The following is a 56649-nucleotide window of genomic DNA, read 5'->3' on the forward strand; positions in this document are numbered from 1 at the left end:
GATCAGCGCCGCGCTCGTGGGCGCGGCGATCGGCTGGGCCGCCGGCTCGGCCGCCCGCGCGGCCGGGAGCCGGACCGGGTACGACGTGGACGACGTCGAGTTCGTCGACGTCGACCGGCCCAACTCCCCCGTCGGCCTGGACGGCTGACGACCGGCCCGGGCGCCGGAAACGACGCCCGGGCCGCCCCCCGCGAGCACCAGGGCCACCGGGACGACTTGGAGTGCCAGAGGCCGGCCGGGTCGGTGAGCAGGGCGTGCCCGCCCCAGGCCACCTGCCACGCCTGGAGGGTGGGGTCACCGGCGTCCTGCGGGATGGTGGTGGCCGGGTGGCGCAGCGTCGGCCAGGTCAGCGCCGCCGCGAGCACCAGCGAGCCGAGCACCGCGAGGGTCCACTCGTGCCGGACCAGCCGCGCCACCCGCACGGCCGCCGCCCCCGACCGCCCCGGCCGCGCGGGCGCGGGCGTAGGGATCGCCTCGTCAACCGCGCTCATCGCCACTCCCGCCCCGACCGCCGTCGCCTCGCCCCAGATCGTGCCGGACGCACCGAGCCCTGTCGATGCCCGCGCCCCTCACCCGGGCGGGGTGAGTCCGGTTCACCCGGGCCGGCGGCAGGCTCGGACCCGCGGGCGTACGCCCGGCGGACCGGCACCGACACACCGGGAGGAGCGAGCGATGGCCACCTCGACGACCACCCGTACCGACCAGGACATCCAGTCCGACGTGCTGGACGAGCTGACCTGGGAGCCGCGGGTCCGACCGAACGAGATCGGCGTGACCGTCACCGAGGGCGTGGTCACGCTGACCGGCTGGGTCGACAGCTACGCCAAGAAGTACGCGGCGGAGCGCGCCGCGCACCGGGTCGCCCGGGTCCGGGCGGTCGCCAACGACGTCACCGTCCGGCTCCCCGGGCCGTCCCAGCGCACCGACGCGGAACTCGCCACGGCGGTCGGCCGGGCGCTGGAGTGGGACGCGTTCGTGCCGGTGGAGCCGATCGACGTCACCGTCTCGAACGGGTGGGTGACGCTGCACGGCGAGGTGGAGTGGGAGTACCAGCGCCGGGCCGTGGAGCGGGCGGTGGGCCGGCTCACCGGCGTACGCGGGCTCAGCAACGGCGTGACGGTGCGACCGACGCTGCGGCCGGACGCCAACGAGCTGACCGACCGGATCGTCGACGCGCTGGCCCGCAACGCGGCCGTGAACGGGGAGCGGGTCACCGTCCTCGTGCGCGGCGACACCGTACGGCTGGAGGGACTGGTCCACTCGGTGCCCGAGCGCGAGGAGATCGAGCGGATCGTCTGGTCGGCCCCCGGCATCCACACCGTGCACAACCACCTGACCGTGTCGGGCTGAGCCCGGGGGAACCACCCGGGCCGGGTGAGCCGCCCTCACCCGGCCCGGCGGGAGGATGCCGATCATGACGACGCCGTTGCAGGTCACACCCCGGCTGCGGGTGCCGGTGACCGAGGCCGACCACGCCCGGGGGCCGGTGGACGCCCCGGTTACCCTCGTCGAGTACGGCGACTTCCAGTGCCACTACTGTGGCCTGGCGTACCCGAATCTCGCGGAACTGCTGCGCCAGCGGGCCGACGTGGTGCGGCACGTCTACCGGCACTTCCCCATCAGCAACGTCCACCCGTACGCGGACAGCGCCGCCGAGGCCGCCGAGGCCGCCGCTCGGCGGGGCCGGTTCTGGGACATGCACGACTGGCTGTACCAGCACCAGGACCAGCTCGACCCGGTGCACCTGTCGCTCGGCGTGGAACAGCTCGGGCTGCCCGCCGACGAGGTGGGCGCCGAGGTGGCGCGGCACGCCCACGCCGACCGGGTCCGGCAGGACTTCGTCGGCGGCATCCGCAGCGGCGTGGCCGGCGCGCCGACGCTGTTCGTCAACGACGTCCGCTACGAGGGCGGGTACGCGCTGCCCGACCTGCTCGCCGCCGTCGACCAGGCGGCCACCGCGTGAGCGGGCGGCTCAGAGCAGTCGCAGCTCGCGGGCCCGGCGCACGGCCTCCCGGCGCCGGGTGGCGTCCAGCTTGCGGTAGATGTTGCGGACGTGCGTCTTGACGGTGTTGACCGACAGCGACAGCTCGCTGGCGATCTCCACGTTGGACAGGATGCTCTGCAGGTAGCGCAGGATCGTCAGCTCCCGCTCGGTGAGCGGCTCGTCGAGCCGCCGCTCCGGCGCGGCGGCCCGCCCGTCGCCCGGCTCCCCGGCCCCCGGACCAGCTCGCGCACCGTCGGCCAGTGCGCCGTGCCGGAGTCCAGGTGCGCGGTGAGCAGGTCGCGCACGCCCGGCTCGGCGTGGGTGAAGACCCGCCGGTACCCGTCCGGGTCGGCCAGCTCCAGCACCCGCTCCAGGAGGCGCCCGGCCCCCCGTTCGTCGCCCGCCGCGCGGGCCAGCGCGGCGTCCAGCACGCCCGCGTCGAGGCGTACGGGCAGCGGCCAGGCGGCGGCCTCCGGGCCGTCCCAGTGCGGCAGCGCGTACCCGGCGGCGCGCGCGTCGCCGGCGCGCAGCTCCACCCGGGCCAGCGCCACGGCCAGCGCCGGGGGCGGCCCGTCGGGCGCGGCGGGCGGCCGGCGAGCAGGGCGCGGGCGGTGTCCAGGTCGCCGTGGGCGGCCCGCAGGTCCGCCTCGGCGGCGAGCAGCGCGTACGCCAGCTCCCCGGCGCCGGGAAGGCGGCCCCGGGCGGCGGCGAGCACCCGCAGCGCCTCCCCCGGGTCGCCCCGGTCGCGCAGCAGCGGGGCCCGGCACAGCGCCGCGAGGGCTCCCGCCGTCGCCTCCCCGGTCGCCGGCGCGGCCAGCGCCAGGCTCGCCTCCGCCTCCTCGGGGCGGTCCCGGTGCAGCGCCACCACGGCCAGCGCCAGGTAGCCGTGCGCGCAGTCCACCCGGCAGGACCAGCCCTGGCAGGGCGGCATGGCCAGCGCCTCCCGGGCGGCGCGTTCGGCCGCGCGCAGCTCGCCGCGTGCCGCGTGCAGCACGGCGGACCGGCTCGCGCAGAGCAGCTCGGTGCGGGGCCGGCCGGCCTCCCGGGCCGCCGCCAGCGCCCGGGCGAACTCCTCCCCCGCCGCGCGCGGGTCGCCCTCGGCGAGCGCGACCAGGCCGAGCGCGGCGCCGGCCGCCGCCCGTACGTCGGCGTCGTCGGTGGCGCCCGTACGCGGATCGTCCGCCGGGCCCGCCGGCGTACGCGTGGCGAGCAGCCGGGCCGCCGCGCGGCGTACCCCGTCGTGGTCGCCGGCCAGCCGGGCCAGGGTGACGTCCACGGCGGCGGCCAGCCGGCCGAACCGGTCGCGGCGCGGCACGGGCAGCGACGGCGCGGCCTCGGCGGCCCGGCGCGCCTGCTCGGCGGCGGCGGCCGGGTCCCCGGCGTGGGCGCGCTCGACGGCGGCGGCCAGCCCCAGCTCCGGGTCCCGCCGGACGGCCTCCTCCGGCGGCGGGGCCGGCGCCGGCCCGTCGGCGCCCTCCCGGTCGTACGGGACGAGGTCCGGCCACCGCCGCACCAGCAGCTCCGTGGCGCGGGCCCACCGGCCGGCGGCGAGGGCGTGCCGCAGCGCCTCGGCGGGGCGGCCGTGCGCCGCGTACCAGTCGGACGCGCGCAGGTGCAGCTCGCGGCGCCGCCCGTCGCCCAGGCCGGCCAGCTCGGCACGGAGCACGTCGGCCAGCAGCGGGTGGCAGCGGTACCAGGGCGGGCGGCTGTCGTCCCGGTGCAGGAAGCCGCCGGGGGCGGCCAGGGCGGTCAGCGCCCGTTCGGCGTCGGACCGGCCGGTGAGCGCGTCGACCAGGTCGGCCCGGAACGCGCCCACCGCCGCGCCCCGGCGCAGGGCGTCCCGGGCCGCCTCGTCGAGCGGGTCGAGCACCTCCTCGCGCAGGTAGCCGGCCACGTCCGGGTGGTCACCGCCGAACTGCTCGCCCGCGCGGGCCGGGTCGGGCCGCTCCCGCAGGGCCAGCGCGGCGAACCGCAGCCCGGCCGCCCAGCCGCCGGTGCGCTCGCGCAGCCGGGGCACCACCGCCGCCGGCACGGGCACGCCGTGCGCGGTGAGCAGGTCGGCCACCTCGTCCTCGGTGAACGCCAGCTCGTCGGGGCCGACGCTGGTCAGCTCCCCCGCGAGCCGCAGCCGGTGCAGCCCCGGCGGCAGGTCGGCCCGCGCCCCCACCACCAGACGCAGCCGCCCCCCGTGACGCAGCAGGAACTCCAGGCCGGCCAGCGCCGCCGGGTCGCCGACGCGGTGCAGGTCGTCGAGGACGAGCAGCACCGGGCGCTCCCGGGCGGCGAGCGCCGCGGCCAGCGGCTCCAGCTGGTCCGGGCGGGGCGGCGCGGCGGGCACCGGAGGGGCGGGCAGCTCGGCCCCGCCGGGACGCTGCTCGGCCGTCGTGCGCAGCGCCGCCGCCAGGTACGCCCACAGCCGCGCACCGGTGTCGCCCGCCTCCACCGACACCCACGCCGGCGTCGGCTCGACCGACCGGGCCCAGGTGGCGAGCAGGGTCGTCTTGCCCCAGCCCGCCGGAGCGGAGACCACGGTGACCGCCCCGGCCGTCCCCTCGTCGAGCCGGCGCAGCAACCGGGGCCGGACGAGCACGGGCTCGGGCAGCGGGGCGGGGGCCAACCGGGACGCCAGCAGCGGCGTCGGCGCGGTCGCCGCCGCCTCGACCGTGATCTCGCTGTCGCCCTGCGGCATCCGGCCCCACCCCCAAGCTCCCCAGGTTCGTGCGGCGGGCGGTTACCCCGCGCCGGCCGGTTCACCCCTTCGGGGGGAACCCGCTTCACCCCGCACGGCGCGACGATCGGGGCACGCGGTGGCCGGCCGGGGCCGGCCGCCGTGCCCGGCCGGGCGGCGCGGTGGCCGGCCGCCCGTGGCCACGGGTCCGCGGACGGGCCGGTAAGCGCGAGGAACGCCCGAACGGCACGAGGGGCGGGTGGAGCGGATGGCAGGCGGGACGCGGGGCGGGCGGGCGCTGGCCCGTACCGTCGGGGCGGTGGCCGCCGGCGCGGTGGCCGGGGCGACGGCGGCGCGGACGCTGTGCGCGCGCCGGGGTAAGGGCCGGCCCGGGGCCCGGCCGCGACCGGGCCGCTGGGAGGTGGTGACGGTCGACCGGCCGCCCGAGCGGGTGCTGCCCGGCGGGCGGTGGCCGGAGCCGCTGCGCCGCCTCGGCGCGGCCGTCGAGGTCGCGGCGGGCCCGGCGCCCGGCGGACGGGGCACCGAGCTGGCCGCCCGGCCGGCCGGCGGCGCGGCGGCCCTGCCGGGGATGGCCGCCCACCTGGCCGGCGACGACCCTGGGCGGTTCGTCCGCGCGGCGCTGCGCGAGGCCAAACAGCTCGCCGAGACCGGCGAGCTGCTGCGGCCGGACCGCTCGCCGCTGGACGGGCCGGCGGTGCCGGCGTGAGGGCGCTGTGCTGGCTCGGCGAGGACGGCCTGGCGGTACGGCAGGTGCCCGACCCGGAGCTGCGTAACGAGACCGACGCGATCGTCCGGGTGCGGCGCAGCGCCACCTGCGGGGCGGACCTGCCGCTGCTCGGCGGCCGGGTGCCCGAGCTGTCCGTCGGCGACGTGCTCGGCCACGACTTCCTGGGCGAGGTGGTGGAGGTCGGGCCGCGGGTGCGCCGGCACCGGGTCGGCGACCGGGTGGTGGTGTGCTCGGGCGTCGCCTGTGGGCAGTGCTGGTACTGCCGGGAGGGCCTGTACGCCTGCTGCGACAACGGCAGCACCGACCCGGCGGCGGGCGAGGCGGCGTGGGGGCAGCCCGTCGCCGGCTGCTTCGGGCGGCCCCGGGCCGGCGGCGGCTTCGCCGGCGGCCACGCCGAGTACGTGCGGGTGCCGTACGCGGACGTCGGGGCGTTCGCCGTGCCGGACCCGGTGGACGACGACCGGGCCGTCTTCGCCTCGGACGCGGTGCCGGCCGGGTGGCTGGGGGCCGAGCTGGGCGAGGTGCGGCCCGGGGACGTGGTCGCGGTGTGGGGCGCGGGCGCGGTGGGGCAGATGGCGGCGCAGGCGGCCCTGCTGCGCGGCGCGGACCGGGTGGTGGTGATCGACCGGTACCCGGACCGGCTGCGGCTGGCCGAGCGGCACGTCGGGGCGGAGACGCTCGACTACCGGGCCGCCGACGTCCCCGCCGAGCTGCGGGAACGCAGCGGCGGCCGGGGCCCGGACGTGTGCGTCGAGGCGGTCGGCATGGCCTGGGACCACGGCCCGCGCTCGCTGGTCGACCGGTTCACCCGCTCCGCCGTCGCCCCGGACCGGCCGATCGCCGTACGCGAGGCGGTGCACGCGTGCCGCAAGGGCGGCCGGGTCGTGGTGCTCGGCACGTTCACCGGGTTCGTCGACACGTTCCCGCTGGGCGCCGTCATGCACAAGGGGCTGAGTCTGCGCAGCGCCCGGCAGCACGGGCAGCGCTGGATCCCGATGCTGCTGGACCGGATCGCCCGGGGCGAGATCGCCACCGGCCACCTGGCCACCCACCGCCTCCCCCTGGAGCAGGCCCCGCTCGGCTACGACCTGTTCCGCGACCGCGCCGACGGCTGCCTCCGCGCGGTCTTCACGCCCTGAACCGTCCGATGGGAGACTCGGGGGATGCGGACGCAGCGGCCGTACGACCTCGTCCTGTTCGGCGCGACCGGGTTCACCGGCGCGCTCACCGCCGAGTACCTGGCCCGGCACGCGCCGGACGGGCTGCGCTGGGCCCTCGCGGGGCGCAACCCGGCGAAGCTGGCCGCCGTCCGGGACCGGCTCGCCGACATCGACCCGACGCTGGGCGACCTGCCGCTGCTGACCGCCGACGCCGCCGATCCCGGGTCGCTGCGGGCGGTCGCCGAGGCCGCCCGGGTGGTCGCCAGCACCGTCGGCCCGTACGTCCGGCACGGGGAGCCGCTGGTCGCCGCGTGCGCCCGCGCCGGCACCGACTACGTCGACATCACCGGCGAACCGGAGTTCGTCGACGAGACGTACGTGCGCCACCACGCCGAGGCGGTGCGCACCGGCGCCCGGCTGGTGCACAGCTGCGGCTTCGACTCGATCCCGCACGACCTGGGCGCCTGGTTCACCGTCAGGCGGCTGCCGCCGGACGCCCCGATCACCGTCGACGGGTTCGTCCGGGCCGGCGGCCGGTTCTCCGCCGGCACGTACCACTCGGCGCTGCTCGCGTTCTCCCGCGCGGCCGAGACGAGGCGGGCGGCGCGCGAGCGCCGGGCCGTCGAGCCGCGCCCGGAGGGCCGCCGGGTCCGGGCCGTGCCGGGCCGGGTGGGGCACTCCCGGGAGCTGGGCATGTGGGCGGTGCCGCTGCCGACCATCGACCCGCAGGTGGTGCGGCGGTCGGCGGCGGCCCGCCCCGAGTACGGGCCGGACTTCCGGTACCGGCACTTCGCCGCCGTGAAGCGGCTGCCGACGATCCTGCTCGCCGGCGCCGCGCTGGGCGGCCTGGCCGGGCTGACGAAGCTGCCGCCGACCCGGCGCTGGCTGCTCGGCCGGCTCTCCTCCGGGCAGGGCCCGACGGCGGAGCAGCGGGCGCGCTCCTGGTTCCGGGTGCGTTTCCTCGGCTCGGGCGGCGGCCGCCGGGTGGTCACGGAGGTGTCCGGCGGCGACCCCGGGTACGACGAGACCGCCAAGATGCTGGCCGAGTCGGCGCTCTGTCTGGCGCTGGACGACCTGCCGCCCACCTCGGGCCAGGTGACCCCGGTGACGGCGATGGGCGACGCCCTCCTCGCCCGGCTCACGGCGGCCGGCCTCACCTTCCGGGTGCTGGAGCACGGCTCGGCTTGACCCTCGACCAGGTTGAGGCGACAGGATCACCGGCGTGGAGAGCGAACTGCGCAGCATCGGCGAGCTGGCCCGGGCCAGCGGCCTGACGGTCAGCGCGCTGCGGTTCGCCCCGGCCGAGCTGGTCGACCGGGTACGCGCGCTGCTGGACACCACCGAGGAGACCGACGCGCACCTGCGGGTGGACGCCAGCGCTGTCTCCGTCTCGGTCGCCGGGCGGGAGGTCGCCGGGGCCGCCCTGCCGTACGACTTCCCCGACTACCGCCGGCTGCTGCGCGGCCACGTCGACGGCGCGGCGGCGTACCGGATCCCGGTGGACGTGCCGGCGCTGCGCGCGGCGCTCGCCGACGGCGGGCCGACCCTGGTCCGCCGGTACGAGGGCCGCGACGTGGCGGTGACCGTGCTCGGCCTGGACGACCGGGGCGCGCTGCGGGTCCTCGACGGTGACGCGCTGGCCGCCGCCGAGCCGGACGAGCTGCGGTTCGGGGTGAACGGGCGGTACCTGCTCGACGCGTTGGACGCGGGCGACCGGGGCCAGTTGGTGCTGGAGCTGGACGGCCCGATCGCCCCGCTGGCCGTGCGCCGCCCGGACGACGAGGACGCGTTCTCCATCCTGATGCCGATCCGCCTCTGACAGCCGGGCAGGGCCCCGTCGTTCCGGGCCGGACCGGCCCCGGAGGGGCGCGACGGTAGCATCTGGGGGTCCCACCTGACTCCCCGGACGGAGGCGTACGGAGCAGCATGCTCGACATGGAGTTGATCCGGAAGGATCGCGAGGCGGTGGCGACCGCGCTGGCGAAGCGACTGGATCCCGCCGAAGTCAACCGGGCGCTGGACGAGCTCCAGCGGCTCGACCAGGAGCGCCGCGCCCTGATCACCGAGATCGACGCCGAGCGGCAGCGCCGCAAGGCGGAGGCCCGGGCGTACGCGGCAGCGAAGCGGGCCGGCACCGAGCCGGAGGTCTCCGCGCCGGAGGCCGGGCGCAAGCAGCTCGCCGAGCTGGAGTCCGAGCTGGACGGGGTGCAGTCCCGGCTGCGCGAGCGGATGAGCGAGCTGCCGAACGTGCCCGCCGACGACGTCGTCGCCGGGGGCAAGGAGGCCAACCGGGTCGTCAAGACCTTCGGCGCGCCGCCGGCCATCGAGGAGCTGCGCGACCATGTGGAGCTGAGCCGCGCGCTCGGCCTGGTCGACCACGAGCGTGGGGTCAAGCTCGGCGGCTCCGGCTTCTGGATGTACACGGGCATGGGCGCCCGGCTGGAGTGGGCGCTGGTCAACTGGCTGATCGAGCGGAACGTCGAGGCCGGGTACGAGTTCCTGCTCCCGCCGCACCTGCTGCTGGACACCGCCGGGTTCGCCGCCGGCCAGTTCCCCAAGTTCTACGACGACGTCTACCACCTGGACAAGCGGTCCGCCCCGCGCGGCCAGTTCCTGCTGCCCACGGCGGAGACGGCGATCCTCGGCGCGTTCCAGGATGAGATCCTGGACATTGCGAAGCTGCCGCTGAAGGTGTTCGCGTACACCCCGTGCTACCGGCGGGAGGCCGCCGGCTCGCACTCCGACGAGCGCGGCACGGTGCGCGGCCACCAGTTCAACAAGGTGGAGATCTTCCAGTTCACCCTGCCCGAGCAGGCCGACGCCGCGCTGGAGGAGATGGTCGGCCACGCGGAGAGCCTGGTCGAGGGGCTGGGCCTGCACTACCAGCGCAGCCTGCTCGCGGCCGGCGACGCCAGCGCCGCGATGCGCAAGACCCTCGACATCGAGGTCTGGATGCCGAGCACCGGCAAGTACAAGGAGGTGTCGTCGGTCTCCTGGGGCGGCGACTACCAGGCCCGCCGGGCGGCGATCCGCTACCGGGAGCCGGGCGGCAAGCAGACCCGCTTCGTGCACACGCTGAACGGCTCGGCGCTGGCCACCAGCCGGCTGTTCCCGGCGATCCTGGAGCAGTTCCAGCAGCCCGACGGCTCGGTGCTGGTGCCGGAGGTGCTCCGCGACCGGCTCGGCACCGACCGGCTGACGCCGGTCCGCTGACCACACCCCGTCGGCGGGGGTCGGGTTACCCGACCCCCGCCGACGCATTTCCACCCTCACGTGCCCGCGCTGAACCTTCGCCCCGGGCGGCCGCCTGCGAGCAGCGCGCTACCGCCGGGCGGCGGCGGCCCGCTGGCGTGCCGATTCGTACAGCACGACGGTCGCGGCGGTCGCCGCGTTCAGGGAGCTGGCGGACCCGAACATGGGGATCCGGACGAGTTGGTCGCATGCCTCGCGCCAGCCGGAGCTGAGGCCGGTGGTCTCGTTGCCGATCAACGTCAGGGTGGGTTGTGTGAAGTCGTACTCGGCGGCGTCCAGGATGCCGCGCTCATCGGTTCCCACGATGCTCATGCCGATGCCGTCGGCGCGGACGTCAGCGACCCAGGATAGAACGGCCTGGTGGGAGGGCACCCGGACCACGGGCAGGGCGAACAGCGAGCCGGTGCTCGCCCGGACCGCCTTCGGGTCGTACACGTCGGCGGCGTGGCCGGTGACGATGACGCCGCCGGCGCCGAAGGCGTCCGCCGACCGAACGAGGGTCCCGATATTGCCGGGGCTGGTGGGCCGATCGAACACGACGGTGAGCATGGTCGGACCGACCGGGATGCGGCGCAGGTCGTCCTCCGGCAGCGCGACCACGGCCAGCAGCTCTGGCACCGCGTCTGCCTTACCTCCCAGTTCGTGCATCAGTTCACGCGAGACGGCGAACCTCTCGGCCCGGACTGTGTCCAGGGCCTCGCGTGCCCAGCCGGACAGCTGAGCGCTGGTGTCGTAGAGCAGCTCCCGGATCTGCCAGCCGTGTTCGACGGCCATGGTGATCGGGCGCACGCCCTGCACGAGGAACTCGCCGCGTCGCTGCCGCTTGGTCCGATTGTCGAGGAGAGCTTTCCATTGCTGGAACCGCGCATTGCGGCCACTCACTCGCAGAACCACTGTCAACCCCGCCTCCGTCGCATGTAGCCCGCCCATGCCCTGCCTGCCACACCTCACCGGTCTCGGGGCGGACCTTCGGCAGCGCAGCGGGAACGTGCCCAGCGAGTAGCGCGGCTCCCAGCGTCCCGCGCCGACGAGCAGATCGTACGCGTACGTCGGACGGAGGCTTGATGATCTCGGCACTCCGTCCCGCCCGGCGGCCACCAGGATGGCCCTGCCCGGGCGACGAGGATCCCAGTAGGCGAAGCGATACATGTCCATGCGTTGACAGGTTCTGCAACGCGCTTGTAACCTTGCCGAAAATTTCAGCCATGACCTGCAAGATTCCGGCACCAGAGGCGTCTTCCCCCGCCGCACCGCCCCGTCCCCCGATCCCGTAGGAGTTTCGATGCGTCGACGTCGAGGCCGCTCCGCGGCGCTCGCCCTGGGCCTGATCGCCGGCCTGATCGCACCGACCGCCCTCGCGGCGCCCCCGGCCGCCGCGGCACCGTCCGGCACGAAGAAGGTCATCGCGAACCTGTTCGAGTGGAACTGGCCGAGCGTGGCCAGCGAGTGCACCAACGTGCTGGGCCCGAAGGGGTACGGCTTCGTCCAGGTCTCCCCGCCGCAGGAGCACGTCCGGGGCAACCAGTGGTGGGTGGCGTACCAGCCCGTCAGCTACCGGATCGAGTCCCGCAAGGGCACCCGGGCGCAGTTCCAGTCCATGGTGAACACGTGCCACGCCGCCGGGGTGAAGGTGATCGTGGACGCGGTGATCAACCACATGTCCGGCCAGGACGCCGGAGGCACCGGCTGGGCCGGCTCGTCGTACGGCCACTACGACTACCCGGGCATCTACCAGTCGCAGGACTTCCACTACTGCGGTCGCAACGGCAACAACGACATCGCCAACTACTTTGACCGGTACGAGGTGCAGAACTGCGAGCTGGTCAACCTCGCCGACCTCGAGACCGAGTCGGACTACGTCCGGTCGAAGATCGCCGGGTACCTGAACGACCTGCTCTCGCTCGGCGTGGACGGGTTCCGGCTGGACGCCAGCAAGCACATGCCGGCCGCCGACATCGCCGGGATCAGGGCCAGGCTCTCCCGGTCGGCGTACATCGTGCAGGAGGTCATCTACGGCCCCGGCGAGCCGATCCTGCCGACCGAGTACACCGGCAACGGCGACGTACACGAGTTCCGGTACGGCAAGGACCTCGCCCGGGTGTTCCGCAGCGAGCGGCTGGCGTACCTGAAGAACTTCGGCGAGGGGTGGGGCCACCTACCGAGCGCCTCGGCGGCGGTGTTCGTGGACAACCACGACACCCAGCGCGAGGGCGGCGTGCTGACGTACCACGACCGGGGCATCTACGCCCTGGCCAACGCCTTCATGCTGGGCTGGCCGTACGGCTCCCCCACGGTCATGTCCAGCTACACGTTCGGCAACCGCGACCAGGGCCCGCCCTCCGACGGCACCAACAAGACCCTGAACACCACCTGCTACTCGGGCTGGGAGTGCGAGCACCGCTGGCGGGTCATCCTCAACATGGTGGGCTTCAACAACGCCACCCAGGGCGCCGGCGTCGCCAACTGGTACGACAACGGCTACCAGCACATCGCCTTCAGCCGCGCCGGCAAGGGCTACCTGACGATCAACGACGAGGACTTCGCGGTCAACGGCCGGTCGTACTACACGGGGCTGCCCGCGGGCCGGTACTGCGACATCATCCACGGCGACTTCAGCAACGGCTCGTGCAGCGGACCGGTGATCACGGTTGACGGCAGCGGCTGGTTCGCCGCCAACGTCCCGGCCCACGACGCGGTCGCCATCCACGTCGGCGCCAAGCTGAGCTGAGCAGGGCCGTCCCGAGGCGTCCCCGCCCACGGCGGGCGGGGACGCCGACCCGTCTCCGCTCGACGCGTTCCCCGCCCCCGAGGGCGGGTAACCGTGCCGGGTCCGCGTCGCGACAGCGGGGGGTTGAGGGGATGAATACCACGCCAAAGGGACGGGTCGACACGATCGTGCTCCTCCACGGGCTCTGGATGACGCCCCGGAGCTGGGAGAACTGGGCCGAGCGCTACCGGTCACGCGGCTTCCGGGTGCTGACCCCCGCCTGGCCGGGAATGGACCGTGAGGTCGAGGCGCTGCGGGAGGATCCGGGCCCCATCGCAAGCCTGACCATGGACCAGATCATCGACCACTACGCCGCGATCATCGAGAGGCTGCCGACGCCGCCGATCGTGATGGGCCACTCCTTCGGCGGCCTGTTCGCCCAGGTCCTGCTCGACCGGGGGCTCGGCGCCGTGGCGGTCGGGGTGCACCCGGCGCCGATCAAGGGCGTGGTCCGGCTCCCGGTGAGCACGCTGCGCGCCGCGTACCCCGTGCTCCGCAGCCCCCGGAACCGGCACCGCGCCGTGCCGATCACCCCCGAGGAGTTCCGGTACGCCTTCGGCAACACCCTGAGCGCCGAGGACTCCGACCGGGCCTGGCAGCGGTACGCCGTACCGGCGGCCGGGCACGTGCTCTTCGAGGGCGCGTTCGCGAACCTGAACCCGGACTCGGCGGCCGGGGTGGACAACGGCAACGACGAGCGGGGGCCACTGCTGCTGATCGGCAGCGACCTGGACCACGTGGTGCCGGCCGCGGTGGTGAAGGCGGTCGCCGGCCTGTACCAGAAGTCGCGGGCCATCACCTACTACCACGGGTTCCCGGGACGGTCCCACTTCACTGTCGGCGAGCCCGGCTGGGAGCAGGTGGCCGACTACGCCCTGGACTGGTCGGTGGAGATGGCGAACACCCGCGCCCCGGCGATCGTCGGCGAGGCCCCCCACTGGTGAGGTTCAGGTGGCACGAACCGGGCCGGCTCGGCGAGCACCGTCAACGCCACCGAACCCGCCGGGCGCACTCGCCGTCGTGGTCCGGCCGGAGCAGGCACCGCCGGCCGCCGGGCATGAGCCGGTCGCAGAAGACCTGATGACGTACGTTCTGGTCGTCCTCGGCCGAGACGGTGGTGTCCCCAGGTTCTGACTTTTTCCGCCGGACTGCACGCCGGGGCGATGACCGGTGCCTTCTCGATCCTGGAGTTCCCCTTGGATACCAACGGCAAGGAGATGGAGCCGCCGGTGGTCTACCTGGAGAGCGCCACGGGAGCGATCTACCTCGACAAGTCCCACGAGGCCGCCGCATACAACGCGATCTGGGCCGACATGGCGGGCCGCACCCTCAACGAATCCCGCTCGAAGAGCTTCATCCAGCAAGTCGCAGAGGAGTACTCCCGTGCCTGACCTGACCGGTGCGATCTGGCGCAAGTCGACCCGCAGCAACAACGGCGGTGACTGCGTCGAGGTCGCCGGCAACCTCCCCGGCATCGTCGGGCTTCGAGACAGCAAGGATCCGACCGGCGCGACACTGACGTTCATTTCGACGGCGTGGGCCACCTTCGTCGAAGGCGTCAAGGGCAACTCATTCCGCCGTTGATCGGCCCGCGCCGATAGCCTGTTTCTGACGTCAGCAGCGGCTCTCCTGACCCCGGCCGGTCAGTCATGAACACGGACGACGGGCGAGTTGGCGTTTGGCAGGATGTGATCATGGCGGGCGACAACTCGGGGCGGTGGCGTCTGCCGCTCTTGATCGGATGGGCGGATGTCAACCCGGCGCCGTACTCGTTCGACCCGGCCGACGCGCTGACCGTGGTGCGGTCCCTGGCGCCTCCCGTGCCGCCTCGGCCGATCAGACAGGGGTTCCGTCTGGTCGGAACGGAGGAGGCGATTCAGTGGTCCGAGGCGATGACCCGCGCCCTCGTCGACCACTACGGCCCCTGGGCGTACGGATGGCGCTGGTCGATCGGTGAGGGAGGGCTGCTCAGCGAGCGCGACGCTGGTCGACGACGCGATGGGCGGACGGTTCGAGGGCTGGAAGCGCCTGTCTGCCGCCGATGTCGTCGATCTCGCGGAGCGGCTCGCCAGAGATGTGGTCGGGCAGGAGGTGAGTAGCGAGATTCCTCGTTCCGGCCGCGGGGCCGACGACTGGCCCGACACCTGGCCGGACGAATGGCCCTCCTGGCGCACGACGAACCTCAGCCGGCCCGACAGCTAGGCGTCGGACTCCGTCAGTCCGAAAGCCGGATGCGGGGTCACGCATGCAGCGCAACCAACCGCCGACCGGCTACGACAACACGGTCAAACGATACGGATCGTGGCCGAGTCGCCACTGACCTCGGTCTCTGTCCGTCAGGAAACTCTGACAGGTGACGTACCCGCCTTCGCAGGACCCGTGGCAGAACCAGACGCCTCCGCCTGCGCCGCCACCCCCTTACAACCCACCGCCCGGCGCCACCGGGCCCATCCCTCACTACCCGACGGCGCAGTTCCCGGCCGCTGGGCCGTTCCCCGGCCTGCCGATCCAGCCACGGCCCCGGCGCAACAAGGTGAAGATCGCCCTTGTCAGCGCCGCTGTACTGGCGCTCCTCTGCTGCGGAGGAACGATCATGGCAGCGGTCGTCTCCCCGCCGGCGCCTACCGAGACCAAGGGCAAGGCGGCGAACGCGGCCCCGACCATCAGTGCCGTCGAGGAGCCGACGACCGCGCCGGCCAGCGATCCGCCGCCCAGCGCGGCGCCGACACCCAGCGCCGTCGTGACACCCAGCACGGCCGCCACGCCTACGGTGGAAACCCGGACCGCCACGGAGAAACAGAGGATCAACTACAAGACCAGGACGGTCGAGGACTCGTCACTGCCCAAGGGCACCAGGAAGGTGACGACTCGCGGTGTGCCAGGCGTCCGCACCCTCACCTACGAGATCACGCTGACCGACGGCGTACAGACAGGCAAGAAGCTCGTCCGGTCGCAGGTCACCAAGGCACCCGTCACCGAGGTCGTCAGAATCGGCACCAAGAAGGAGCGCCAGTGCGACCCGAACTACAGCGGATGCGTACCCATCGCCAGTGACGTCGACTGCGCCGGCGGCAGCGGGAACGGGCCAGCGTACGTCTACGGCCCGGTACGTGTGATCGGCGAGGACATCTACGACCTCGACCGTGACGGTGACGGCATCGGCTGCGACGACTGACGGAACGGCCGCCGCAGCCGGCACGCGAGGCTGCCGCGCTGCTGCAGTCAGGGGATGACGAACCGGGTCGGCTCGGCGAGCACCGCTGCCGCCCGGTCGAGGTCGGCCAGCCGGGCGGCCAGGGTCGCCGCGGCCAGGCGTGTGGGCAGGCGGCCGGGGCCAGGTCCTCCCGAAGCCGGATGGCGCAGTCGTCGAACCGTCCGCCCGGGTCGACCACCTCGCTGAGGGTGGCGGTCAGGGTCCGTTCGCCCGGAAGCCGGCCCAGGTCCACCAGCCCAAGTCCACCAGTGCAGGTCGCCCTCGCCCTCCCGCACGACGACGGTGCCGCCCGGGTGCACCAGGTGCAGCTTCTCCGACCGTTCGCGCGCGAGCCGGTCGACGGCGCGGCGGGTCAGGGTGACGGGTGGATCAGCGCCGAGCAGCACCTCGCGTACCGCCCGGACCAGGTCGAAGCCGAGGAACGCGCCAGCCGCTGCCCGACCAGCGCGGGAACGCCAGGCCGATGAGCACTGTACGCATCTGTTCAAACACGGTAAGCATCAATAGACTTCGTTCGCGCACTGTCCCGTCCCCCTCCGGGAGGTCGCTGTGGGCACGTCTACGCGTCTGGCCGGCCCCAGGCACGGCGGGTGGAGCGGCGCGAAGGGCCGCCTGCGCCGCTGGACCCCGAGCGAGGACAGCCGGCCGGGCTCGCTCACCGACGACGACCGGCGAACCGCCTCGGACGTCGCGACGCAGTACCGGCGGGCGCTGCGGGACGCCCTCCTCGAAGAGCCGGAACGATTCGGCCTCCGCGACGCGGCGCAGGAGGCCGGCCACCGTCTCGTCACCGCGCTGGACGAGCTGCGGCAGCCCGATCCTCCGCTGCTCCGGGACCTGCATCGCGCCGCGCCCACCGATCCCGCCGACGAGGTCGTCCGCCGGTTCGTCACCGAGGTCGGCGGCGACGGTCGGCTCATCGTGGACGCGGCGATCCGCCGCGCCGCGCGTCGGGTGGCCGAACGCCTGGTCGCGCCGGACGGTCCGCTCGCCGGCCCGGCTTCCCCGTCCCGGCTCACGGGTGAGCTGTTCTGCGCCCTGTACCGAACGTTCTTCGGGGAACTGGTGGGCGAGTTCGTGCACGTTCTCATCGCCGAGAACGTCAAGCTCGCCGTCCCCGCGCTGATGATGCTCGACCCCACCGACGCCGTCGCCGGCTTCGTCGCGGACCAGGTCGTCAAGGTCCTGCCCGACCCGTGCGAGGAGGCGGCGGCACGCGAGCCGCAGCGACCACGGCTCGCCGAGGTGGCCCGGGACCTGGTCGGCACGACGGTCACCGAGGCGTTGGGCCTGGGAGACACCGGGGTGGAGTTGGTCGCATGAGCACGACAAATTACGCCTACCATTACGCGGTCCAGGGGCGGGCAGCCGTTCCGCCCGGACGTCAGACGCTCGACCACCGCCTACTCGCCCACGCTGACGAGCGGCTCCAGAGGCTGTCCGAGGTGGCGCGGGACCGCCCGGCCTGGGCGCAGGACCTGCTCCAGCTCGCCCGCGCCGTCTACCTGGCCGACAAGTTCTCGCTCCGCGCCGGCTCCGATGACGGCTGGACCCGGCGGATCGACCTGTCGGTACAGGTGACCGAGCCCGACCTCTGGGCGGGGCAGGCGCTCACGCTGCTGACCCGGGTCGTCGAGACGCTGACCGCCGATCGCTGGGCGATCGAGGTCTTCCCGGGGGCCGACCCCTGGCCGCAGCAGGGCCGGCTCGACGCCGACCCCCCGGTCGAGGAGGTGGCCCTCTTCTCCGGGGGTCTCGACTCCTCCGCGTACGCGGCCGAACGTGCCCGACTGCCGGCGGGCGGCCTGCTGCTGGTCTCGTACCACGAACCGCAGTGGGCCGGGCAGCAGGAACGCGTCCTCCGCGCGATCGGGACGAATTCCGGCAGGGCAAGTCCTCCCGCACCAGAGGACTGCTGTACGCCGCCACGGCCGTCTTCCTCGCCGCCGCCCACGACGTGCCGCGGGTGGCCGTACCCGAGAACGGTCAGCTCGCGCTCAACCCGGCGCTGACGCCCGCCCGGGTGGCGGCCTGCTCCACCCGCTCGGTGCACCCGCACACCCTCAGCCTGCTCAACGAGCTGATCCGCAGCGTCGGCGGCGAGGTCTCCCTCGTCAATCCGTACCTGCACCTGACCAAGGGCGAGGTCTGCCAGCACGCCCTCACCGCCGGGCTGCCGCCCGCCGTCCTGACCGGCGCGACGGTGAGCTGCGGCCACCCGCCCAGGGACCGGTCTGAGTTCCACTGTGGCCACTGCTACCCGTGCCTGGTTCGCCGGTCCGGCCTGCTCGCGGCGATCGGGGCTGACGACACCCCGTACGCGAAGGATGTCTGGAGCCTGCCCGACGACCTGGACGCCGCAGCCGACCGGCGGGCGCTGCACCGGTGGCTGAGCCGGCGGTTCGGCGTCCGCGACCTGTTCACCGACATGCCACTGCCCGACGGCCTGGACCTGTGCCCGCTCCTACAGGTTGTCGAGCGGGGACGCGCAGAGCTGGCGACGCTGTTCGCCCGGCATGGTCAACCCGTCCCCAGCAGCCGATGAGCGGATGCCACTGCCCGGCGGACGGCCTGAATGTCAGAGGCGGTCTCACGGAGGGACAGAACCCATGCCGGATCGGTTGCAGGGCAAGGGCGCGGTGATCACGGGCGCGGCGAGCGGCATCGGTCGCGGCGCGGCAGAACTCTTCGTCGCCGAGGGCGCAAAGGTCGTCGCCGCCGACATCAACGACGAGCTGGGCGCGGCGCTCCAGAAGGAGCACAAGGGTCCGCTCGGCTACGTCCGTACCGACGTCACGAGCGAGGCCGACGCGGGCGGATGCGTTCAGCGACTTCCTGGAGGAGAAGCTGGGTGCCTCGCAGCCGATCGGGCGCCTGGGCCTGCCGTCCGACATCGCCGAGGCCGCCCTGCCCCGCAAAAGCGACGCCTCGCCCTGCACCCCCGGCGACGATCCGCTGGAGCGATCTTGCACTTTCGGCCCGTCGATTGGGTTGTTTGTGCCTGTTTGTCGGGGCAGCAAGTGCAAGATCGCGGAGGCGGGCGTAGGAGCGGCGCCGGTCAGGCCAGCGGGAACTCTCCGAAAAGGACCACCGGGGAGTCCGGCTGCCGGGTGTCGAACCGGTACGACCGCACCACCCCGGCCGCCGCTGCCGGACGGCCTGGACGCGGACGGACCTGCCCCCGCTGCTGGCCGTGATCGCGCGAGAAGGCATGAAGCAGAAGGTAGCAAGCGGCGATCTTGCACTTTCGGCCCCCCGAGTGGGCTGTTTGCGACGGTTTGCCGGGGCAGCAAGTGCAAGTCACCCGGTCTTTTCGGGACGCCTCGCAGGCGTGAAAATGGTGGACAGGTCGCCCGCCGACGCCGATCGATCTTGGTCTAGTTGAGGCCGTCTGCAAGTCTGGCGCCGGGGCCCGGACTCTTGTGGGTCACGCACTGTTGCTTCGAGCACGCCGGTCAGATTTTCGGTTCCCGACCGAGGCCCCCGGGCGACCTACCCACTGGTCGATCACGGTGAGGAGGGACGCGGGCGGATGCGCGGGTTACCCGAAGAGATCCCGGACGCTGACAGCGAGAAGGTCTGGGAGCGGGTGTGTGCGGTCGATGTGGCCAAGGAGTCGGGGATGGTGTGTACCCGGCTACCCGCCGCGGGTGGGCGGCGGGTGAGCCGGGTGTGGCAGGTGACGGCGACCACGAACGCGGTCAGTGACCTTGCCGCCGATCTGGTGGCGGCGGGGGTGGAGAGGGTCACCGTGGAAAGCACGTCGGACTACTGGCGGATCTGGTTCTACCTGTTCGAGGCAGCCGGGTTGGACGTGCAGTTGGTCAACGCCCGTGACGTCAAGAACGTGCCCGGGCGGCCGAAGACCGACAAGCTGGACGCGGTGTGGTTGGCCAAGCTCACCGAGAAGGGCCTGTTGCGGCCCTCGTTCGTGCCTGCGGCTCCGGTGCGGGTGTTGCGTGACTACACCCGGATGCGGGTGGATCTGGTCCGGGACCGGACCCGCTACTGGTCGAGGTTGGAGAAACTGCTTGAAGACGCCCTGATCAAGGTGTCGTCGGTGGCCTCCACCCTGCGGACGGTGTCGACGCGGGACATGGTTGAGGCGTTGATCGCCGGTCAACGTGATCCGGCGACCCTCGCCTCGCTGGCCCACGGAGCGCTGCGCCGCAAACGCAACGCCCTCATCGAGGCACTCACCGGCCGCTTCGACGACCATCACGGCGAGTTGGCCCGGATCCTGCTCGACCAGATCGACCGCCTCGACACCGAGATCGCGAAACTCACCACACGGATCGGGCAGATACTCGACGACATCGACCCACCCTCCCAGCCGGGCGGCGGCGACGGCGACACCCCGGCGCCAGACGCCCGGCGGCGCCTGGCCGAGATCCCGGGCATCAGCACCGAGTCCGCGCAACTGATCATCGCCGAGATCGGTCTGGACATGACACGGTTCCCCACCGCGGCGCACCTGGTGTCCTGGGCGAAGCTGTGTCCGCGCACCATCCAGTCCGGTACCAGCCTCACCGCGGGCAAGACAGGCAAAGGCAATCCGTACCTCAAAGGCGCCCTCGGTATGGCCGCAGCCACCGTCGCCCGCGGCAAGGGAACGTTCCTGTCCGAACGCTACCGGCGTCTGGTCACACGTCGAGGCAAAGGCAAGGCCAAGGTCGCCGTCGCCCGCTCCATCCTCGTGATCATCTGGCACCTGCTCAACGACCCAACCGCCCGTTACCACGATCTCGGCGCCGACTTCCACGAACGCCGTATCAACACCACCCGGAAGATCAACAGCCTGGTCCGGCAACTCGAAGCCCTCGGCCACACCGTCACCCTGCAACCGACAACCTGACCCCACACCCCCACCCCGCCCGGGCTGGCCATCAACACCGGGCCAGCCCACCGCGCCCAAAACCCGTCGTGGTACAGGTCATTTACCGGTCAGATCGCGGGGGCGGGGCGGGACGCGCGGCCGGCGATAGCGTAAACGGGGCAGCTCCAAAGGAGCTGCACCCAGCCGGCATGGGACCGGTGAACACGGGTATGCCGACGCCCATGAGGGCGAGCTTCCGGATCGGCCGGGTCGCGGGCGTACCCGTCGGCGTCAACTGGAGCGTCCTGGTCATTTTCGGGCTGATCGTCTGGGGACTGTCCGCGAGCCAGTTCCCGCGCGCGTACCCCGGGCGACCGGTCTGGGCGTACGTGCTGGCCGGGCTGATCGCCGGGGTGGTCTTCTTCCTCGGGCTACTCGCCCACGAGGTGGCCCACGCGGTGGTCGCCAAACGCAACGGCATCGGCGTCGGCGGGATCACGCTGTGGCTGTTCGGAGGTGTCTCCGAGCTGCAGGGCGAGGCCCGCGATCCCGGGGCGGAGCTGCGCATCGCCGGGGTCGGGCCGCTGGTCAGCCTGATCATCGGCGTCGTCTTCGGCGGGATCGCCGCGCTGCTCTCCGTGTCCGGGGTGCACGGCCTCGCGGTCGGGGCGCTGGCCTGGCTCGCCGGCATCAACGTGCTGCTCGCGATCTTCAACGTGCTGCCGGCGGCGCCGCTGGACGGCGGCCGGCTGCTGCGCGCCGCCGTGTGGAAGGCCACCGGCGACCGGACGAAGGCGTCGGTCGTGGCGGCCCGGGCCGGCTGGGTGCTCGGCGCGGCGCTGATCGCGCTGGGGCTGTGGCAGTTCCTGCGCGGGGCCGGGCCCGGCGGGTTGTGGCTGGCGCTGATCGGCTGGTTCCTGATCGGGGCGGCCGGCATGGAGGAGCGGCAGGCCCGGATGGGCAGTGCGCTGCGCGGCGTCCGCGTCGCCGACGTGATGACGCCGCAGCCGCAGACCGCCACCGGGGACATGACCGTGCGCGACTTCGTCGACCACCACCTGTTCGCGTACCGGCACTCGGCGCTGCCGCTGACCGAGGACGGCGGCCGGCCGATCGGCCTGGTCACCCTCGACCGGGTACGCCACATCCCTGCCGACCGCCGCGACCAGACCCGGCTGGAAGAGGTCGCCTGCCGGGCCGAGGACCTGGTGCTGGCCTCCCCGGACGAGCAGCTCACCGAGCTGCTGCCCCGGCTCAGCCGGTGCGCCGACGGCCGGGCACTCGTCGTGACCGACCAGCGCCTGGTGGGCATCGTGTCGCCCAGCGACATCAGCCGCGCCGTACAACGCGGCAGCCTCCGCGACCAGACAACGGCGCGCGGCGCCCGCCACTGACGCGCCCGCCCCAACACCGGACGCGGGGCGAGGGGTGCCGGGCACCGGGTCATGTAAGGAACTCCGGTGCTTGATCAGCCCGGTGGTCCTGGGATTGGATGAGCATCCCGGTTGGTCCGGTGGGTGGCGACGAGTTGGGGTCTGAGGGAGAGCCTCGTACCGCTGATTGCTACCGCTGGTCTGGCCACGGATGTCCCGGATGAGGGAAGTGGGCCGGCCCTGCGAGGCCGGGTCCGGTTGCAGCACATGAGTGGGAGCCGTCGTCGGACTGCTCTGCCTCCTTGGGACCGTGGCTGGCGTGCGGTGTTGACCTGCGCGGATCGCCGGAGCAGGTAGATGTTTATGTGCCGGGGAGGCGGTAGATGCAGCGCAGGTTGGTCGGTATCGATTTGGGGATCGCGTCGGCGCACACGGTACGGGTGCGTGACGAGGCCGGACGGGAGGTGTGCCGGCGGCGGTGCGAGCCGACGGTGGACAGCTTGTCGATGATCGAGTCCGCGGCGTTGGCCGGGGCGGCGCCGGGCACGCGGTTGGAGGTGGTGATCGAGCCGACCGGGCCGGCGTGGCTGCCGATCGCGGTGTTCTTCACCGCTCGGGGGCACCTGGTGTTCCGGGTGTCGAGTGCGAAGGCGGCGGATCTGCGCCGGTTCCTGTCGCGGCATGCGAAGTCCAACGGCATTGACGCGGACACCCTGGCACGCTTGCCGTTGATCGACCCGGACGGGCTACGGCCCCTCGAACTGCCGGATGCGGCAGCGGCGGCGTTGGACCGGCGGGTGCGCGCGTGTGACCGGCTGACCATGGCCGCGTCCGAGCACAAGGTGCGGATCAAGGACCTGGTCCGGCAGGTGATGCCGTGCACCCCGCTGACCGGTGATCTGGGCAAGGCCGACCTGGCGGTGCTGGAACGCTACGCCGACCCGCGTGCCCTGCTGCGGCTGGGCCGGGCCCGGCTGACCGCGCTGATCGTCAAGGCGTCCCACAACCACCAGGGCGCGGCGCGCGCCGAGCAGTGGCTGGTCGCCGCCCAAGCGGCGGTCGACCTCTACGGTGATCACCCGGCGGTCGCGTTCACCGACCTGGCCGCCGAGATCGCCACCGAGGTGCGGCTACTACGCGCTATCGCCACCGAGCTGGCCGCGCACGCGGCCGAGCGGGAGACCTGTTACCGGTGGGTCGACCCGATGCAGCTGGCCCGTAGCCTGCCCGGCCTGGCCGAGGTCGGCGGACCGGCGATGACCGCGGTCATCGGTGACGCCGCCCGGTTCCCCACCGCGGCGCACTTCAAGTCATACCTCGGGCTGGCGCCGCGCGCGTCAGAGACCGGTGACACCGACCGCAAGGGCCAGCCGATGTCCAAGGCCGGCTCCCGGCTGGCCCGGGCCACTCTGATCCGGGCCGCGGACTGGGCTCGCAAGCAGGACCCGCAGCTCGCGCGCATCTACCACCAGCAGATGGTCGAACGCGGTGCCGAACACCTCAAAGCCAGCTGTGTGGTCGCGGCCCGGCTCGCCGAACGGCTCTGGACCGTGATGCGCCGCCGCATGCCGTACGTGATCTGCGACGTCGACGGCACGCCGGTCACCCCACAGCAGGCGAAACAGATCATCGCCCAGCAGTGGACCGTGACCGAGGAGATCCGCCGCAGGCGGCGCAGCACCAAGCGCAGGGCGGGGAAGGCCCCTCACCAAGCCCTCACGGGACATGATCAAAAAGACGCTCGAAGCGTACGAACGAGGCGACCTTCCCCACCCGAATCCTCCGCGACACCGTCACGGACCGTCAAGCAACCCGCCCTCTTGACAACCGATCCTCGATAGGGAATCAGCGGGGGAAGTAGCGGTCCAGGTCGGGTGTGCGGAACTTGCCCGCCGGGTCCAGGTCGCGCAGCAGGGCCACGAAGTCGGCGTGCCGGGGGTACGCGGCGGCGACCGCCGCCGGGTCGAGCCCGAAGACCTTGCCCCAGTGCGGGCGGGGCGCGAACGGCTCCAGTCGCCGCTCGACCTCGGCCACCACCGGGGCGACCGCCTCGGCGTCGGCGATCCAGGTGAAGTGCACCGCCAGGCTGTCCCGCTCGTACTGCGGGCTCAGCCACAGCCCGTCGGCGGCGACCGTACGCAGCTCGCAGACCTGGAGCACCTCGGCGATCCGGTCCCGCGCCGGGTCGAGGGCGGCCAGGGCCTCGGCCGCCGCCGCCCGGGGCACGTGGTACTCCGACTGCAGCTCGTTCCCGCTGCTCGGGGTGAAGCCGAGCCGGAAGTGTGGCAGCCGCTCGTGCCACGGGCCGGGCTCCCCGAGCTGGGCGGTGCAGTTCGCCGCCGCCAATCCGGGCACCGGGTGGCACGGCTCGCCGGCCGCCGTCGTGCCGAGCCAGTCCGCCGGGGGCGGCGGCTCGTCGGCGAGCTGCTTGCGCCACACCTGGCCGATCCGGTCGCCGCGCCAGTCGGTGAAGAGGCTGACGCTGTACGCCGAGGCGAACGCCTCGTCCAGCGCCACGCGGGGCAGGCCGAGCCGGACGTACTGCCGCACGTCGAAGGTGGGCACCACGTCGAGCGTGACCCGGGTGACGACGCCCAGCGCGCCCAGTCCCACCACCGTCCCGGCGAACCGGTCCCCGTCGGCGTCCCGCCGTACGCTCAGCAGGTCGCCGTCGGCGGTGACCAGCTCCAGGGCGGAGACGGCGGTGGCGAGGTTGCCCACGCCGACGCCGGAGCCGTGGGTGGCGGTGGCGACCGCGCCGGCCACCGAGATGTGCGGCAGCGACGCCAGGGTCGGCAGGGCGTACCCGGCGGCGTGCAGCCGGGCGGCCAGCTCGCCGTAGCGCGCGGCGGCGGCCACGGTAACCGTGGCGCGCTCGCGGTCGATCTTGACGGTGGGCGGCAGCCCGGCCAGCGACACCAGGTCGCCGGTGGTGTCGCCGAGCCGGTTGAACGAGTGCCCCGTGCCGATCGCCCGGATCCGGTCGCTGCCGGCGACCAGCCGGCGCAGCTCGTCCACGGTCGACGGCCGGTGCCGCCGCGCGGCGGCGTACCGGATGTTGCCGGCCCAGTTGCGGCCCGGCACGGCCACCACCGGCTCCCGCTCGCCCACGTCGCCCTCCCGCCGCTGGCCCGGCGACCCATGCGAGGCCGGGCATCGTCCGGGAACGATACGCCGCCGGGCCGGCTCCCGGGAGTCGGGAGGCGGCCCGGCGGGACGGGACGCGGCTCAGACCTGCGGCATGACCTCGGCGGCGACCAGCTCGACGTGGTCCAGGTCGGCAAGGTCGAGCACTTGGAGGTAGATGCGCCCGCTGCCGGTCGCCGCGTACCGGCCGATCTTGTCGACGAGCTCGGCGGGGGTGCCGGCGAGGCCGTTCCCGCGCAGCTCGGCCGGGTCCCGGCCGATCGCCTCGGCGCGGCGGCGCACCTCCGCCTCGTCGCGGCCGCAACACAACACCAGCGCGTTCGACCAGCGCATGGTGCCCGGGTCGCGGCCCGCCTCGGCGCAGGCCGCGCGGACCCGCTCGAACTGCGCGGCCGTGTCCTCGACCGAGGCGAACGGCAGGTTGAACTCGTCGGCGTAGCGGGCCGCGAGGCGGGGCGTGCGCTTCGGCCCCCTGCCGCCGAGCAGGATCGGCGGGCGCGGCCGCTGCACCGGCTTGGGCAGGGCCGGCGAGTCGGCCACCGGGTAGTACTTCCCGGGGAAGTCGAACGTCCGGCCGGCCGGGGTCTCCCACAGCCCGGTGATGACCGCGAGCTGCTCCTCCAGCCGGTCGAACCGCTCCCCCACCGCCGGGAACGGGATGCCGTAGGCGGTGTGCTCCTCGGCGAACCAGCCGGTGCCGATGCCCAGCTCGACCCGGCCGCCGCTCATCTGGTCGACCTGCGCGACGGTGATCGCCAGCGGGCCGGGCAGCCGGAAGGTGGCAGCCGTCATCAGGGTGCCGAGCCGGCTGCGGGAGGTGTCCCGGCCACGGCGAGCAGCTGGTCGTAGCTGGCGCCCTGCTGGGGTTCGGTGAAGATCCGCAGTTCCATGGCCCGAGCATATGGGGAAAGGCGGAGAGCCTTCTCAGGGTTGGCCCAGGCCGGCCTCGCGGGCCCGCTGGATCGCCTGGCCCCGGTCGGCGACCTGGAGCTTGGTCAGCACGTTCGACAGGTGGTTGCGCACCGTCTTCGGGCTCAGCGTCAGCCGCCGGGCGATGACGACGTTGCCCAGTCCCTGGGCGACCAGGTCGAGCACCTCGCGTTCCCGGTCGGTCAGCTCGGGGAACGGCGCCCGCCCGCCCCCGCGGCCGCCGGCGAGGAAGCCGATCGCGCGGCTCGCCACCACCGGGCCGAGCAGCACCTCCCCGTTGGCCACCGCCCGGACCGCCCGCTCCACCTCGCCGGGGGCGGCGCCCTTGAGCAGGTACCCGCGGGCCCCGGCCCGCAGCGCCGCGAAGACCGAGTCGTCGTCGTCCAGCATCGTCACCACCAGCACGCCGGTGCCCGGGTACCGGGCGACGATCTCCCGGGTGGCCTCCACGCCGGAGCGCCCGTCGCCGAGGTGCAGGTCCATGATGACGACCTGCGGCTGCCGGAGGGCGGCCACCCGCACCGCCTCGTCGGCGTCGGCCGCCTCGCCCACGACCTCCAGCCCCGGCGTGGACGCCAGCAGCGCCGACATGCCGAGCCGGAACACCGGGTGGTCGTCGACGACCGCCACCCGGATGACCTCCTGCCCGCCCTGCTCACCGCTCACCGCCGCACCGCCTCCGCTCGCCCGCACCGCGCCACCGGCACCGCCGCCAGCACAGGTGGGGGCGACGCCGGCTCGGGGGCGGCCGGCCGGTCATCCTCGTACGGGGGCAGGCGGTCGGCGGGCACCCGTACGGTGACCGTCGTGCCGCCCTGCTCCCCGGGGCCGATCTCGCACACGCCGCCGATTCCCTCCGCCCGCTCCCGCATGGACAGCATGCCCACCCCGGCCGGGGCGTCCGCCGCGATCCCCCGCCCCGGATCGGCCACCCGCACGACGAGCCCGTTTTCGTCGTGGTCGACCACGACGCGGCAGGTAGCCGCCCCGGAGTGCCGCTGCGCGTTGCGGACCGCCTCGGCCACGATGCCGTACACGGCGGTGGCCACCGGCTCGGGCAGCGGCGACGGCACGGCCTCCACCAGCACGGCCAGCCCCGAGCCGTCGTACCGGCGGGCCAACTCGTGCAGGGCGGCGGCGAGCCCCCGCTCGCCGAGGACCGGCGGGAGCAGTCCGCGGGCCAGGTCGCGGACCTGCTCCACCCGCTGGTCCGTCTCGTCGCGCAGCCGGTCGAGCAGCGGACCGACCCCGGCCGGGTCGGCGCCGATCAGGTTACGGGCCGCCTGGAGGCCCAGCCCGATCCCGGCCAGCGCGGGGCCCAGCCCGTCGTGCAGGTCCCGGCGCAGCTTGCGGCGCTCCGAGTCGCGGGCCTCCGCCAGCCGGGCCCGGGAGGCGACCAGTGCCCGGCTCGCGGCGGCGAGGCTGGCCGCCGAGGACACCAACGGCAGGAGGTCGACCAGCGCCGACCGGGTACGCCCGTCCAGCCGCTCGCCGGCCCGGGCCCACACGGTCAGCCGCCCGACCTCCCGTTCGCCCCGCCGCAGCGGCAGCACCAGCGGCTCCCCCGCCGGCCCCGCCGAGGCGCAGTGGGCGGTGCACGGCTCCGGGCCGTCCACCTCGATCCCGCAGGCGCCCAGCCGCAGCAGGTCGGTCAGGGCCTGCGCCACCCCGTGGAGCACGTCGGCCGGGTCCTCGCTCGCGTTGATCCGGTCGCCGACGCCGCGCACCACCCCGAGCGGCTCGGCCGCCGCACCGTGGATCAGCCGGTCCACCCGCCGCTGCACCCACCACCGGCCCGGCTGCACGGCCGCCGCGACCAGGGCCGTGACCAGCACCCCGGGCACCGCCCGGCTGGCCGGGAGCAGGGCGTCCACGGTGGTCACCCCGACGACGTACGCGGCGACGAGCAGGAAGGTCAGCAGGAACCAGACCAGCGTACGGCGGACGGGGATCTCGATCCCCCACAGCCGCTGCCGCAGCACCACGGCCAGCACGGCGGCCGGAAAGAACGCCTGCGCGGCCAGCATCGCCACCGGCGGCAGCCACGACAGCACCAGCCAGTCCCAGTCGCGGGGCAGCGCCACCGGGGCGAAGCTCACCGCGAGCAGCGCCGTGCCGACGGCGAGCCAGCCCAGCCCGACCCGCTCGACGCCGGGCGCGACCCGGCGCCGCCACAGGATCCCGGCGGCGGCGACCAACCCGAGCACCGCCACCAGGGCGGCGAGCACGGGCTGCGCCCGCTCGGTCAGCGTCGCCCAGGCGGCGCTGGGGATCGGCAGCGGCGAGTCGGAGCCCGTGCCGCCCGGGCCCGGCCAGGTCAGCTGGAACAGCTCGAAGAAGCCGACGACGGCGCCGCCCACCGCGACGCCCGCCCGGGACCCCACCGGCAGTTTGCCCTCCCGAACCAGCCAGGGCAGCACCACGATCAGCGAGAGCATGCCCGGCGCCCAGCCCCAGTGCCGGGCCGAGGTGAGCCAGTCGGGGTCGGGCAGCCCGGGGTACACCCGGAGCAGGTCGACGTACTGGGCGCCGAGGGCGGAGACGCCGCCGCCGACGCCGGTCAGCGCGAGCAGCCAGGCCACGGGATGGGCGCGGCGCAGCAGGATCAGCCACGCCACCGCCCCGTACACGGCGCAGTCGGTGAAGTCGACGAGGAAGTAGAGCTGGGACAGCCCCCAGGGGCGGCGGGCGAAGGCCCAGCAGAGCGTCGTACCGGCGACCAGCAGCGCACAGGCGACCAGCACGGCCCAGGCGGCGGCCGGGTGGCGGCGGTCACCGCGGGCCGCCCCCGCGTCCGGCGCCCGGGGCGCCCACTCGATCAGCATGATCCGATCCTGGCAGTCGCGGCGTCAGTTGCCGATCCCCCGACGCTCCAGGCCGAATGTCAGCCCCGCGACAGTCAGCCAGAGCCCGCCGGGGACCAGGGCCAGGTACTGCAGCGGGACCACCTGGGTGGCCACGATCAGCAGGGCGGGCTGCGCGGTGACGGACACGGGGTACCTCCCGGTGGGTGAGTGGCTGTCGGGGTCGCGGTGCGGGCGCGGGTCCGCCGGCCCGCCGAGCCTGCCCGTCCCGGCGTCCCGGCCGCCTGGTGCGCCCCGTCCCGACCGCCCGGGAAGTTTCCGCGCGCGCCGGCTTCCCGGCCCGGCGGTACCGACGTCCCTGTATTCCGGGACGCCCGGCGGGCGAGCATCCGTGTGGTGGGGCCGCGAGGCCGGGCGTGAGCGAGAGGCGACACGATGGACGACCAGGACCGGACCCGACTGACCGGTGCCGTGCGGGAGTTGGCCCCGGAGCTGACCCGCCGGGCCGAGGAGATCGAGGCGGCCCGGGAGCTGCCCGCCGACCTGCTCGACCGGCTGCGCGACGCCGGCTGCTTCCGGATGTTCGTCCCGCGCAGCCACGGCGGGTACGAGGCGGACCCGCGTACCGGGCTGGCGGTGCTGGAGTCCCTCGCGCGGGCGGACGGCTCGACCGGCTGGACCGTGATGATCGGGGCCGAGACGCCGCACCTGCTGGCGATGCTTCCCCGCGACCGGTTCGACAAGATCTACGCGCAGGGGCCCGACGTCGTGGTGGCCGGCGGGTTCGCCCCGCAGGGCCGGGCGGAACTCGCCGACGGCGGGTTCCAGGTGACCGGGCGGTGGGCGTTCGCCAGCGGGTCCCGGCACGCCGACTGGATCTTCGGCAACTGCGTGCTGACCGGGGACGGCCAGCCGCTGCCCGGCCCGGACGGCCAGCCGGTGGAGCTGCGCTCGATGCTCTTCCCCGCGGAGCGGGTGAAGGTGGTGGACACCTGGCACGTCCTGGGGCTGCGCGGCACCGGCAGCCACGACGTGGCGGTGGACTCGGTGTTCTGCCCGGCGGAGCTGAGCTTCGACCTGTTCGCGGGCACGCCGTGCGTACCGGGGCCGGGGTTCCTCGCGCCACTGGCGCAGTTCGTCCTGCACCTGGGCGCGGTGGCCGTCGGCATCGCCCAGGGCGCGCTGGACGAGATGGTGGCGCTGCTCGACGGCGGCCGGCAGCGGCTCTACGCCCGGCAGTCCCTGGCCGACTCGCCGGCCTTCCGGGTGCAGCTCGGCCGGGCGGACCTCGACGTCCGGGCGGCCCGCGCGCTGGTCCGGTCGCTGGCCGACGACCTGCACGAGGCGGCCGGCGCCGCCGACCCGACGGCGATCGCCGCGCTGCATCCGCGGATCTCGGCGAGCCTGCCCTGGGTGACCGAGGCCGCCACCCGCGCCGTGGACGTCTGCTACCGGGCCGCCGGGGGCGGCGCCGCCCGCGACTCCTCCCCGGTGCAGCGCCGCTTCCGGGACATCCACACCTTCTCCCAGCACGCGGCGGCGGCCGAGGGCTGGCTCGGCAACAACGGCGCCCTGCTGCTCGGGCGGCCCGTCGAGCTGGCGTACTGAGACCCGATGTCCGGCAGCCGGCCGCCCTTCGCCTCCGCCAACTGCCGGGCGGCGTCGATCTGCGCCGGGGCGTTGAGCAGGCCGAAGAACTGCGTGGTGGCGTTGCCGGAGATCTGGTTGTGCAGGCCCTTCGGCGCCTGGGTGGCGAAGACCAGCCCGAGGCCGTACTTGCGGGCCTGCGCGGCCAGGGCGATCGAGCTGGCGGTGCAGGCGGTGTACCCGGCGTGCGAGCCTCGCCGCGCTCAGTCCGGATGGTCGCCGGGGCGGTCTGGAGCAGCCACGCCACGTCGTCCGGGCCGGCCCGTGCGGACCGGCCCGGACGGCGGGATCACGCGAGGCCGTACCGGTCGAGCTCCATCACCTTGACCCACGCGGCGACGAAGTCGCGGACGAACTTCTCCCGCGCGTCGTCGCTCGCGTAGACCTCCGCGAGCGCACGCAGTTCGGAGTTCGACCCGAAGACGAGGTCGACCCGGCTGCCGGTCCACCTGACCTCGCCCGTGGCGTCGTCGCGCCCCTCGAAGGTGTTCGCGTCCTCGGACGTCGGCTTCCACGTCGTGCCCAGGTCGAGCAGGTTGACGAAGAAGTCGTTGGTCAGCGACCCGGGGGTCGCGGTGAGGACGCCCAGCGACGACTGCTGGTGGTTCGCGCCCAGGACGCGCAGACCGCCGACGAGGACCGTCATCTCGGGCGCGCTCAGGGTCAGCAGGTTCGCCTTGTCGAGCAGGAGGAACTCGGCCGGCAGGCGGTGGCCCTTCCCGAGGTAGTTGCGGAACCCGTCGTGGGTGGGCTCCATCGCGGCGAAGGACTCGACGTCGGTCTGCTCCTGCGAGGCGTCCGTGCGGCCCGGGGTGAAGGGGACCTGGACGTCGAAGCCGGCGTTCCTGGCGGCCTGCTCGACGCCGACGCCACCGGCGAGCACGATCAGGTCGGCGAGCGAGATCTTCTTCCCGCCGGTCTGGGACGCGTTGAACGCCGCCTGGACGCCCTCCAGGGTACGCAGCACCCGCGCCAGCTCGTCCGGGTTGTTGACCTCCCAGCCGTTCTGCGGCGCGAGGCGGACGCGCGCGCCGTTGGCGCCGCCGCGCTTGTCGCTGCCGCGGAACGTCGACGCCGACGCCCAGGCGGTCGAGACCAGCTCGGCGACCGTCAGGCCGGAGGCGAGGATCTGGCCCATGAGGGCGGCCACGTCGGCGGCGTCCACGAGTTCGTGGTCGACCGCGGGGAGCGGGTCCTGCCAGATCAGCGTCTCGGTCGGGACCTCCGGTCCGAGGTAGCGCTGGATCGGACCCATGTCGCGGTGGGTCAGCTTGAACCACGCCCGGGCGAAGGCGTCGGCGAACTCGTCCGGGTTGGCCAGGAAGCGCCGCGAGATCTGCTCGTAGATCGGGTCGAACCGGAGCGCGAGGTCCGTCGTCAGCATGTTCGGGGCGATCCGCTTCGAGGCGTCGTGGGCGTGGGGGACGGTCCCCTCGCCCGCGCCGTCCTTCGGCTTCCACTGGTGGGCCCCGGCCGGGCTCTTGGTCAGCTCCCACTCGTACCCGAAGAGGTTCTCGAAGAAGTTGTTGCTCCACGCCGTCGGCGTCGTGGTCCAGGTGACCTCGAGGCCGCTGGTGATGGTGTCCGCGCCCTTGCCGGTGCCGAAGCTGCTCCGCCAGCCGAAGCCCTGCTCCTCGATCGGGGCGCCCTCGGGCTCGGGGCCGACGTGGTCGGTCGGGCCCGCACCGTGGGTCTTGCCGAAGGTGTGCCCGCCGGCGATCAGCGCGACCGTCTCCTCGTCGTTCATCGCCATGCGGCGGAACGTCTCGCGGATGTCGCGGGCCGCGGCGATCGGGTCCGGGTTGCCGTTCGGGCCCTCGGGGTTGACGTAGATGAGGCCCATCTGGACGGCGGCGAGCGGGTTCTCCAGCTCCCGGTCGCCGGTGTAGCGATCGTCGCCGAGCCAGGTGGTCTCGGGACCCCAGTAGACGTCCTCGTCGGGTTCCCAGACGTCCGGGCGGCCACCGGCGAAGCCGAAGGTCTTGAAGCCCATCGACTCCAGGGCGACGTTGCCGGCGAGGATCATCAGGTCGGCCCACGAGAGCCTCTGGCCGTACTTCTTCTTGACCGGCCACAGCAGGCGGCGGGCCTTGTCGAGGTTGCCGTTGTCCGGCCAGCTGTTCAGCGGCGCGAAGCGCTGCTGGCCGGCGCCCGCGCCGCCGCGGCCGTCGCTGATCCGGTACGTGCCGGCGCTGTGCCACGCCATCCGGATCATGAACGGGCCGTAGTGGCCGTAGTCGGCCGGCCACCAGTCCTGCGAGGTGGTCAGCACCTCGGCGATGTCCCGCTTCACGGCGGCGAGGTCGAGGCTCTTGAACGCCTCGGCGTAGTCGAACTCCCCGCCGAGGGGGTTCGCCACGGCGGGGTTCTTGGCGAGGATCTTCAGGTTGAGCTGGTTGGGCCACCAGCCGCGGTTGCCGCCGCCCTGGGTCGGGTGGGGGGCGCGTCCGTGCGCGACCGGGCAGCGGGACTCGCTGCCCGCCTCCGCGTCGTGGACGACGGCGTCATGGTTCTCGGACATCAGGTTCCTTCCGTGACTCGGCAGACCAGGGGAATCAGGAGCAGTCGGGGCAGCGGCCCCAGTAGACGACCTCGGCCTCGTCGATGGAGAAGCCGTTGTCGTCGGAAGCGGTGAGGCAGGGCGTCTCGCCGACGGCGCAGTCGACGTCGGCGACGAGACCGCACGACCGGCACGCGTTCAGCACCGCCACCCGGGGGCGGGTGACGCGCAACGCGGCCCCGCGCAGCATCCGCTGGAAGTCCAGGGGCGTGGCCACGTCACGCAGTCTGCTCACTTTTCTGGAATCGGTCAAGATTATGGGCCGGACATTCCCGGGCTCGACCTGTCCGAGGTGTGTGCGGTCGACATGTCCTGGGCCGAGGAGCCGACTACCCGCCGGGTGCTCGGCCCGGATTACGGCGCGAGTGTGTCCAGCAGCGTGGTGACCGCCGGGCCGTAGGCGTGTGCCGGCGGGGTGGCGAAGCCGATGACCAGGCTCGCGTGCCGGCCGTCCGAAGGTGTGTGCCGCAGGTAGTCGCCGAGGACGTGCACGTGCACCGAGGCCGCTCGCAGCCGCTGCTGCAGGTCGCGCTCGTCGGCGCCGGGGATCTCGAGGATCGTCTGCAGGCCCGCGGCCACCCCGGCCAGCCGGGCACCGGGCAGCCGGTCGGCCACCGCCGTGGTCAGCGCGTCGAGACGCCGGCGGTAGGACGACCGCGCCGCGCGCAGGTGCCGGTCGTAGGCGCCGGAGTCGATCAATCCGGCGAGGGCGAGCTGGTCGATTGGGCCCGTCTGCCGGTCGGCGAGCTGTTTGGCCGCGGTCAGCGGTTCCACCAGCTCCGGCGGGCAGGCGATCCAGCCCAGCCGGACGGCCGGGCCGAGCGATTTGCTGGCGGTCCCGACGTAGATCACCTTGTCCGGGCGGCGGCCCTGGAGCGCGCCGACGGCGGGCCGGGCGTAGCGGAACTCACCGTCGTAGTCGTCCTCGATGATCCAGGTGCCGTCGTTGCTCGCCAGCGTTAGCAGCTCCGCCCGCCGGGCCGGGGCCATGGTCACGCCCCGCGGGAACTGGTGCGCGGGGGTGCAGACGACCACGTCCGGGGCGGGGCCGGACAGGACGATGCCGGCGGCGTCCACCCTGGCGTCGACAATCGACAGCCGGCGGCCGACGACGGCCACGTGCTGCGGGATCGCCGGGTCCTCCATCGCGGCGGTGCGTGCTCCGGCGTCGGCCAGCACGTCGGTGAGCAGGTTCAGGGCTTGCGTGTACCCGGAGCAGACGACCAGGTGCGCCGGGTCGACCCGCACGCCGCGCACCCGGCCGAGGTAGGCGGCGAGCGTGGCACGCAGCTCCGGCCGGCCGCGCGGATCGCCGTACCCGAAGGCCGCAGCCGGCGCGTCCCGCATGACCCGCATCAGCTCGCGGCCCCAAGCCTCACGCGGGAACGCGGCCACGTCCGGCCGGCCGGGCCGCAGATCGTACGCCGCCGGCGGCGGCAGGGTCGCCGGCGGCGCGGGCGTGCGCAGCGGCGCCGCCGCCCCGTCAGCCACCCACGTGCCCCGGCCGGTTGCGCCCTCCAGCCATCCCTCGGCGACAAGCTGGGCGTAGGCGTGCGTGACGGTGCCCCGAGCCAGCCCGAGCTGCCCGGCCAGGTCCCGCGACGAGGGCAGTCTGGTCCGTGCGGGTAGCCGCCCGGAGCGGATCGCCTCCCGCAGGGCGTCCTCCACCGCGGCACGCCGGGGGCCCTGGCGGGCGATCTCGACGAACAGGTCCAGACCAGCACGGTCCGCAGCGGTCACCCGAGGATCGTAGGACGCCTGCGGATCGACCGGCTGCCGGCCGTGGCGGCTCGGCAATGGTCTACTGAGCGCGCAGGCCATTGGACCAGGGCGGCACGCCGGACGCCCGATAGCGTTGCGGCATGGCCCAACCGAGCTCCGGGGCCGCGGCGTTCGCCGCGCCGACCTCCACCCCACCATCTCGGATCAGCCGTTCCAAGGTCCTGCTCATGGCATTCGCTGTGGCCGCGATCGTGGCGAATCTGTATTACGTCCAGCCCCTGCTGCCGGACCTGAGCGCCGACCTGGGCGGTTCCGCGGACATGGTCGGTCTCAGCGTCACCGTGACCCAACTGGGGTATGCCGCCGGCCTGATTCTGTTGGTCCCGCTAGGCGACCTGCTCGCCAACCGGGGACTGGTGGTCAGCATGTTGTCGGCCGGCTCGGTGGCGCTGGCCGCGACGGCCCTCGCGCCGAACCCGGTGGCGCTACTGATCTCCCTCGCCGTTGTCGGCCTGTCCAGCGCCGCGATCAACGTGCTGATCCAGCTCGCCGCGACGCTCGCCGGCGACCACGAGCGGGGCCGGGTCGTGGGCACCCTGATGACCGGCCTGCTCCTGGGTGTGCTGCTGGCCCGGACGGTGTCCGGCGCCGTCGGCGACATGGCCGGCTGGCGGGCTGTCTACGCCCTGGGCGCCGTGCTCATCGCAGTCCTGGCGCTGGCGCTGCGCCCGGGGTTGCCGGCCCTGACCGCGCGCGGTGGCACCAGCTACCCCCGGCTGCTCGCCTCGATCGTCGCCATCGTCCGGCGAGAGCGGTTCCTGCGCCGCCGGATGGCGTTCGGCTTCGTCGGCTTCGCCGCGTTCCAGCTGCTGTGGACGGCCCTGCCGTTCCTGCTGGCCGCCGAGCCGTATTCGTACTCGAGCACCACGATCGGCCTGTTCGGCCTGATCGGCGCCGCCGGGGTGGTGTGTGCGCAGGTGGCCGGCCGTCTGCTCGACCGCGGATTGACCCATCCCGCCACCGGCGTGCTGACCCTGTCCCTCGCCGTGGCGTGGGCGACGGCCTTCAGCGGCCGGACCCAACTGGTCCTGCTGGTGGCCGGGATCATCCTGCTCGACATCGGCGTGCAGGGCATCCACGTGCTCAACCAGACCCGGATCTACGTGTTCGAGCCGGCCATCCGTTCCCGGGTCACCACCGCGTACATGACGTCCTACTTCCTGGGCGGGGCGTTCGGCGGCGGCCTCGCCGTGTTCCTCGTCCCGCGAACCGGCTGGACCGGCGTGTGTGTCGCCGGTGGCGTGCTCGCCACCGCGGCCGCGCTGCTCTGGCTCGCCGACCGTGGGGTCGCCGAACCGGCGACCGCCCCGCCAGCACCACAGTTGGGAGAGAGCTGACATGCGTGTCTTCGTCGCCGGAGCCTCCGGTGCGATCGGGCGCCTCCTCGTGCCGCTCCTGCTGGCCGACGGCCACGAGGTGACCGGCACCAGCCGCAGTGCGGCGGGTGTGCGGGCGCTACAACACCACGGTGCGGACGCGGTCCAGGTCGACGTCTACGACCGCCAGGCCCTGACCGCAGCGGTGCGGGACGCCGCCCCCGAGGTGGTGATGCACCAGCTGACCGCTCTGGCGGAGGGAAACCCGGCCGACAACGCCCGGATCCGGCGGGAGGGCACCCGCAACCTGGCCGACGCGGCGGCGGCGGGCGTGCGACGGCTGGTGGCCCAGTCGATCGCCTGGGCGTACGAACCGGGCGACACTCCGGCCACCGAGGAGACGCCGCTCGACCTGTCCGCCGAAGGCCCGCGTGCGGTGACCGTCGGAGGGGTGCACGCGCTGGAGACGCGGGCGGCGCAGATGGACCATGTGGTGCTGCGTTACGGCACCTTCTACGGCCCCGGCACCTGGTACCGCCCGGACGACCGCATCGGCCGCCAGTTCCGCGAAGGCGGATTCACCGCCACTGACGCGGTGACCTCGTTCGTCCACGTCGAGGACGCCGCGATCGCCGCCGCGGCGGCCCTGCGGTGGCCCGCCGGGATCTACAACATCGTCGACGACGAGCCTGCCCCGGCCCTCGACTGGGCCCCCGTCCTCGCCGCGGCGTTGGGCGCACCCCGCCCCCGGGCCGGTGCGGGCCGGGCCGGTTGGGAACGCGGCGCCGACAATTCTCTGAGCCGGACGAAACTCGATTGGCAGCCGAGATATGCCAGCTGGCGGGAGGGCTTCGCCACGCTGTCCTGAACCTTCCGGTAATGGTTGTCGTGTCGCCTGGCATCCGCCTCGGGGCACTGATCATGCGGCGGTGATCGTGCCGAGTCAGGCGAAGGGTACCGGCCGGCACATCGCCAACTACGTCCGTACGTAGGCGGGCGTCGAATCACGGCCCTCGGCCCGCTGCCGCACCGCCGGGCGGGAACTGCGGTTCTCGTGCAGCGCGAGCAGGACCACCCTCCAACTCCACGGGAACCATGACCGGCGTGCGGGTCGCAGCGGCGAAGGTGACCAGGGCGGCGACGGCGACCAGCCAGGTGCGGTCGCCGGAGACGCGGCTGGCGAAGGAGATCATCGTGTCCTTCCCGGGGCGGTGTGGGTGTCGACTCGTGTGCCGGTGTCGCGTTGGTCAGTATTCGGCGGACCGGCGCGGCCGGCTGGCGGTCGACGCCGGTGACCCGCACCACGAACGGGTCGCCCCGCCCAGGCGGTCGGTCCCGAGCGCGAGCAGATGGGAGACGGTGTCCACGTCCCGCCGCAGCCCAGGCGCGGCCACCGGGAGGTCGTGGTAGCCGTCGGCGAGGAACCGGCATCGGGAGCCGGGGCCGAGGAAGGGCCGGAACTCGCCGGGAACGGTGAGCGTCACCATGGTGGTCCCAGTGCCGTCGGCGTCCGAGACGATGGCCCGTGAGTGGGAGCCGGCCGCCGCCAGTGCCGCGTCGAAGTCCGCGGGTTGCGCTCCGGCGAGATCGGCCATGGCGACGGCCAGCCGCGCGTCGGGAAGCGCCTCCCTGGCGACGGTGAGCGCGTCGAGGACCTCCCGGTTCAGGTCCGGCCCGCGGGTGGTGCCGGCGACCACGGCGCCGCAGGACAGCGCCGCGCCGGCCACCTCCGGGTCGGTCGCGGCGACGACGACGGCGCGCACCCGACGGGCCCGGGTCAGCCCGCCGACGACGTCGAGCAGCATCGCCCGGGCCAACGCGCTCCGTTCGGAGACGTCGAGGTCCGCGCATCTGGTCTTGGCCGCTGCGAAGGGCTTGGCCGGTACGACCACCACCCACGAACCGTTCGTCATGCGCCGGGTTCCATGCTGGTCAGCCGCCCGTACAGCTCGGGTCGCCGGTCGCGGAGGAAGGGGCGTCGGCGGCGGGCGAGGTCGACCAGGCTCAGGTCCACCTCGGCCACCGCCACGTCGTCACGGTCGTCGGCGGCTTGGGCGAGCACGTCGCCGTTGGGACCGTAGATCGCGCTGAGCCCGAAGTAGTCCTTCACCCCCTCGGTGCCGACCCGGTTGGCGCAGATCACGAAGAGCCCGTTGAACACGGCGTGTGCGCGCAGCTCCAGCTGGAACACCTCACGCATCGGGGCGCTCGCCGAGGCGACGGGAACGCAGAGCACCGATCCGCCGCGCAGGGCGACGATACGGCTCAGCTCGGGGAAGTGCCGCTCGTAGCAGATGATGGTGCCGACTCCGGTCTCACCGGTCTGGACCACCTCCGGCTCTGTGCCGCCCGGACGGAAGTAGAACTTCTCGGGGAAGCCGTTGGAGAACGGCAGGTGCGACTTGCGGTACACCGACCTGAGTTCGCCGTCGACGTAGGTGCAGGCGGTGTTGTGGTACACCCCCGGCAGCTGCCCCGCCTCGAAGATCGACGAGACGACGGTCATCCGGTACCGCTTCGACCGCTCGGCCGCCATCCGATTTGACGGGCCGTCAAGTCCCTCGGCGTACCGGAAGTAGTCGAGGTCGGGCTCCGGCTGGACGAAGGGCACCGCGAACAGCTCTGGCAGCAGCAGGATCCGGGCACCCTGGGCGGCAGCCTCGTCGATCAGGTCGGCGGCACGCCCGATCGTCTCGTCCCGGTCGTCGGTAGCACGAAGTTGCAGGGCGGCGAGTTTCACGCGGGGACCTTTCCGGCAGCCGGGGCCAGGCCGGTGAGAGCCACCCCGGAACGTGTTCTGTACCGCTTGTTCACGCTGATCAGGACTGCGGTCAGGGGTTCCAGTTGCCGGGCCAGCCGCAGCCGGCCGGCGTCGAGGGCCCGACCGCCCGTCACGTCGGCGGCGAGGGCCATCACCCGCTCCTTGGCGGCGGTGGCGTCACCGCAGACCAGGACGTCCTCGTGGCTCAGGTCCGCGTCCGGATCGAGCAGGAGGGGGGCGGCCAGGTGGTGGAACGCCCCGACCACGGTGGCCGAGGGGACGATTTCGGCGGCCTCCTCGGCGGCGCTTCCGGCCGAGACGGTGCGACCGTACGGCCCGAACCGGTCGAAGCTCAGCGGATTGACGCAGCTGACGACGAGTTTGCCGGCCAACGCCTGCGCCATGCTGGTCACCAGTTGGGCGTGTCCGTCGTACGGCACGGCAAGCAGCACGATGCCGGCGCTCTCCGCAGCCGCCAGGTTCGTCGCACCGGTGATCCGGGCACCGCCGGCCTGCGCGGACAGCTCCTCGGCAGCGGTGGTGGCCCGCTGGGCGTCACGGGAGCCGAGTACGACCTCGTGTCCGGCGCGCGCCAGGCGGTAGCCCAGCCCCCGGCCCTGCGGGCCGGTGCCACCGACCACGGCGATGCGGGTGGAAAGGTTGTCCGTCATCGGGTCACCCCTTCGCGGCCTGGGCGAGCCGGGTGAGGGTCTGCTCCTTGTCACCCAGGGTGGAGATGATCGGGCAGCGCAGCCCGGCCTCGTGGTACGACTGCAGCTTCTGGAAGGCGTCGTCGGTGGAGCCGCAGGCGGTGACGTTCTGCACCAGGCTGTTGGGGACCAGCCGCATCGCCCGCTTGATGTCGTCCGGCGTGGCGGGCCAGCCCGCGATCTCCTGCAACCGGTCGACGAGTTCGCGCTCCACCCCGCAGTGCTCGGCGATGTGCGGCTGCTGACAGAGATAGAGGGTGAGGAATGCCTTGCAGGCGTCGATGGCCTCCTGCGGGTCGTCGTCGTTGACGCTGCACGCCACGATCTGGGTCAGGTCGATGCCGTCGCGGCCGTCGGTCCGCCTGGCCACCCCCCGGTCGATCGCCGCACGGGCGCCGATCAGGTACGACGGGGGAAGCAGGAAGTCCATGTGCACGCCGTCGCTGATCTCGCCGGCGAGTTCGAGCATGCGGGGGCCGACCGCGCCGATGTAGATCGGGATGTCGACCGGCTTGTTCTCGCGGTACATGCTGTCGAAGCGCACGTCCTTCATCTGCACGAACTCGCCGTCGAAGGAGACGACCTCGTTGCGGAAGAACGCCTGCAGGACGGTGATGTACTCGCGCATCGACTTGATCGGCTTGGCCAGCGGCTGGCCGACCTTCGTCGCCAGGGGCTCCCACCAGGCGCCGATGCCCAGAATCGCCCGGCCCGGCGCCACCTCGTCCAGGGTCTTGAAGGTGACCGCCATCAGGGCCGCGTTGCGGCTCTTGTTGTTGACGACACCGGTGCCGATCTTCACGTTCCTGGTCCTGCTCGCGATGATCGCCGCCGGGACGATGCCGTCGCGGGCGAGTCGCCCCTCGGCGACCCACACGGACTCGAACCCGTTCTGGTCGGCGAACTCGGCCTGCCAGTAGGTCTGTTCCAGGCTGAGTCGCTCTCCGACGTGGATACCCAGGGGAAGTTTCATCTCGGTGTCAGCTCCGCTCGGTACGTGGTGGAGGGATGGGGAGTCGGTAGTCAGGAGAGGCGCGGCGCGGCGCGGGTCAGGAAGGTTCCCCGGCCGGGGGTGGCGTGCCGGAGGCCGGCCGCGTCGACCAGGTGCTCACCCCGGGAGAACACGTGTACCGGCTTGCCGGTCACCCGCATGCCCTCGTAGATGTTGTAGTCGGTGCGCATGTGCGAACCCGCCGCCGTGATCACGTGATCGGCCGCCGGGTCCCAGACCACCAGGTCGGCGTCCGCCCCGACGGCGACGATGCCCTTGTGCGGGAAGAGGCCGAACAGTTTGGCCGGCCGGGTGGCGACCAGGTCCACGAAGCGGCACGGATCGATCAGCCCGCCGACCACCCCGGCCTGCCAGAGGACCATCAGCCGGTCCTCGATGCCCGGGACACCGTTGGGCACCTTGGGGAAGTAACCGGGGCTGCGCATCTTCTGCGGCGGCAGGTCGTCGGGCTGGTGCAGGCAGAAGCCGGCGTGGTCGGTGGCGACGGTGGACAGGGCGCCGGTGGCGAGCATCCGCCACAGGCCGTCCTGGTTGCTGCGTTCCCGGATCGGTGGGGAGCAGACGTATGCGGCGGCCCGTTCCCCGAGGTCCGCGTAGTCCTCGTAGGCCACGACCAGGTACTGGGGGCAGGTCTCGCCCCACACCCGCGACCCGGCCGCCCGGGCCCGGCTGATCTCGTCGGCCGCCGCCGCGCTGGAGACGTGCACCACGTACAGCGGTGTGCCGATGGTGTCGGCGAGCACGACGGCCCGATGCACCGCCTCGGCCTCGGACTCGTGCCCGTGTGCCCGCAGGTGGAAGCTCTCGGCGGTCCGGCCGCTGTCCACCAGGCGCCGGACCTCCCGGGCGACCATGTGTCCGTTCTCGGCGTGCACCATCGGCAGTACGCCGAGTTCGCGCGCCAACTCGAAGCCGTCGAGCAACTCGTTGTCCTCGACCATCTGGCCCGGGTAGGCCATGAAGAACTTCCAGCTGGTGGCGCCCTCGGCCACCAGCCGGCGCAGGTCGTCGAGGACGTCCGGCTGGGCTGCGCGGGGCGGCACGATGGCGTGCAGGCCCACGTCGATCACGGCCTTCGTCGCTGCCGCGTCCCGCCGCCGCAGATAGGTGTCGTACAGCGACCGGTCCGGCTCCTTCTTGACGAAGTCGAGGACGGTGGTCGTACCGCCGTACGCGGCCGCGACGGTCCCGGTGTGGAAGTCGTCGGCGGTGTGGGTGCTGAACCCGTCGACCGGGTACTCCAGGTGTGTATGCGCGTCGATGCCACCGGGCATGACCAGCTTCCCGGTCGCGTCGACGACGTGGTCGGCGGTCCAGTCCGGCCCGGCGCCGAGGGCGACGATCCGGCCGTCCCGCACCAGCACGTCGGCGCGGACCGCGGCGTCGGCGTTGACGACCGTGCCGTTGGTGATCAACGTCGTTGGCATCCGTACCTCTCCTCCCTGGCGGCTTCCCGCCCGTCGTGCCGTTGGTCAGCCCTGGTAGTGCTCGTCGGCGAGGGACAGGACCTCGTCGAGGACGCCGAGCGCGAGATCGATCTCCTCGGCGTTGATGACCAGTGGCGGGGTCAGCCGCAGCACGTTGAAGTTGGCGGTCAGGTAGACGCCCTGCTGCATCGCGGCCTTGAGCAGCCGGCTGACCGGGGCCGCCGCCGGGCCCTTGGCGTTGAACGGGACGAGCGGCTCCCGGGTGTCGCGGTCGCGCACCAACTCCACGCCGTAGAACAGCCCCCGGCCACGGATGTCGCCGATGCTCGGGTGGCTCTCGGCCAGCTTCGCCAGGCCGGCCCCGAGCCGCTCCCCCATCGTCCGCGCGTTGTCCACCACGCCCTCGTCCTGCATGATCCGCAGGGAGGCCACGCCGGAGGCGCAGGCGAGCGGGTGCCCGGCGTAGGTCAGACCGCCCCAGAACATGTGATCCCGCAGCCAGTCGGAGATCCGGGCGGAGACCGTCATGGCCCCGAGGGGGACGTAGCCGGAGTTCAGCCCCTTGGCGGTGGTGAGGATGTCGGGCACGACGTCCCAGTGGTCGCAGGCGAACCACTCACCGGTACGGCCGAAGCCCGCCATCACCTCGTCGAAGATGAGCAGGATGCCGTGCCTGTCGCAGACCTCCCGCAGCGACCGCAGGTACCCGTCCGGCGGGTAGAGCAGACCGTTCGTGCCGGTGACCGGCTCGACGATCACCGCGGCGACCGTCTCCGGGTTCTCGTACTGGAGGATCTCCTCCAGGTGCGGGCCGCCGGAGCAGACCGGGCACGGGTCGGGGTGCCCCGCCGGGCACCGGTAGGTGTAGGGGTCGAGCATGCGCACCACGCCGGTCATCCCCGGTTCGGCCGCCCACCGGCGCGGGTCGCCGGTCAGCGACATCGCGCCCGCCGTGGCGCCGTGGTACGAGCGGTAGCGGGCGATGACCTTCTGCCGGCCGGTGACGTGCCGGGCCAGCCGGACGGCGTTCTCGTTGGCCGCCGCCCCACCGGTGGTGAAGAAGCTCATCTTCAGGTCACCGGGGGTGATCCCGGCCAGCAGCTCGGCCAGCTCCGCCCGGGAACGCTCGGCGAAGCCGGGCCCGATGTAGCAGAGTTGCTCGGCCTGGGCGCGGATCGCCTCGACCAGTCGGGGGTGCTGGTGGCCCAGGTTCAGGTTGACCAGTTGCGACTGGAAGTCGAGGTACCGGCGGCCGTCGTAGTCCCAGAACCACGAACCGGATCCGCCGGCCACCGGGATGGGGTCGAGCGCGCCCTGCACCGACCAGGAGTGGATCACGTACTCCTTGTCGATTTCCCTGAGCCGCTGGCTGGTCCAGGTGTCGGTGTCGGTGATCGTCATCGGCTGGTCTCCGTCCCGTCCGGCCGGGTCAGTTGTTCTTCAGCTCGGCGCCGAAGGCGGCGAGCCGGGCCAGCGGGCGTCCGGCGTTCGACGCGGCGCAGACCACGAAGATCTCCCGGGGTCGGGGCACGTCGGCCACCTGGAGGGTCACCGTCTGGTGGTGCGAGCGGGTCTTGGCGTCCAGCTTGTGCTTGAGCGGGATGTCGATGGGGCTGCCGGGCAGGCCGACCTTCTCGGCGGCGGGCAGCAGTTCGGTGCCGCCGGCCGGGTTGCGGAAGGCGTTGCCGAAGCGGAGGTTGTGGATCAGCGCCGAGCCGTGCTCGACCTCACCGTCGATCCCGACGAGCGCCGCCTTGCCGAACGCCTCGACCTCCTCGCCGAGCAGTTCCACGCAGGCGGGGCCGACCAGGTTGCCGACTTCCTCGCCGATCTCGTCGGCCAGGGTGACCAGGTCCTGGACGTATTCGCTGGGGTAGGGATTCTCGATGACCACGCCGGCGAAGGCGACCCGGTGCACCGGCTGCACCGTCCTGCCGTTCTCCAGCCGCGTCTCTTCGAGGTGACGGATCAGCTTGCGAACCCGGATGCTCACGATCACTCCTTAGTGGTTCATTGGATGAACCATCGGTTCATATCTTGGCTTTGCGGGAAGAGCGAGTCAATAGCCTTCGAAAACAGATCCCGGTACCCGGGGTACCGGGGCGTCGCCCCGACCACCGCACGTCACGTAGGACGCAGGCCCGCCACCCGGACGGGTAGCGGCTCAGCCCCCGGCCGGTCCGTCCAGCACGTAGAGGTCGGTCCGCCGGTCGGCCAGCGGCTGGTTGAACGGGTTGCGCAGCCGTTCGGCGCGCGAGCCGATCAGGTCCACCTCCGCCAGCACGAGTTCCTCGCGGTCCGGGCTCGCCGGGCCGGCGAGCGGCCAACCGTCGGGTCCGACGAGGACGGACCGGCCGACGAAGGCCTGCCCACGCTCGACGCCGATCCGGCTGACCCCGGCGACGTAGCACTGGTTGGAGTGCGCCCCGGTCATACACATGAGGTTCGCCATCGCCGGGGCGGCCTCGGGCTGCCCGGGCACCGGCACCCAGTTCGACGGCAACACCACCAGGTCGGCGCCCTGCAACGCCGCGCTGCGGAACGTCTCGGGGAACCACGCGTCGTAACAGATCCCCATCCCGATCCGCCCCAGCGGCGTGTCGAAGACCGGGAAGCCGTCCCCGTTACGGTCGTAGATCTCCTTCTCGTCGTTCCACAGGTGCGCCTTGCGGAAGGTTCCGACATGACCGGTGGGGCCGAGCAGCACCGCCGCGTTGAAGACCCGGTTCCCGTCCCGCTCGGTCACCCCACCCACGATCCACACCTCCAGCTCGGCGGCGAGCCGTGCCCACGCGGCGACCGTGGGACCGTCCGGCACCGGCTGGGCATGGCGCGCGGCCTCCGCCCGGTCGGCGAAGACGTATCCCGCCGAGGCCGCCTCAGGCAGCACCACGAGTCGGGCCCCGCGGCCCGCCGCCTCCCGGATCCAGTACGACGTCCTGGTGATGTTCGCCGGGATGTCGCCGAAGACCGGCTGCAGTTGGACTCCGGCGAGCAGGAACCTGGTCACCATGCCGCCCGCAGCGCCGCGTACTTGATGTTCAGGTACTCGTCGATGCCGACCGTCCCGCCCTCGCGGCCGAGGCCGGACTGCTTGACACCGCCGAACGGCGCGGCCGGGTTGGAGATGATGCCCTGGTTGAGCCCCACCATCCCGCTCTCCAGCCGCTCGGTCACCCGCAGGCCACGGCCGAGGTTCTCGGTGAAGACATAGGCGGCGAGGCCGTACTCCGAGGCGTTGGCCCGGCCGACCGCCTCGTCCTCGTCGTCGAAGACCACGACCGGGGCGACCGGGCCGAAGATCTCCTCCTGGACGCACCGGGCGCCGTCCGGCACCGCGGACAGGACGGTCGGCGCGAAGAAGTGACCCTGCCCGGCGATCGGCCCGCCGCCGGTGACGACCTCCGCCCCCAGCTGCGTCGCATCGGCGACCAACTCGGCGACCGACGCCACCGCGGTCCGGTCGATGAGCGGCCCCACGTCGGTCGACGGGTCCAGCCCGTGCCCGACGCGCAGCCCACCCAGCCGCTCGGCCAGCGCCTCGACGAAGCGCTGCGCGACCGAACGCTGCACGTAGAACCGGTTCGCGGCGGTGCACGCCTCACCGACGTTGCGCATCTTCGCCTGCACGGCCCCCTCGACCGCCAGGTCGAGGTCGGCGTCGTCGAACACGATGAACGGCGCGTTCCCGCCCAGCTCCATCGACGTGCGCAGCACCCGCTCGGCGGACTGGGCGAGCAGCGTCCGGCCGACCGGGGTCGAGCCGGTGAACGACAGCTTGCGCAACCGGTCGTCGGCGAGCAGTGCCGACGTGACCCGGCCGGACTGCGAGGTGGTGAGCACGTTGACCACGCCACGCGGCACACCGGCCTGCTCCAGGATCTCGACCAGCGCCAGCATCGACAGCGGGGTCTGCCTGGCCGGCTTGACCACGACCGTGCAGCCGGCCGCCAGGGCGGGACCGATCTTGCGGGTGCCCATCGCCATCGGGAAGTTCCACGGGGTCACCAGCAGACACGGTCCGACCGGCTGCCGCAGGACGACGACCCGCGAGTTCCCGGCCGGTGCCGTCAGGTAGCCGCCGTCGATCCGGACCGCCTCCTCGCCGAACCAGCGGAGGAACTCCGCGGCGTAGGCGACCTCGGCCTGGGACTCGGCGAACGCCTTGCCCATCTCCAGGGTCATCATCCGGGCCAGGTCGTCCCGGCGCTCGATGATCAGGTCGAACGCCCGGCGCAGCACCTCCCCGCGTTCCCGGGGTGGGGTGGCGGCCCAGCCGGACTGGGCACGGGCGGCGGCGGCCAGGGCGTCCAGCCCGTCGGCGACCGAGGCGTCCGCCACCTCGGCGATCGTCGCTCCCGTTGCCGGGTCCTCCACGGCCAGGACGGCACCGTCCCGGCCCGCGCGCCACTCGCCGTCGACGTACAGGCCCTTGGGGGTCTTGTCGACCACGGACAGCGCCGCCGCCAACGCCTCGGCTGGTACGGCCATTGCTTCCTCCTTCACCGCGGGCGTCGCCACGGGCGAGCCGGTACGGTCGGCGGGTGCCCTAGCGTCTGGCGAAGGCACTCGGAATATCGATGTCAGCGTTACTGAGCAGGTCGGTGAGCTGCCGTGCGGCCTTGATCACCGACTCCGCCATGGTGTCGATGCGGTCTCGGGTGATCCGGTAGGTGGGCCCGCCGATCCAGACCGCGTAGGGCGTGTTTCCACGCAGGCGCACCGGTGCGGCCACCGACGCCGCACCGACCTCCAGCTCGTCGTACGCGAATGCGAACCCCTGGTTCCGCACCGCCTCCAGTGAGCCCATGAAGGACTCCAGGTCCCCACCTCCGGCGGGGCGTGCTCGGCGAACTCCTCGGTAAAGTCGGCCCGCACCGCATCCGGGCTCAGCGCCGCCAGCAGCACCTTCCCGGTAGAGGTCGCCCACACCGGCTGGGTACGGGGCACCGGCTTGAGCGTCTGCCCGATCAGCGACGGCCCCGGCGCCTGCGCGACGACCATCACCTTCGGCGGCAGCAGCACGTCGAAGCCCGCGGTCTCCCTGGTCTCCTCGGCCAGGTTCCGCAGCACCTCCCGCATGTGGCCGTAGGCGCCACCGCCGTCGAGCAGGCCACCCACGATGGAGAGCAGTCCGAGCGACACCCGGTAGCGACGGGTCACCGGGTCGAGGGTGAGCCAACTCTCCCGTTCCAGCACGGTGAGCACCCGGTAGCAGGTGGCCTTGGGGATACCCGCCTCCCGGGCCACCTCGCTGAGCCCGACACCCTCGGGGTGAGCCGCCACGGCCCGCAGGAGCCAGATCGTACGTCGCACCAGCCCCGCCTCACTGGGCGCCATCGCTACCTCCATCAATCACCATCGGCCGTGGAATACGGCCCACATCTTGGCAGACATCATTGGCTGCGGGCGGGTGCCGGACGGCGGGCGCCGCCCGGCACCCGCCGCTCGCCTACTTCCCGCCTTCCGTGATCGTCACGGTCTGCGGCGTGTAGGACTTCCCGCTGGTGTCGAAGCCGTCGGCCTTGAGTTCGTCGTTCGCGCGCTGTGACAGATCGGTGCGGAACGCGTCCTTGTCCGGCACCTTCTTCAGGACGCCACCGCCCATCGCGATCTTGATCGTCTGGTCCCAGGCCGCCTGGTCCATCATTCCCACGCCGTTGGACGAGGGCCAGATCAGCTTGTTGATCTCGTTGAGCATCCAGGTCTGGTGCCCCTGCCCCAGCGCGCTGCCGTTGTCGAGCACGATGTCGACGCAGCCGGCCAGGTCGTCCCGGCAGTAGCCCCAGCCACGGTAGGTCGCCTTGAGGAACTTCACCGCCGTGTCCTGGTTGGCCTGCTCCCCCAGCCAGTCACCACGGGCGTAGATGCCGTCCTCGAGGCTGGTGTAGCCGGCGTCCTGGAGACTGATCACCGAGAAGTCCGACGGCTGGTAGAGCTTGCCGGTCTTCGGATTCTTGGTCTCCAGCAACTGGGCGTACTCGTTGTAGGTCTTGGCCTGGGCGGCGTCGATCTCCCGCCGGAGCAGCAGCGACATGTCGAACGGTTGCTGGATGATCTTTGTGTCACCCTTCGGGTCGACACCGGCGTCCTTCATCGCCGCGAACAGCACGAGCTCGTTGCCGTAACCCCAGCTCCCGACCTTCTTGCCCCTCAGGTCGGGCAGCGCCTTGATGCCGGAGTCGGCCCAGGCGACCTGGAGGTAGGCCCCACGCTGGAACACCTGGCCGATGTTCACCAGATCCGCGCCCTGTTCCCGGGTCACCATCGTCTTGGTGACGTGGCTGACCGCGAACTCAGCGTTGCCGGCGGAGAGCACCTGCTGGGGAACGATGTTGACGCCGCCCTCCTGGATGGTGACGTCGAGGCACTCCGCGGCGTAGTAACCCTTCTCCTTGGCCGCGTAGTAGCCGGCGAACTGGGCCTGGGCGACCCACTGGAGCACCACCCGGACCTTGGTGGTCGACTCGCAGTTCTTGCCGGCCTCGGCCGCGGACTCGCTCGGGGTGTCGGACATGCCGCCGCAGGCCGAGGCGGCGAGCAGGACGGCGGTGAGGGCGGTGGCGATTGTGGCGGTGCGCCCGTTCCGCGGGTTCCGCCATAGTTGCAGGGTCATTCTGACTCCAACAGATCGTGGTGGCCCGTGGCTCACGAGTCGCCGTCGTGCAGGGACTCGTGCCAGGGCATCAAGAGGCGTTCCAACAGGGACGTGGCACCGAACAGCAGCAGGCCCAGCGCGCTGGCCACGGCGATCCCCGCCCAGGCGAGCTCGAAGCGGGGCAGCGCCGCCTGGTAGGCGATGTACACCCCGAGCGCGTTGCTCGGTCCACCGAAGTACTCGGTCACGATCACGCCGATCACGGCGAGCGTGCTGCCGAGCTTGAGCGCGTTGAACAGGTACGGCAACGCGTTGGGCAACCGCAGCATGAGCGCCACCTGTCGTGGCTGCGCCGCGAGCGATTGCATGATCTCCAGGTGCAGGGGTGAGACCTGGAGAAGTCCCCGGGTGGTGTTGACCAGGACCGGGAAGAAGACCATCACCGCGGCCACGCCGGCCTTGGACATCGGATTGGTGACCCCGAACCAGTTGTTGAAGATCGGCGCGAGGGCCACGATCGGGGCGCAGTTGATGACGACGGCCGCGGTCAGCACCGGGCCGGACACTCCCGGGAACCGGCTGAGCCCCAACGCCACCGCGACCCCCGCCACCGCGCCGAGGATCAGGCCGAGGAGCACCTCCTGCACGGTGACCACCGACGCCGACATGATCGTGCCGAACTCGGCCCAGAACGCCGCCGAGATGTCGGCCGGCGCCGGGACGATGAACGACGGGACGTCGAAGACGGTCACCACCAACTGCCACGAGCCGAGGATCACCAGCGCGGTGAGGACAACCGGGAGGAACCGCGCCGCCCGGGCTCCGACGCCGGGCGAGGTGCCCCGCGCGAGCTGGGTCGTGCTCATCGCGTCGCCTGCTCGGCCGGGGCGCCGTGCAGCGCCGTACGCACCTCGGTGACCTTGGCGAAGAACGCGTCGGTGGTCCGGGTCGCCGCCGTCCGCGGGTACGGCAGGTCCACGTCGATGCTGGCGGCGATGCGTCCGGGACGCGCGGACATCACGACGATTCGCGACGACAGGAACACCGCCTCGGAGATGCTGTGCGTGACGAACACGACGGTGGTCCGGGTGTCCGACCAGATCCGCAGCAACTCGCCCTGCAACCGTTCCCGGTTCATCTCGTCGAGCGCGCCCAGCGGCTCGTCCATGAACAGGATCTCCGGGTCCGCCGACAGCGCTCGGGCGATCGCCACCCGCTGCTGCATGCCGCCGGAGAGCTGCCAGGGAAAGTGCCGGGAGAAGTCGGAGAGCCGGACCAGATCCAGCATCTCGTGGGCCTTGGCCCGCCGGCGCTGCTTGTCCACCCCGGCCACCTGCAACGGCAGCTCGATGTTGCGTTGCACGGTACGCCACTCGAAGAGGCCGGCCTGCTGGAAGACCATTCCGTAGTCCCGGTCCGTCCGGGCCGCGGCCGGCGTCTTGCCATTCAGCGACACCGTGCCGCTGGTCGGCTCGGTCAGGTCCGCCAGGATCCGCAGCAGGGTGCTCTTGCCGCAGCCGCTCGGGCCCAACAGGGACACGAACTCGCCCCGGCTGATCGACAGGTCGATGTCCTCAAGTGCCGTCACCGTACGGTTTCCGCCGGTGAACTGCTTGGTGACTCCTCGCACGGAAATGATCGCGGCCTCAGACATCAGCATCTCTCCAGGTGTTGTTGAGGCGGAAGGGGTGTTCACGGGGTGTGCCGGTGCCTGAGCGCCAGGCGCTCGATGAGCGCCAGGGACTGCACGAACACGATGCCGGCCGCCGCCGCGACGAGGACGGCCGCGTACAACTTCTCCGGCCCGTTCGAGTAGTAGTAGGCGAAGGTGAGGATCGCCCGGCCGATGCCCCGGCCGGTGCCCGCGGAAAGCTCGCCCACGATCGCCCCCACCACGCTCGCGGTGGCCGCCAGCCGAAGCCCGGCGAACACGAAGGGCAGCGCCGCCGGGATCCGCAGCCATCCCAGCACCTGCCAACGGCCTGCGCCCACGCTGCGCATGAACTCCAGCTGGACCTTCGGCGGTGACTTCAGGCCCCGCAGGGTGTTGATGGTGACCGGGAAGAACGCGAGGTAGGCGGCGATGCCGGTCACCGCCACCCAGGGTGGTGCGCCGGCTTTCCCGCCCCAGATCACGATCATCGGCGCGATCGCCACCAGGGGAACCGTCTGCGACGCCACCAGCCAGGGCATCAGCCCCTTGCTCAGGGGCACCACGTGCAGGAAGAGGACCGCCAGCAGCAGGCCGAGCGACGAGCCCGCCACCAGACCGTAGAACGCCTCGCGGAGCGTCACACCGGTCTCGCCGAGGAGATAGCTGCCCAGCGCCGTCGGGTCGCTCCGCCGGGCCGGCTCGACCAGGGCGCCCAGGATCGACCAGACGTGCGGCATCGAAAGATCGTCGGTGGCGACCGGGAAGGCGATCCGGGTGCCGGGCACGACGTCACCGGCGGCGCGTCCCAGCGCCTTGTATCCCTCCCACAGGCCGGCGAGCACCGCCACGACCAGTACGGCCCCGACGACGTTCAGTACGCGTTTCCTCGCGGCGGGCAGGCGCCCGGATCGGCGCGGTGTCGCTCGTTCCACCTGCCCGGCCGGCCCGGCCGGCCCGACCTCGGGGGCCGAGGTGGTGGGGGTTCTTGTCGCGGTCATGCAGGCACTCTCCGAATCCCTCGGAAGGGTCGTCTGGCGTGAGATCCGTCGGCCACCTCTGCCGAGGCGGATCACTGAGTGAACTGGTGGTTCACCATAGGAGCGTGACCGACGCCACGTCAACGGTTTGGCGGGGACATCGGATCGCCGTGTGGAGGCGGTCAACGACCCGTGCGACCTGCGGATACCGCAATCCGGGGTCAAGCTGCCGTCTCGGCAGCCAACAGGAGGCACCAGGAGTGGCCGGTCATGAGCGGCCACGCTGTCCGGGGCGAGTCCAGCCGCTCGTCGCGTTCCACCTCGCCGGCATCGGGGTGGCCGGACAAGAATGCATACGTCCCGGGTCGAAACCGGCAGGCGTGGCCGGCAACCACCGCGGCGCTCCCCAGGAACTTGCGCGGGGCGGCTCCTTCTGCGCATCGCCGTCACGGCGGCCCGGCCGAGATAGCCGATCGTCAAGAAGTTCCGGAGCCACGGCAACGTTTGCTGGGGTCGAGAGCGTAAGTAGTGGCCGTGAGATTGAAACCGGGGGTGCGGGTGGCTGATGCGCGATCGCGAGGATAAGGAGGTGACAGCCTTTGTACGGGCGCGTTACGGATCGCTGCTCCGGACCGCCTTCCTGCTGTGCGGCGACCGGGGGAAAGCCGAGGATCTGGTCCAGACGACGTTGGCCAAGACGGTTGTGGCGTGGCCTCGACTGCGACGCTCAGAAGGCGTCGACCACTACGTTCGGCGCATTCTAGTCAACACCTTCGTGACCTGGAGGCGGCGCCGATCCTGGTGGGAACAGCCCTTGGGTCGGCTGGTGGAGACTCAGGCGCGCGACGAGTACGTGGGGGTGGAACAGCGGGACTTGCTCCGCCGGGCGTTGGACGGGCTGCCAGCACGACAGCGTGCCGCCGTCGTACTGCGCTTCTACGAGGACCTTTCCGAGCACGACACCGCGCACGTACTGGGTTGTTCGGTTGGCACGGTCAAAAGTCTCTCGTCAAGGGGTCTGCAGACTCTGCGTAAGCAGTGGGTTGAGGCCGACGCTGCTGCTGATCAAGAGGTGCGTTATGCATGACACGACCGAGTTGCGTGACGGCCTGGCGGATCTGGCCGAGTCGGTGGTACCGACCGAGGGCTATGAAGGCAAGATCATGCGGCGGGCAGACCGGCGTCGCGGGCGGCGGCGTATCGCCGCCGGAGCCGCGGCCGCAGCATGCTTGGCGGTGCTGGTCACGATGTTTCGGGTTGTCGGACTCGGGTCCACACCGCAACTCGCTGCACCGCCGCCGGACGGCCCGTTTCTGGGCTGGTCCCCGGTGGGAGACGTGGACGCTGGCCTGGTACGTGAGGCCACCAGCGTCTGGGACCGTACCAACTCGGCAGGCCCGCACACTGATGTTCGGGCCCTTGTCGCGACGCGCCATCCACGCCTGCGCTCGACGGTGGTCGTCCTGCAGGGATACGACAAGCAGGGCGACGCGCGGTTGGCGTTCTTCACCGGTGATTCCGGTGCGGCGGACGCCTTGCGGATGCGGGTTGATCGGCCGGCGCCCGACCCGGTGAGGACTCAGGTGATAAGCCTCGTCAGTCCACGGTTGTCCGGAGCCGCCGGCGAGGTTAGTAATGACTCCTGGGGCACCTATGCCATTGCCCTCGCCATGCCGGGCGTGACAGCGGTGCGGGTGTCGAGTACCGCAGTCGATGATGAAATGATTCAAGATCCGGACGGACCCACCAGTCGCCTTGTTGTAACACGATTCCCGATCGCTGCGACCGCGCAGACGACGACGATCGCGGGGTTCATCAAGCCGAAGCGACCGTTCGCCAGCCTCAAGAAGGTATTCGAAGTACCTGGTGAGGACGGTGTGGACGGCGACGCGCGGGCCGTACCCGCTGAAATGGTCGGCAGGACCGGCCAACAGATAATCGTGGCGTTCCCGAAGGATCAGGGAGTCCGGCAGGGGCAACTAGCCGTCGTCGCCGAAGGCTTGGTCGGACGCGTGACGGCAGTCGATACCGTCCGCGGCGAAGCCACTGTCGACCTCGTTACCAGCACCGGATTCGCCGGCCAGGTGTACACGAATATCAGTAATGTTCCGGGTTCCGTGCGCGGCACCGGCGGAAAGCTGGTCATGGAAGGCGTTCCCGCAGACGGCGAGGTTTACCAGACCAACCGTGTCTTGATGCCGGATCCGTCCCAGCGGAGCAATCAGGTTGGCGCTGTCACGATCGGGCGAGCGTCTGCGGACAAGGCGGCAGGCGCGACCACGGTGGAGCTTACGCCAACAGCCGACCTCGCCAACCTGACGAGATTGTCGATCATGACGCCATCCGCCCCCTGACGGCGACTCGCCTCCGCGCATCCTCAACAGGCCTGCAGGAAGGCCGCCATCGAGACCCTCATCGCCGAAGTCCAACTCACCGACCAGGGAGTCGTATCCGCGTTCAAGATCCCCACCGACACGGCAATACCCCCGCCCGAAACGGACGAGGGCACCTCAAACGAACCACCGGTGCGCACAATGGTGCGGTGGTGGGGCGGGCGGGACTCGAACCCGCGACCGAGGGAGTATGAGTTGAATCCCAGCCGTGATTCCGGGTGATGGCCAGTCCATAGGGGTGTGTATCTGTGCACGTAGACACCCCTATGGTTGTCCGTCAGTGTTCGATGGGGTCGGTGGGTCCGTGGGCGTCCGGGCTCACAGCGGGCTCACCTTGTCCCCTGCTTCGCCTGGGCCTCTGCGGGGTCTGCGAAGTACAGTCCGAGCATCTGAGTTGTCCAGGTCGGTTGCTTGACCTCGCCGCGCGGCCCGAACTCTGAGAACCAGGGCTTGATGTCGAGGACGGGAGTGCCGTCCGCGGCGTCTAGCTCCTCGACGTGAAGGTCAAGGCCATCAACCTTGACCAGGCGGCATCGAGATACGCCCAACCAGTTGTTGCGGCGCATGTTGCGGTGGCCGAAGATGCCGACCTCAGGCCAATCCGGGTTGTCTCTTGGCCGGCGTGCGCCCAGGTTCAGATCAGTCGGGTCGGTGAGGTGGAATCGGAAGATGATCTCAAGGTGAGAGAATTTCTCAAGGCCCTTGGTGGCTGCTGGGGTGAACCGGCCTTCATCAATCCGAATAATGGCCCGGCTTCCGCCCCAATAGTCATCCGTCGGCTCGATTCTTCCGCCCACGATACGCGCAATGGGTTCTACGGCGAACTTCTCGGCTGCCATTCCAGTCTCCCGCTTCTGCTGATGGCTGTCGTCTAGGCGAAGGTAAAAGGTAGGTCTGGGCGCGGGCATCCACCTCTCGGACTGCCCGGATGCTGCGGCGCTTGTAGGGCGAGAGGATGGCGCGCATCTCGGCGGCGACCTGGCGGGTGCGGCCGAGCGAACCCCTTCCATTGCGTCCAGGGCACGAGTCCATGTTGCGCAGGCTTCCTCGACTTCGCCCTGCCTTGCCTGGACCGCTCCCATATACCCGAGCATTACGGCATGGGTTCGGGTGAAGGATGATGCCTTGCGCTTCAAGTGTTACGGGTCCACCGCCGACCCCTGCAAGTTCTGATCCTGTCCTGTCCCAAAAGTCGTACCATCACAGGTGAATACGGATGCGTGACCACGGTCCCGACCTCTCTTCAGGGAGGCCGGGACCGTGCCGTAGCAAGCCCCCCCGGAGGAGCAGCATGGGCGACACCAGCGCCGCACCGAACGCCTGGGACACAGCCCAGCCGTTCCCCGGATCACCGCCGGACATCTCCGACCGCCGCCACACCATCGACACTCCTGATGGCAGGTTCTGTGAGCTGAGCGATTCCGGCTGGGATGCGATGCTCGGCTACCTCGCCGACGCCGCCACCCTGGTCCGGTACCCGGAGACTCGGCAACATCAAGTCGAGGTGAAGCTTAGCGACAGCACCGGAGAGCGGACGTTCTTTGTGCCGCGCACGGCGGATGATCAAGCGATCATCGACGAGGCCGCAAACTCGTATCTGCGCGATGTGGGACTGCCGGAGCGGCCGACCGGCTATCGCTGGTTCCAACGCCTACCCGGCGACCTCACCGTCAAAGACATCGATGAAGCGGTGTACGCGGCGATCAAGCACCTGCCCCTCGACCACCACCCCGCCGAAGCGGTGCCAGCCATCCGCGCGGCCCTTGCGGAGCTGTTCCGGGAGCGCTGAGTCGGTGACGGGGCGACGGCTGACCCGCTGCGGTGGGCGATTGCCCCTGCTGGCCGTCGCCCCGTCCCCCCACGCCGAAGGGCGGCCATCGGCAAGACGGGCTCGGGAAGCCTTCGGGCGATGGATGGAGCGGCGAGGCGGGTGAGAGTGTGCCGGCCGCTCCAACGCCGGTGACTCTATCGATCCGTGCTGGCGCTGCCGTGCGGTGTTTGGGCTGGTCACTCGTTCGGGTGTGGGATGGGGCTTGCTTTTCTCGGCGTCAGCTACTGTCGCGCGGGCTACTGGCGGTATGCCAAGCGGTGATTTATGTACCGCATTTCGCGCGTCCGCCGCCGGACGGTGCTGGCTCGGCTGGCTGCGCATCGGCGGATGCACTCGACGCGGGGTGTGCTACCGAAGCCGCGTACGCGGGCGGCGTGGGCGACGTGGGCCGATGAGCAGTACGACGCCCTGATGGAGGCTGCCCGCGATGAGGTGTGGCGGGCTCAGGTGGCCGGCGAGGACACGTCGATGATGGTGCTGCCGGTGGGTGACCCGACCGTGCCCGGTGGTGAGCTGGTGGAACCGGTGGGGTTGTCGGAGTCGGCGCGGCGGCGGCGGCGGGCGCTGGCCGAGCACGTGTGCGAAGCCCTCGCTGATCGGCGGCCGGGTGGGTTGTGGCGCGGTGGCGCGGACGTGATCGCGCAGCGGGTGATGCCGGCGCGGGTGCGCGATGATCCGGCCATGCGGCAGCCCTTGTTGGACGCTGCCGGGGTGGTGGAGCGGGTCGGGTGTGCTGCGCGTCGCCTCCGGCCCCGGTGGTGTTGCCTTGCGGGTGCACGGGCCGTCGTGGTCTTTGGTGTTCCGGGTCAGTCCGGTGGTGGATGTGATCGTGCTCTGCCTGGACGCGACCTCCCGCTACGGGTGGCGGATCGAGGACGACGCGGAGTCGCGGGAGCTGATCGAAGAGGCGGTGTCGCAGGTGGTGGCGGAAGCGGCCCGCTACGGGTGGGGCGGGACAAGTACGCGCGGCCGGTTGCTCCGGTCGCCTGATGGCCGTCCGGCCGTCCGTGGGTGGTGCGACTCACGGGCGGCCGGACGGTGGGTTTAACGGTGCGGCGGTTGACGGGGTACGGCCTTGATGGTGATGAGTCGTCGGAGCCGCTGCACGGCGGTCGCGC

51 protein-coding genes and 6 pseudogenes (2 of these 57 running past the window's edge) are annotated in these 56649 nt (G+C 72.3%); 28 read left to right on the forward strand and 29 right to left on the reverse strand.

The genetic code is table 11. The annotated features are described in order from the left end of the window. A protein-coding gene (locus JD77_RS04160; RefSeq protein ID WP_145773119.1) for a hypothetical protein crosses the window boundary here: on the forward strand, window positions 1-148 show its final stretch. 260 nt of this gene lie to the left of the window's left edge; 148 of the gene's 408 nt are visible here — the last part of the coding sequence; the start codon falls outside the window, past its left edge; it ends in the stop codon at window positions 146-148. 64 nt (window positions 149-212) lie between these two features. Here JD77_RS04160 and JD77_RS33335 read toward each other — a convergent pair. Further along, window positions 213-491, reverse strand: a pseudogene (locus JD77_RS33335) (hypothetical protein); the annotation flags it as partial. A 181-nt stretch (window positions 492-672) separates the two neighbouring features. Here JD77_RS33335 and JD77_RS04170 point away from each other — a divergent pair. Then, complete coding sequence (locus tag JD77_RS04170) at window positions 673-1350, forward strand: BON domain-containing protein (RefSeq protein ID WP_145773120.1); 678 nt, start codon at window positions 673-675, stop codon at window positions 1348-1350. A 64-nt stretch (window positions 1351-1414) separates the two neighbouring features. Then, complete coding sequence (locus JD77_RS04175) at window positions 1415-1963, forward strand: DsbA family protein (protein WP_145773121.1); 549 nt, start codon at window positions 1415-1417, stop codon at window positions 1961-1963. Between the two features lie 9 nt (window positions 1964-1972). Here JD77_RS04175 and JD77_RS04180 read toward each other — a convergent pair. Continuing rightward, a pseudogene (locus JD77_RS04180) lies at window positions 1973-4673 on the reverse strand (helix-turn-helix transcriptional regulator). A 247-nt stretch (window positions 4674-4920) separates the two neighbouring features. On the opposite strand from JD77_RS04180, the gene JD77_RS04185 reads away from it, so the two are divergent. From JD77_RS04185 to serS, 5 genes are all read left to right on the forward strand, one after another. Continuing rightward, the gene (locus tag JD77_RS04185; protein ID WP_246140519.1) at window positions 4921-5379 is read left to right on the forward strand and encodes a hypothetical protein; all 459 of its coding nucleotides are present in this window, start codon (window positions 4921-4923) and stop codon (window positions 5377-5379) included. Beyond that, entirely contained in the window at window positions 5376-6539 is a 1164-nt protein-coding gene (locus JD77_RS04190; protein WP_145773122.1) for an alcohol dehydrogenase catalytic domain-containing protein, read from the forward strand. Before JD77_RS04185 ends, JD77_RS04190 begins: the two co-directional genes overlap by 4 nt. Before the next feature lie 24 nt (window positions 6540-6563). Continuing rightward, window positions 6564-7748 (forward strand): saccharopine dehydrogenase family protein, encoded by a 1185-nt coding sequence (locus tag JD77_RS04195; protein ID WP_145773123.1) that lies wholly within the window; start codon window positions 6564-6566, stop codon window positions 7746-7748. A gap of 34 nt (window positions 7749-7782) precedes the next feature. Beyond that, on the forward strand, window positions 7783-8379 hold the full coding sequence (locus tag JD77_RS04200) for a hypothetical protein (RefSeq protein WP_246140520.1): 597 nt from the start codon (window positions 7783-7785) through the stop codon (window positions 8377-8379). Between the two features lie 107 nt (window positions 8380-8486). Further along, entirely contained in the window at window positions 8487-9773 is a 1287-nt protein-coding gene (serS, locus tag JD77_RS04205) for a serine--tRNA ligase (RefSeq protein ID WP_145773125.1), read from the forward strand. A 108-nt stretch (window positions 9774-9881) separates the two neighbouring features. Here serS and JD77_RS04210 read toward each other — a convergent pair whose 3' ends face one another. After that, window positions 9882-10712, reverse strand: coding sequence for a TrmH family RNA methyltransferase (locus tag JD77_RS04210; protein WP_145773126.1), 831 nt, complete (start codon window positions 10710-10712; stop codon window positions 9882-9884). 382 nt (window positions 10713-11094) lie between these two features. On the opposite strand from JD77_RS04210, the gene JD77_RS04215 reads away from it, so the two are divergent. From JD77_RS04215 to JD77_RS04275, 14 genes and pseudogenes are all read left to right on the forward strand, one after another. Next, a complete protein-coding gene (locus tag JD77_RS04215) occupies window positions 11095-12540 on the forward strand; it encodes an alpha-amylase (RefSeq protein WP_145773127.1) in 1446 nt (481 codons plus the stop codon). Between the two features lie 131 nt (window positions 12541-12671). Further along, window positions 12672-13523, forward strand: a complete 852-nt coding sequence (locus JD77_RS04220) for an alpha/beta hydrolase (RefSeq protein ID WP_145773128.1) — start codon at window positions 12672-12674, stop codon at window positions 13521-13523. Window positions 13524-13703: 180 nt separating this feature from the next. Then, a pseudogene (locus JD77_RS04225) lies at window positions 13704-13970 on the forward strand (Scr1 family TA system antitoxin-like transcriptional regulator); the annotation flags it as partial. Beyond that, window positions 13963-14163, forward strand: coding sequence for a DUF397 domain-containing protein (locus JD77_RS04230; protein ID WP_145773129.1), 201 nt, complete (start codon window positions 13963-13965; stop codon window positions 14161-14163). The pseudogene JD77_RS04225 and the gene JD77_RS04230, both read left to right, overlap by 8 nt. A 369-nt stretch (window positions 14164-14532) precedes the next feature. Then, complete coding sequence (locus tag JD77_RS04235; RefSeq protein ID WP_145773130.1) at window positions 14533-14781, forward strand: hypothetical protein; 249 nt, start codon at window positions 14533-14535, stop codon at window positions 14779-14781. A gap of 391 nt (window positions 14782-15172) precedes the next feature. Next, on the forward strand, window positions 15173-15754 hold the full coding sequence (locus JD77_RS04240) for a G5 domain-containing protein (protein WP_145773131.1): 582 nt from the start codon (window positions 15173-15175) through the stop codon (window positions 15752-15754). Between the two features lie 287 nt (window positions 15755-16041). Further along, on the forward strand, window positions 16042-16260 hold the full coding sequence (locus JD77_RS31850) for a hypothetical protein (protein ID WP_170286375.1): 219 nt from the start codon (window positions 16042-16044) through the stop codon (window positions 16258-16260). Window positions 16261-16342: 82 nt separating this feature from the next. Next, complete coding sequence (locus JD77_RS04250) at window positions 16343-17116, forward strand: hypothetical protein (protein WP_145773132.1); 774 nt, start codon at window positions 16343-16345, stop codon at window positions 17114-17116. Then, on the forward strand, window positions 17113-17805 hold the full coding sequence (locus tag JD77_RS31855) for a hypothetical protein (protein ID WP_170286376.1): 693 nt from the start codon (window positions 17113-17115) through the stop codon (window positions 17803-17805). Before JD77_RS04250 ends, JD77_RS31855 begins: the two co-directional genes overlap by 4 nt. Then, a complete protein-coding gene (locus tag JD77_RS31860) occupies window positions 17760-18338 on the forward strand; it encodes a 7-cyano-7-deazaguanine synthase (RefSeq protein ID WP_170286377.1) in 579 nt (192 codons plus the stop codon). The genes JD77_RS31855 and JD77_RS31860 overlap by 46 nt, the downstream gene beginning before the upstream one ends. Window positions 18339-18402: 64 nt before the next feature. Next, window positions 18403-18990 carry an SDR family NAD(P)-dependent oxidoreductase gene (locus JD77_RS04260; RefSeq protein WP_145773134.1) on the forward strand — a complete coding sequence of 196 codons (588 nt, stop codon included), beginning with the start codon at window positions 18403-18405 and terminating at the stop codon, window positions 18988-18990. 335 nt (window positions 18991-19325) lie between these two features. Beyond that, window positions 19326-20648, forward strand: a complete 1323-nt coding sequence (locus JD77_RS04265; RefSeq protein ID WP_145773135.1) for an IS110 family RNA-guided transposase — start codon at window positions 19326-19328, stop codon at window positions 20646-20648. 203 nt (window positions 20649-20851) lie between these two features. Further along, window positions 20852-22003 carry a site-2 protease family protein gene (locus JD77_RS04270; RefSeq protein ID WP_145773136.1) on the forward strand — a complete coding sequence of 384 codons (1152 nt, stop codon included), beginning with the start codon at window positions 20852-20854 and terminating at the stop codon, window positions 22001-22003. Between the two features lie 362 nt (window positions 22004-22365). After that, window positions 22366-23823: a transposase gene (locus JD77_RS04275; RefSeq protein ID WP_145773137.1), complete on the forward strand. Its 1458-nt coding sequence runs from the start codon at window positions 22366-22368 to the stop codon at window positions 23821-23823. 4 nt (window positions 23824-23827) lie between these two features. Here the strand turns inward: JD77_RS04275 and JD77_RS04280 are convergent, their stop codons facing one another. From JD77_RS04280 to JD77_RS31865, 5 genes and pseudogenes are all read right to left on the reverse strand, one after another. Then, on the reverse strand, window positions 23828-25066 hold the full coding sequence (locus JD77_RS04280; RefSeq protein ID WP_145777414.1) for an FAD-binding protein: 1239 nt from the start codon (window positions 25064-25066) through the stop codon (window positions 23828-23830). Between the two features lie 144 nt (window positions 25067-25210). Continuing rightward, window positions 25211-25966, reverse strand: a pseudogene (locus JD77_RS04285) (TIGR03560 family F420-dependent LLM class oxidoreductase); the annotation flags it as partial. Window positions 25967-26053: 87 nt separating this feature from the next. After that, on the reverse strand, window positions 26054-26725 hold the full coding sequence (locus tag JD77_RS04290; RefSeq protein WP_211372481.1) for a response regulator transcription factor: 672 nt from the start codon (window positions 26723-26725) through the stop codon (window positions 26054-26056). Next, window positions 26722-28884: a sensor histidine kinase gene (locus JD77_RS04295; RefSeq protein ID WP_145773138.1), complete on the reverse strand. Its 2163-nt coding sequence runs from the start codon at window positions 28882-28884 to the stop codon at window positions 26722-26724. Before JD77_RS04295 ends, JD77_RS04290 begins: the two co-directional genes overlap by 4 nt. A 24-nt stretch (window positions 28885-28908) precedes the next feature. Beyond that, window positions 28909-29052, reverse strand: coding sequence for a hypothetical protein (locus JD77_RS31865; RefSeq protein WP_170286378.1), 144 nt, complete (start codon window positions 29050-29052; stop codon window positions 28909-28911). 246 nt (window positions 29053-29298) lie between these two features. Here JD77_RS31865 and JD77_RS04300 point away from each other — a divergent pair, with 246 nt between their 5' ends. After that, entirely contained in the window at window positions 29299-30471 is a 1173-nt protein-coding gene (locus JD77_RS04300; RefSeq protein WP_145773139.1) for an acyl-CoA dehydrogenase family protein, read from the forward strand. 328 nt (window positions 30472-30799) lie between these two features. Here JD77_RS04300 and katG read toward each other — a convergent pair whose 3' ends face one another. The 3 genes and pseudogenes from katG to pdxR form a co-directional block, all read right to left on the reverse strand. After that, a complete protein-coding gene (gene katG / locus JD77_RS04310) occupies window positions 30800-33031 on the reverse strand; it encodes a catalase/peroxidase HPI (RefSeq protein WP_145773140.1) in 2232 nt (743 codons plus the stop codon). A 34-nt stretch (window positions 33032-33065) separates the two neighbouring features. Continuing rightward, a pseudogene (locus JD77_RS04315) lies at window positions 33066-33203 on the reverse strand (transcriptional repressor); the annotation flags it as partial. Window positions 33204-33424: 221 nt separating this feature from the next. Next, window positions 33425-34810, reverse strand: coding sequence for a MocR-like pyridoxine biosynthesis transcription factor PdxR (gene pdxR, locus JD77_RS04320; protein WP_211372482.1), 1386 nt, complete (start codon window positions 34808-34810; stop codon window positions 33425-33427). 122 nt (window positions 34811-34932) lie between these two features. On the opposite strand from pdxR, the gene JD77_RS04325 reads away from it, so the two are divergent. Both JD77_RS04325 and JD77_RS04330 read left to right on the forward strand, forming a co-directional pair. Beyond that, window positions 34933-36189 (forward strand): MFS transporter, encoded by a 1257-nt coding sequence (locus tag JD77_RS04325; protein WP_145773143.1) that lies wholly within the window; start codon window positions 34933-34935, stop codon window positions 36187-36189. A gap of 1 nt (window position 36190) precedes the next feature. Then, entirely contained in the window at window positions 36191-37036 is an 846-nt protein-coding gene (locus tag JD77_RS04330) for an NAD-dependent epimerase/dehydratase family protein (RefSeq protein ID WP_145773144.1), read from the forward strand. A 136-nt stretch (window positions 37037-37172) separates the two neighbouring features. Here the strand turns inward: JD77_RS04330 and JD77_RS04335 are convergent, their stop codons facing one another. From JD77_RS04335 to JD77_RS04410, 16 genes and pseudogenes are all read right to left on the reverse strand, one after another. Continuing rightward, window positions 37173-37361 (reverse strand): hypothetical protein, encoded by a 189-nt coding sequence (locus JD77_RS04335; protein WP_145773145.1) that lies wholly within the window; start codon window positions 37359-37361, stop codon window positions 37173-37175. Between the two features lie 54 nt (window positions 37362-37415). Beyond that, the gene (gene cofC / locus JD77_RS04340) at window positions 37416-38081 is read right to left on the reverse strand and encodes a 2-phospho-L-lactate guanylyltransferase (protein ID WP_145773146.1); all 666 of its coding nucleotides are present in this window, start codon (window positions 38079-38081) and stop codon (window positions 37416-37418) included. Beyond that, complete coding sequence (locus JD77_RS04345; RefSeq protein WP_145773147.1) at window positions 38078-38908, reverse strand: nitrilase-related carbon-nitrogen hydrolase; 831 nt, start codon at window positions 38906-38908, stop codon at window positions 38078-38080. Before JD77_RS04345 ends, cofC begins: the two co-directional genes overlap by 4 nt. Continuing rightward, window positions 38905-39600 (reverse strand): NADPH-dependent F420 reductase, encoded by a 696-nt coding sequence (gene npdG, locus JD77_RS04350; protein WP_145773148.1) that lies wholly within the window; start codon window positions 39598-39600, stop codon window positions 38905-38907. Before npdG ends, JD77_RS04345 begins: the two co-directional genes overlap by 4 nt. 4 nt (window positions 39601-39604) lie before the next feature. Further along, window positions 39605-40612, reverse strand: coding sequence for an LLM class flavin-dependent oxidoreductase (locus JD77_RS04355; protein WP_145773149.1), 1008 nt, complete (start codon window positions 40610-40612; stop codon window positions 39605-39607). A gap of 50 nt (window positions 40613-40662) precedes the next feature. Further along, entirely contained in the window at window positions 40663-42078 is a 1416-nt protein-coding gene (gene hydA, locus JD77_RS04360; protein ID WP_145773150.1) for a dihydropyrimidinase, read from the reverse strand. 45 nt (window positions 42079-42123) lie between these two features. Beyond that, window positions 42124-43479, reverse strand: coding sequence for an aminotransferase class III-fold pyridoxal phosphate-dependent enzyme (locus JD77_RS04365; protein WP_145773151.1), 1356 nt, complete (start codon window positions 43477-43479; stop codon window positions 42124-42126). Between the two features lie 28 nt (window positions 43480-43507). Then, window positions 43508-44071, reverse strand: a complete 564-nt coding sequence (locus JD77_RS04370; RefSeq protein ID WP_211372483.1) for an amino acid synthesis family protein — start codon at window positions 44069-44071, stop codon at window positions 43508-43510. 171 nt (window positions 44072-44242) lie between these two features. Beyond that, window positions 44243-45091: a nitrilase family protein gene (locus tag JD77_RS04375; RefSeq protein ID WP_145773152.1), complete on the reverse strand. Its 849-nt coding sequence runs from the start codon at window positions 45089-45091 to the stop codon at window positions 44243-44245. Next, the gene (locus JD77_RS04380; RefSeq protein WP_145773153.1) at window positions 45085-46569 is read right to left on the reverse strand and encodes an NAD-dependent succinate-semialdehyde dehydrogenase; all 1485 of its coding nucleotides are present in this window, start codon (window positions 46567-46569) and stop codon (window positions 45085-45087) included. The genes JD77_RS04375 and JD77_RS04380 overlap by 7 nt, the downstream gene beginning before the upstream one ends. 58 nt (window positions 46570-46627) lie before the next feature. After that, window positions 46628-46888: an IclR family transcriptional regulator domain-containing protein gene (locus JD77_RS35395; RefSeq protein ID WP_145773154.1), complete on the reverse strand. Its 261-nt coding sequence runs from the start codon at window positions 46886-46888 to the stop codon at window positions 46628-46630. 365 nt (window positions 46889-47253) lie between these two features. Next, window positions 47254-47430: pseudogene (locus tag JD77_RS35400) on the reverse strand (helix-turn-helix domain-containing protein); the annotation flags it as partial. A gap of 100 nt (window positions 47431-47530) precedes the next feature. Next, the gene (locus JD77_RS04395) at window positions 47531-48694 is read right to left on the reverse strand and encodes an ABC transporter substrate-binding protein (protein ID WP_145773156.1); all 1164 of its coding nucleotides are present in this window, start codon (window positions 48692-48694) and stop codon (window positions 47531-47533) included. A 32-nt stretch (window positions 48695-48726) separates the two neighbouring features. Further along, window positions 48727-49542 carry an ABC transporter permease gene (locus tag JD77_RS04400; protein WP_145773157.1) on the reverse strand — a complete coding sequence of 272 codons (816 nt, stop codon included), beginning with the start codon at window positions 49540-49542 and terminating at the stop codon, window positions 48727-48729. Then, window positions 49539-50330 carry an ABC transporter ATP-binding protein gene (locus JD77_RS04405; RefSeq protein WP_211372484.1) on the reverse strand — a complete coding sequence of 264 codons (792 nt, stop codon included), beginning with the start codon at window positions 50328-50330 and terminating at the stop codon, window positions 49539-49541. The genes JD77_RS04400 and JD77_RS04405 overlap by 4 nt, the downstream gene beginning before the upstream one ends. A 38-nt stretch (window positions 50331-50368) precedes the next feature. Next, window positions 50369-51328, reverse strand: coding sequence for an ABC transporter permease (locus JD77_RS04410; protein ID WP_170286380.1), 960 nt, complete (start codon window positions 51326-51328; stop codon window positions 50369-50371). Window positions 51329-51872: 544 nt separating this feature from the next. Between JD77_RS04410 and JD77_RS04415 the strand changes: the two genes are divergently transcribed. Both JD77_RS04415 and JD77_RS04420 read left to right on the forward strand, forming a co-directional pair. Beyond that, a complete protein-coding gene (locus JD77_RS04415; RefSeq protein ID WP_145773160.1) occupies window positions 51873-52394 on the forward strand; it encodes a SigE family RNA polymerase sigma factor in 522 nt (173 codons plus the stop codon). Further along, window positions 52387-53661: a rod shape-determining protein MreC gene (locus tag JD77_RS04420; protein ID WP_145773161.1), complete on the forward strand. Its 1275-nt coding sequence runs from the start codon at window positions 52387-52389 to the stop codon at window positions 53659-53661. Before JD77_RS04415 ends, JD77_RS04420 begins: the two co-directional genes overlap by 8 nt. Window positions 53662-54029: 368 nt before the next feature. Here the strand turns inward: JD77_RS04420 and JD77_RS04425 are convergent, their stop codons facing one another. Continuing rightward, complete coding sequence (locus tag JD77_RS04425) at window positions 54030-54539, reverse strand: SAM-dependent methyltransferase (protein WP_145773162.1); 510 nt, start codon at window positions 54537-54539, stop codon at window positions 54030-54032. A 452-nt stretch (window positions 54540-54991) separates the two neighbouring features. Here JD77_RS04425 and JD77_RS04435 point away from each other — a divergent pair, with 452 nt between their 5' ends. Beyond that, window positions 54992-55489, forward strand: a complete 498-nt coding sequence (locus JD77_RS04435; RefSeq protein WP_145773163.1) for a DUF5956 family protein — start codon at window positions 54992-54994, stop codon at window positions 55487-55489. Window positions 55490-56575: 1086 nt separating this feature from the next. On the opposite strand, the gene JD77_RS04445 is transcribed toward JD77_RS04435, so the two are convergent. Further along, a protein-coding gene (locus JD77_RS04445; protein ID WP_145773164.1) for a hypothetical protein crosses the window boundary here: on the reverse strand, window positions 56576-56649 show its final stretch. It continues 652 nt past the right edge of the window; 74 of the gene's 726 nt are visible here — the last part of the coding sequence; its start codon lies off the right edge, out of view; the stop codon is at window positions 56576-56578.

The organism is Micromonospora olivasterospora (assembly GCF_007830265.1).
Classification (GTDB): Bacteria; Actinomycetota; Actinomycetes; order Mycobacteriales; family Micromonosporaceae; genus Micromonospora; species Micromonospora olivasterospora.

Bases quoted from the DNA above. Each gene is read 5' to 3' on its own strand.
- JD77_RS04170 (WP_145773120.1), top strand. From the start codon at position 673: ATGGCCACCTCGACGACCACCCGTACCGACCAGGACATCCAGTCCGAC.
- JD77_RS04175 (WP_145773121.1), top strand. From the start codon at position 1,415: ATGACGACGCCGTTGCAGGTCACACCCCGGCTGCGGGTGCCGGTGACC.
- JD77_RS04185 (WP_246140519.1), top strand. From the start codon at position 4,921: ATGGCAGGCGGGACGCGGGGCGGGCGGGCGCTGGCCCGTACCGTCGGG.
- JD77_RS04195 (WP_145773123.1), top strand. From the start codon at position 6,564: ATGCGGACGCAGCGGCCGTACGACCTCGTCCTGTTCGGCGCGACCGGG.
- serS (WP_145773125.1), top strand. From the start codon at position 8,487: ATGCTCGACATGGAGTTGATCCGGAAGGATCGCGAGGCGGTGGCGACC.
- JD77_RS04215 (WP_145773127.1), top strand. From the start codon at position 11,095: ATGCGTCGACGTCGAGGCCGCTCCGCGGCGCTCGCCCTGGGCCTGATC.
- JD77_RS04220 (WP_145773128.1), top strand. From the start codon at position 12,672: ATGAATACCACGCCAAAGGGACGGGTCGACACGATCGTGCTCCTCCAC.
- JD77_RS04240 (WP_145773131.1), top strand. From the start codon at position 15,173: ATGGCAGCGGTCGTCTCCCCGCCGGCGCCTACCGAGACCAAGGGCAAG.
- JD77_RS31855 (WP_170286376.1), top strand. From the start codon at position 17,113: ATGAGCACGACAAATTACGCCTACCATTACGCGGTCCAGGGGCGGGCA.
- JD77_RS04260 (WP_145773134.1), top strand. From the start codon at position 18,403: ATGCCGGATCGGTTGCAGGGCAAGGGCGCGGTGATCACGGGCGCGGCG.
- JD77_RS04265 (WP_145773135.1), top strand. From the start codon at position 19,326: ATGCGCGGGTTACCCGAAGAGATCCCGGACGCTGACAGCGAGAAGGTC.
- JD77_RS04270 (WP_145773136.1), top strand. From the start codon at position 20,852: ATGAGGGCGAGCTTCCGGATCGGCCGGGTCGCGGGCGTACCCGTCGGC.
- JD77_RS04275 (WP_145773137.1), top strand. From the start codon at position 22,366: ATGCAGCGCAGGTTGGTCGGTATCGATTTGGGGATCGCGTCGGCGCAC.
- JD77_RS04295 (WP_145773138.1), bottom strand. From the start codon at position 28,884: ATGCTGATCGAGTGGGCGCCCCGGGCGCCGGACGCGGGGGCGGCCCGC.
- JD77_RS04300 (WP_145773139.1), top strand. From the start codon at position 29,299: ATGGACGACCAGGACCGGACCCGACTGACCGGTGCCGTGCGGGAGTTG.
- katG (WP_145773140.1), bottom strand. From the start codon at position 33,031: ATGTCCGAGAACCATGACGCCGTCGTCCACGACGCGGAGGCGGGCAGC.
- JD77_RS04325 (WP_145773143.1), top strand. From the start codon at position 34,933: ATGGCCCAACCGAGCTCCGGGGCCGCGGCGTTCGCCGCGCCGACCTCC.
- JD77_RS04330 (WP_145773144.1), top strand. From the start codon at position 36,191: ATGCGTGTCTTCGTCGCCGGAGCCTCCGGTGCGATCGGGCGCCTCCTC.
- JD77_RS04335 (WP_145773145.1), bottom strand. From the start codon at position 37,361: ATGATCTCCTTCGCCAGCCGCGTCTCCGGCGACCGCACCTGGCTGGTC.
- cofC (WP_145773146.1), bottom strand. From the start codon at position 38,081: ATGACGAACGGTTCGTGGGTGGTGGTCGTACCGGCCAAGCCCTTCGCA.
- npdG (WP_145773148.1), bottom strand. From the start codon at position 39,600: ATGACGGACAACCTTTCCACCCGCATCGCCGTGGTCGGTGGCACCGGC.
- JD77_RS04355 (WP_145773149.1), bottom strand. From the start codon at position 40,612: ATGAAACTTCCCCTGGGTATCCACGTCGGAGAGCGACTCAGCCTGGAA.
- hydA (WP_145773150.1), bottom strand. From the start codon at position 42,078: ATGCCAACGACGTTGATCACCAACGGCACGGTCGTCAACGCCGACGCC.
- JD77_RS04365 (WP_145773151.1), bottom strand. From the start codon at position 43,479: ATGACGATCACCGACACCGACACCTGGACCAGCCAGCGGCTCAGGGAA.
- JD77_RS04375 (WP_145773152.1), bottom strand. From the start codon at position 45,091: ATGGTGACCAGGTTCCTGCTCGCCGGAGTCCAACTGCAGCCGGTCTTC.
- JD77_RS04380 (WP_145773153.1), bottom strand. From the start codon at position 46,569: ATGGCCGTACCAGCCGAGGCGTTGGCGGCGGCGCTGTCCGTGGTCGAC.
- JD77_RS35395 (WP_145773154.1), bottom strand. From the start codon at position 46,888: ATGGGCTCACTGGAGGCGGTGCGGAACCAGGGGTTCGCATTCGCGTAC.
- JD77_RS04395 (WP_145773156.1), bottom strand. From the start codon at position 48,694: ATGACCCTGCAACTATGGCGGAACCCGCGGAACGGGCGCACCGCCACA.
- JD77_RS04400 (WP_145773157.1), bottom strand. From the start codon at position 49,542: ATGAGCACGACCCAGCTCGCGCGGGGCACCTCGCCCGGCGTCGGAGCC.
- JD77_RS04405 (WP_211372484.1), bottom strand. From the start codon at position 50,330: ATGTCTGAGGCCGCGATCATTTCCGTGCGAGGAGTCACCAAGCAGTTC.
- JD77_RS04410 (WP_170286380.1), bottom strand. From the start codon at position 51,328: ATGACCGCGACAAGAACCCCCACCACCTCGGCCCCCGAGGTCGGGCCG.
- JD77_RS04415 (WP_145773160.1), top strand. From the start codon at position 51,873: ATGCGCGATCGCGAGGATAAGGAGGTGACAGCCTTTGTACGGGCGCGT.
- JD77_RS04420 (WP_145773161.1), top strand. From the start codon at position 52,387: ATGCATGACACGACCGAGTTGCGTGACGGCCTGGCGGATCTGGCCGAG.
- JD77_RS04425 (WP_145773162.1), bottom strand. From the start codon at position 54,539: ATGGCAGCCGAGAAGTTCGCCGTAGAACCCATTGCGCGTATCGTGGGC.
- JD77_RS04435 (WP_145773163.1), top strand. From the start codon at position 54,992: ATGGGCGACACCAGCGCCGCACCGAACGCCTGGGACACAGCCCAGCCG.